42 protein-coding genes are annotated in these 42,293 nt (G+C 65.0%); 23 read left to right on the forward strand and 19 right to left on the reverse strand.

Going from position 1 to position 42,293, the window contains the following annotated elements:
• Positions 1–1,057: MASE1 domain-containing protein (locus PQR02_RS30030; protein WP_408240158.1), on the reverse strand; the 1,057-nt coding region annotated here is incomplete at its 3' end.
• A 391-nt stretch (positions 1,058–1,448) separates the two neighbouring features.
• Here PQR02_RS30030 and PQR02_RS30035 point away from each other — a divergent pair.
• From PQR02_RS30035 to lra1, 3 genes are all read left to right on the forward strand, one after another.
• Positions 1,449–2,201 carry an SDR family NAD(P)-dependent oxidoreductase gene (locus PQR02_RS30035; protein ID WP_408240162.1) on the forward strand — a complete coding sequence of 251 codons (753 nt, stop codon included), beginning with the start codon at positions 1,449–1,451 and terminating at the stop codon, positions 2,199–2,201.
• Between the two features lie 307 nt (positions 2,202–2,508).
• Positions 2,509–3,687: an L-rhamnonate dehydratase gene (rhmD, locus tag PQR02_RS30040; RefSeq protein ID WP_408240165.1), complete on the forward strand. Its 1,179-nt coding sequence runs from the start codon at positions 2,509–2,511 to the stop codon at positions 3,685–3,687.
• Positions 3,688–3,804: 117 nt separating this feature from the next.
• Positions 3,805–4,587, forward strand: coding sequence for an L-rhamnose 1-dehydrogenase Lra1 (gene lra1, locus PQR02_RS30045; RefSeq protein ID WP_408240168.1), 783 nt, complete (start codon positions 3,805–3,807; stop codon positions 4,585–4,587).
• Positions 4,588–4,602: 15 nt separating this feature from the next.
• Here the strand turns inward: lra1 and PQR02_RS30050 are convergent, their stop codons facing one another.
• Positions 4,603–5,610 carry a LysR family transcriptional regulator gene (locus tag PQR02_RS30050; protein ID WP_408240171.1) on the reverse strand — a complete coding sequence of 336 codons (1,008 nt, stop codon included), beginning with the start codon at positions 5,608–5,610 and terminating at the stop codon, positions 4,603–4,605.
• A gap of 139 nt (positions 5,611–5,749) precedes the next feature.
• Between PQR02_RS30050 and rhaM the strand changes: the two genes are divergently transcribed.
• The 6 genes from rhaM to rhaS all read left to right on the forward strand — a co-directional run bounded on the left by rhaM (position 5,750) and on the right by rhaS (position 11,742).
• Complete coding sequence (rhaM, locus tag PQR02_RS30055) at positions 5,750–6,073, forward strand: L-rhamnose mutarotase (RefSeq protein WP_408240174.1); 324 nt, start codon at positions 5,750–5,752, stop codon at positions 6,071–6,073.
• Between the two features lie 35 nt (positions 6,074–6,108).
• Complete coding sequence (locus PQR02_RS30060) at positions 6,109–7,002, forward strand: amidohydrolase family protein (protein ID WP_408240177.1); 894 nt, start codon at positions 6,109–6,111, stop codon at positions 7,000–7,002.
• A gap of 49 nt (positions 7,003–7,051) precedes the next feature.
• Positions 7,052–8,581, forward strand: a complete 1,530-nt coding sequence (locus PQR02_RS30065) for a sugar ABC transporter ATP-binding protein (protein ID WP_408240180.1) — start codon at positions 7,052–7,054, stop codon at positions 8,579–8,581.
• Complete coding sequence (locus PQR02_RS30070) at positions 8,578–9,636, forward strand: ABC transporter permease (RefSeq protein ID WP_149669183.1); 1,059 nt, start codon at positions 8,578–8,580, stop codon at positions 9,634–9,636. Before PQR02_RS30065 ends, PQR02_RS30070 begins: the two co-directional genes overlap by 4 nt.
• Positions 9,629–10,654 (forward strand): ABC transporter permease, encoded by a 1,026-nt coding sequence (locus PQR02_RS30075; protein WP_408240185.1) that lies wholly within the window; start codon positions 9,629–9,631, stop codon positions 10,652–10,654. Before PQR02_RS30070 ends, PQR02_RS30075 begins: the two co-directional genes overlap by 8 nt.
• A gap of 77 nt (positions 10,655–10,731) precedes the next feature.
• Positions 10,732–11,742 carry a rhamnose ABC transporter substrate-binding protein gene (gene rhaS, locus PQR02_RS30080; protein WP_408240188.1) on the forward strand — a complete coding sequence of 337 codons (1,011 nt, stop codon included), beginning with the start codon at positions 10,732–10,734 and terminating at the stop codon, positions 11,740–11,742.
• A gap of 108 nt (positions 11,743–11,850) precedes the next feature.
• On the opposite strand, the gene PQR02_RS30085 is transcribed toward rhaS, so the two are convergent.
• From PQR02_RS30085 to PQR02_RS30095, 3 genes are all read right to left on the reverse strand, one after another.
• Entirely contained in the window at positions 11,851–13,008 is a 1,158-nt protein-coding gene (locus PQR02_RS30085; RefSeq protein ID WP_408240191.1) for a CmpA/NrtA family ABC transporter substrate-binding protein, read from the reverse strand.
• 10 nt (positions 13,009–13,018) lie between these two features.
• The gene (locus PQR02_RS30090) at positions 13,019–13,594 is read right to left on the reverse strand and encodes an ANTAR domain-containing response regulator (protein ID WP_408240194.1); all 576 of its coding nucleotides are present in this window, start codon (positions 13,592–13,594) and stop codon (positions 13,019–13,021) included.
• Between the two features lie 180 nt (positions 13,595–13,774).
• Positions 13,775–14,938 carry a cyanate transporter gene (locus tag PQR02_RS30095; protein WP_408240267.1) on the reverse strand — a complete coding sequence of 388 codons (1,164 nt, stop codon included), beginning with the start codon at positions 14,936–14,938 and terminating at the stop codon, positions 13,775–13,777.
• Between the two features lie 538 nt (positions 14,939–15,476).
• Between PQR02_RS30095 and PQR02_RS30100 the strand changes: the two genes are divergently transcribed.
• Complete coding sequence (locus PQR02_RS30100; RefSeq protein ID WP_408240197.1) at positions 15,477–16,232, forward strand: GntR family transcriptional regulator; 756 nt, start codon at positions 15,477–15,479, stop codon at positions 16,230–16,232.
• A 384-nt stretch (positions 16,233–16,616) separates the two neighbouring features.
• Here the strand turns inward: PQR02_RS30100 and infA are convergent, their stop codons facing one another.
• The 3 genes from infA to PQR02_RS30115 all read right to left on the reverse strand — a co-directional run bounded on the left by infA (position 16,617) and on the right by PQR02_RS30115 (position 18,084).
• Positions 16,617–16,892: a translation initiation factor IF-1 gene (infA, locus tag PQR02_RS30105; RefSeq protein ID WP_149669189.1), complete on the reverse strand. Its 276-nt coding sequence runs from the start codon at positions 16,890–16,892 to the stop codon at positions 16,617–16,619.
• A gap of 134 nt (positions 16,893–17,026) precedes the next feature.
• Complete coding sequence (locus PQR02_RS30110; protein ID WP_149669190.1) at positions 17,027–17,308, reverse strand: DUF1349 domain-containing protein; 282 nt, start codon at positions 17,306–17,308, stop codon at positions 17,027–17,029.
• A gap of 557 nt (positions 17,309–17,865) precedes the next feature.
• Positions 17,866–18,084, reverse strand: coding sequence for a hypothetical protein (locus PQR02_RS30115; protein ID WP_408240201.1), 219 nt, complete (start codon positions 18,082–18,084; stop codon positions 17,866–17,868).
• Between the two features lie 239 nt (positions 18,085–18,323).
• Here PQR02_RS30115 and PQR02_RS30120 point away from each other — a divergent pair, with 239 nt between their 5' ends.
• The 3 genes from PQR02_RS30120 (at position 18,324) to PQR02_RS30130 (ending at position 19,502) form a co-directional block, all read left to right on the forward strand.
• Positions 18,324–18,968, forward strand: a complete 645-nt coding sequence (locus PQR02_RS30120) for a helix-turn-helix transcriptional regulator (RefSeq protein WP_408240204.1) — start codon at positions 18,324–18,326, stop codon at positions 18,966–18,968.
• An 85-nt stretch (positions 18,969–19,053) separates the two neighbouring features.
• Positions 19,054–19,245, forward strand: a complete 192-nt coding sequence (locus tag PQR02_RS30125) for a DUF1653 domain-containing protein (protein ID WP_408240270.1) — start codon at positions 19,054–19,056, stop codon at positions 19,243–19,245.
• Between the two features lie 62 nt (positions 19,246–19,307).
• Positions 19,308–19,502, forward strand: coding sequence for a YqaE/Pmp3 family membrane protein (locus tag PQR02_RS30130; protein WP_408240207.1), 195 nt, complete (start codon positions 19,308–19,310; stop codon positions 19,500–19,502).
• Positions 19,503–19,560: 58 nt separating this feature from the next.
• Here the strand turns inward: PQR02_RS30130 and PQR02_RS30135 are convergent, their stop codons facing one another.
• Together PQR02_RS30135 and PQR02_RS30140 are read right to left on the reverse strand one after the other, a co-directional pair.
• Entirely contained in the window at positions 19,561–19,884 is a 324-nt protein-coding gene (locus PQR02_RS30135) for a 2Fe-2S iron-sulfur cluster-binding protein (protein ID WP_408240210.1), read from the reverse strand.
• 257 nt (positions 19,885–20,141) lie between these two features.
• Positions 20,142–22,157, reverse strand: a complete 2,016-nt coding sequence (locus tag PQR02_RS30140) for a sigma-54-dependent Fis family transcriptional regulator (RefSeq protein WP_408240213.1) — start codon at positions 22,155–22,157, stop codon at positions 20,142–20,144.
• 400 nt (positions 22,158–22,557) lie between these two features.
• Here PQR02_RS30140 and PQR02_RS30145 point away from each other — a divergent pair, with 400 nt between their 5' ends.
• Positions 22,558–22,848 carry a DUF1488 family protein gene (locus tag PQR02_RS30145; protein WP_149669197.1) on the forward strand — a complete coding sequence of 97 codons (291 nt, stop codon included), beginning with the start codon at positions 22,558–22,560 and terminating at the stop codon, positions 22,846–22,848.
• 262 nt (positions 22,849–23,110) lie between these two features.
• Here PQR02_RS30145 and PQR02_RS30150 read toward each other — a convergent pair whose 3' ends face one another.
• The 7 genes from PQR02_RS30150 to PQR02_RS30180 form a co-directional block, all read right to left on the reverse strand.
• Positions 23,111–23,296, reverse strand: a complete 186-nt coding sequence (locus tag PQR02_RS30150; RefSeq protein ID WP_408240217.1) for a hypothetical protein — start codon at positions 23,294–23,296, stop codon at positions 23,111–23,113.
• An 11-nt stretch (positions 23,297–23,307) separates the two neighbouring features.
• Positions 23,308–24,609 carry an NCS2 family permease gene (locus PQR02_RS30155; protein WP_408240219.1) on the reverse strand — a complete coding sequence of 434 codons (1,302 nt, stop codon included), beginning with the start codon at positions 24,607–24,609 and terminating at the stop codon, positions 23,308–23,310.
• Between the two features lie 183 nt (positions 24,610–24,792).
• Positions 24,793–25,290 carry a YaiI/YqxD family protein gene (locus PQR02_RS30160; RefSeq protein ID WP_408240222.1) on the reverse strand — a complete coding sequence of 166 codons (498 nt, stop codon included), beginning with the start codon at positions 25,288–25,290 and terminating at the stop codon, positions 24,793–24,795.
• A 326-nt stretch (positions 25,291–25,616) separates the two neighbouring features.
• Entirely contained in the window at positions 25,617–25,877 is a 261-nt protein-coding gene (locus tag PQR02_RS30165; protein ID WP_408240225.1) for a DUF4148 domain-containing protein, read from the reverse strand.
• A 125-nt stretch (positions 25,878–26,002) separates the two neighbouring features.
• Positions 26,003–26,776 carry a slipin family protein gene (locus PQR02_RS30170; RefSeq protein ID WP_408240228.1) on the reverse strand — a complete coding sequence of 258 codons (774 nt, stop codon included), beginning with the start codon at positions 26,774–26,776 and terminating at the stop codon, positions 26,003–26,005.
• Complete coding sequence (locus PQR02_RS30175; protein WP_408240231.1) at positions 26,773–28,365, reverse strand: NfeD family protein; 1,593 nt, start codon at positions 28,363–28,365, stop codon at positions 26,773–26,775. Before PQR02_RS30175 ends, PQR02_RS30170 begins: the two co-directional genes overlap by 4 nt.
• A gap of 83 nt (positions 28,366–28,448) precedes the next feature.
• On the reverse strand, positions 28,449–29,486 hold the full coding sequence (locus tag PQR02_RS30180; protein ID WP_408240234.1) for an AraC family transcriptional regulator: 1,038 nt from the start codon (positions 29,484–29,486) through the stop codon (positions 28,449–28,451).
• 216 nt (positions 29,487–29,702) lie between these two features.
• On the opposite strand from PQR02_RS30180, the gene PQR02_RS30185 reads away from it, so the two are divergent.
• The 9 genes from PQR02_RS30185 (at position 29,703) to PQR02_RS30225 (ending at position 39,460) form a co-directional block, all read left to right on the forward strand.
• Positions 29,703–30,836 carry an acyl-CoA dehydrogenase family protein gene (locus PQR02_RS30185; protein ID WP_408240237.1) on the forward strand — a complete coding sequence of 378 codons (1,134 nt, stop codon included), beginning with the start codon at positions 29,703–29,705 and terminating at the stop codon, positions 30,834–30,836.
• Between the two features lie 159 nt (positions 30,837–30,995).
• A complete protein-coding gene (locus PQR02_RS30190) occupies positions 30,996–32,687 on the forward strand; it encodes an AMP-binding protein (protein ID WP_408240240.1) in 1,692 nt (563 codons plus the stop codon).
• Positions 32,688–32,762: 75 nt separating this feature from the next.
• Entirely contained in the window at positions 32,763–34,304 is a 1,542-nt protein-coding gene (locus tag PQR02_RS30195; RefSeq protein WP_408240243.1) for a CoA-acylating methylmalonate-semialdehyde dehydrogenase, read from the forward strand.
• A gap of 35 nt (positions 34,305–34,339) precedes the next feature.
• Complete coding sequence (gene mmsB / locus PQR02_RS30200; RefSeq protein WP_408240246.1) at positions 34,340–35,242, forward strand: 3-hydroxyisobutyrate dehydrogenase; 903 nt, start codon at positions 34,340–34,342, stop codon at positions 35,240–35,242.
• Positions 35,242–36,087, forward strand: coding sequence for an enoyl-CoA hydratase (locus PQR02_RS30205; RefSeq protein WP_408240273.1), 846 nt, complete (start codon positions 35,242–35,244; stop codon positions 36,085–36,087). Before mmsB ends, PQR02_RS30205 begins: the two co-directional genes overlap by 1 nt.
• Complete coding sequence (locus PQR02_RS30210) at positions 36,084–37,232, forward strand: enoyl-CoA hydratase/isomerase family protein (RefSeq protein ID WP_408240249.1); 1,149 nt, start codon at positions 36,084–36,086, stop codon at positions 37,230–37,232. Before PQR02_RS30205 ends, PQR02_RS30210 begins: the two co-directional genes overlap by 4 nt.
• Before the next feature lie 392 nt (positions 37,233–37,624).
• On the forward strand, positions 37,625–37,807 hold the full coding sequence (locus tag PQR02_RS30215) for a CsbD family protein (protein ID WP_408240252.1): 183 nt from the start codon (positions 37,625–37,627) through the stop codon (positions 37,805–37,807).
• Positions 37,808–37,933: 126 nt separating this feature from the next.
• Entirely contained in the window at positions 37,934–38,179 is a 246-nt protein-coding gene (locus PQR02_RS30220) for a CsbD family protein (RefSeq protein WP_408240255.1), read from the forward strand.
• A gap of 195 nt (positions 38,180–38,374) precedes the next feature.
• The gene (locus tag PQR02_RS30225) at positions 38,375–39,460 is read left to right on the forward strand and encodes an AI-2E family transporter (protein ID WP_408240258.1); all 1,086 of its coding nucleotides are present in this window, start codon (positions 38,375–38,377) and stop codon (positions 39,458–39,460) included.
• Between the two features lie 49 nt (positions 39,461–39,509).
• On the opposite strand, the gene PQR02_RS30230 is transcribed toward PQR02_RS30225, so the two are convergent.
• The gene (locus PQR02_RS30230; RefSeq protein WP_408240261.1) at positions 39,510–40,652 is read right to left on the reverse strand and encodes an MFS transporter; all 1,143 of its coding nucleotides are present in this window, start codon (positions 40,650–40,652) and stop codon (positions 39,510–39,512) included.
• Between the two features lie 327 nt (positions 40,653–40,979).
• Positions 40,980–41,432 carry a helix-turn-helix domain-containing protein gene (locus PQR02_RS30235; protein WP_408240264.1) on the reverse strand — a complete coding sequence of 151 codons (453 nt, stop codon included), beginning with the start codon at positions 41,430–41,432 and terminating at the stop codon, positions 40,980–40,982.
• Positions 41,433–42,293: the final 861 nt, after the last annotated feature.

Consider the following 42,293-nt stretch of genomic DNA (forward strand, 5'->3'; position numbering starts at 1 on the left):
CCATGCGCTCCAACTGGCACCCAACCAGTTCGTGGGGTTCGTGTCCAAGGATATGTTTTACACGGGGGGAGACATACTGGAACTCGCCGTTCGAAGCCAGTTGAATGATGACCTCATCGGAGTGTTCAGCCAGCTGGCGAAATCTGCGATGACCGTCGATAACCAGTCCAACGAGCCGATTGCGTTGAACTTGCATCACCGTGATGGGAAGTGCGACGGACAGGGCGGCTAGCGTGAAGACCTGAAGCGCAAGGATACGTTGCTGCATATCGCTGAAGGGAGTCAACCAGAGCGGCCCCATTCCGCGCACGGTCAGTGGCACCGCAATGCTGATAAAAAGGAGGATGCCGAGAAGAACGGTCGAAAGTTCGGCGTGGAACGCCAGGAGAGCGAGCGGCGGAAGGGCCCAGTAAAGCACCGACTGGGTGGTCTGAACGAATATCAAGGCCGTGACGCATCCGACAAGCCCCAGAAGCGCCAGCGACTTTATCCGGTTGCCCGGTTCCAGCAGGCTGCGCCATTCACCCGTGACGATATTCAAGGTCACGGGCGTAAATATCATGAGGCCGAGCGACGCGGATATCACCCAGTTTGAAAATGAAGAAAACGGGTGGGTGGTAAAGACGCCCTGGAGCAGCAATACCGCAGCCAATCCGGAAATCAACGGTGCAAGCGCGCCTGCTGCGAACACAAATCGAAGAAATGTCTTCGGGTTGATCAGTTCCTTTGAAGAACTGACCCACGGCAAAAGCCACGCTGCCGCACACACCTGGACCATCCCGCCGGCGGTGAACGAAAGCGATACGTAAAGGCTTTCGTCCCCTAACAAGTTTGCGGCAAGATTGCCAATTACCCCGCCTGCAAGGATGAACGGCTTGCTGCGACGAGGGACCGCCATCAGGTGTCCGAGCAGGTAGCCGTCCGCTATCCATACAGCAACGATTTCGCCCGCCATGGTTTTGAGCTGGCCACTGACAACAACGAGGCAAAAAGATGCGATGGTCGCAACGACCAGATGATAGAGGCGACGGTCTGCTTCTACCGAGGACGGAGTCATTGCCCGTTCTGTTGCAGGCGAACGTGTAGAAGCCGAAAACCGTCCTTCTCCCATTTTCCACCTATCTTGTGTTTCGACGTGGCCGCGCGGTATGGTCGCGCGGGCGGTCGCTCAAGCTTTCTATGTCAATTGGTTATCGGCGGATGGGTCGTAATCTGAAGGGAGGGGGCGGCCGCTTGAGTCGCCACCCGTTGCTGCAGCGACGGCAAGTCAGGCGAGGGATTGGTGACCGCATGCCCCCACCGTCGATCCGCTTTTGTTATCGCCTCCTCCAATACTCGAATTGTTGACGCATCGCGCCGCCCGTATATTTGCTGAACGGTCAGCACGGACAGCAGCGAAACAACAACATACAGGCAAGCCCTCAAGGGCGGCCCACAGGAGCACAGCGATGAACAAAATCGATCTGGAGGGGCGCGTCGTCGCCATCACCGGCGGCGCGCGCGGCATCGGCTACGCGGTGGCGCAGCGGGCGCTGAACTCGGGCGCGTCGGTCGCGTTGTGGGACGTCGACGGCGAACGCCTCGCGCGCAGCCAGCGCGAACTCGGCGAGTTGGGCAAGGTCACCGCCATCACGGTCGAGTTGACCGAGGAAGCCGCGGTTGCCGAAGCCGTCGCGCAAACCGTCGCCGAGCATGGCGCGCTCGACGTGCTGATCAATGGCGCCGGCATCACCGGCGGCAACGGCGCGACGTGGGAACTGGCGCCCGACGTCTGGCGCCGCGTGATCGACGTGAATCTGATCGGCCCTTATCTCACCTGCCGCGCGGTCGTGCCGCAAATGCTCAAGCAGGGCTACGGCCGGATCGTCAATATCGCATCGGTGGCGGGTAAGGAGGGCAACCCGAACGCATCGCACTATAGTGCGTCGAAGGCGGGCCTGATCGGCTTGACCAAGTCGCTCGGCAAAGAGCTGGCGACCAAAAACATTCTGGTCAACGCAGTCACCCCGGCCGCAGCCAAAACCGAAATCTTCGATTCGATGTCGCAACAGCACATCGACTACATGCTCTCGAAGATTCCGATGAACCGCTTCCTGCTGCCGGAAGAAGCGGCGTCGCTGATCCTGTGGCTGTCGTCCGAGGACTGCGCGTTCAGCACCGGCTCGGTGTTCGACCTTTCTGGTGGTCGCGCGACTTACTGAACGCCTGGCGCCGTCCGGGCGGCACCGACGCAACACCCCACAGAACAAAAGCGCGGAGCCGCCAAGCGCGTGCTCTGCGAAGGAGACGATATGGACCCGCACGCGTGCGTTTCACGTCAGAGGTTCGACAGCATCGCAGCGCGCCGCAAGCGCGCGCGTCCCGTGGCGAACGAAGCGCTCACGCCGACGAAGGACAAGCAGCCGCGCCGCTGCCCGCCCTTGCGCGTCTTCCCGGAACTTACTGCATCGCGCCTGCCAGGCGCATTGTCGACTGCGCGTTCGACACATCCCTAACGGAGCTCCTTTCATGGCCATGCCTACTATCCGGCACGTGCGTGCCTTCATCGTTCGAGGCGGCGGCGCGGATTATCACGATCAGCCCGGCGGACATTGGATCGACGATCACATCGCGACGCCGATGGCGCGCTATCCCGAGTATCGCCAGAGCCGCCAGTCGTTCGGCATCAACGTGCTCGGCACGCTGGTGGTGGAGATCGAGGCGAGCGACGGCACGGTCGGCTTCGCGGTGACGACGGGCGGTGAAATTGGCGCGTTCATCGTCGAGAAACATCTCGCGCGCTTTCTCGAAGGTCAGCTCGTCACAGACATCGAGAAGATGTGGGATCAGATGTACTTCGCGACGCTGTACTACGGGCGCAAAGGCGTGGTGCTGAATACGATCTCGGGCGTCGATCTGGCGTTGTGGGATCTGCTCGCGAAAGTGCGCAAGGAGCCGGTGTATCAGTTACTGGGCGGCCCGGTGCGCGACGAACTTGTGTTCTACGCGACCGGCGCGCGGCCCGATCTGGCCAAGGAGATGGGCTTCATCGGCGGCAAGCTGCCGTTGCAGCATGGTCCCGCGGAAGGTGAAGAGGGTCTGCGGCAGAACCTGGAGAAGCTCGCCGACATGCGCGGGCGCGTCGGCGACGACTTCTGGCTGATGTACGACTGCTGGATGAGCCTCGACGTGCGCTACGCGACGCGGCTCGCGCAGGGGGCGCACGAATACGGCCTGAAATGGATCGAAGAGTGTCTGCCGCCCGACGACTACTGGGGTTACGCCGAACTGCGCCGCAACGTGCCGCGCGGCATGATGGTGTCCACCGGCGAGCACGAGGCGACGCGCTGGGGCTTTCGTATGCTGCTGGAGATGCAGTGCTGCGATCTGATCCAGCCGGACGTGGGCTGGTGCGGCGGCATCACCGAGCTGATCAAGATCTCCGCGCTTGCCGATGCGCACAATGTGATGGTGGTGCCGCATGGGTCGTCGGTGTACAGCTATCACTTCGTCGTCACGCGGCACAACTCGCCGTTCTCCGAGTTTCTGATGATGGCGCCCAAGGCCGACGAAGTCGTGCCGATGTTTACACCGCTTCTGCTCGACGAGCCGGTGCCCGTCAATGGACGGATGAAGGTGCCCGACACGCCGGGGTTCGGCGTGCGGTTGAATCCGGAGTGTGCGTTGGTTCGGCCCTATCCGCGTTGATCGTGCGTTGCTTCATGCGGCCTCGCGCCGAGCCGGCTCCGCGCGAGGCCGCCTTCGATCACGCGCACCAGAGCGACTACCGCTTGCAGTATTGATGACCCAGCAAAGGAGAATGACGTGCTGCTCAAGGACAAGGTCGTGATCGTCACCGGCGGCTCGCGCGGCATCGGCCGCGCGATAGCCGTCGCATGCGCCGCCGAAGGCGCAGACGTGGCGATCAACTACTGGGGCGATAACGACGCATCCTATGGACGCCGCTCCGCCGTCGCGGAAGTGGTCGGCGAAATCGAGGCGCTGGGGCGGCGCGCAATCGCGGTGGAAGGCAACGTCGCCGCGCGCGACACGGGGCAGGCGCTGGTGCGCCGCACCGTCGAAGCGTTCGGCAAAGTCGACGTGCTCGCCAGCAATGCCGGCATCTGCCCGTTCCACGCGTTTCTCGACATGCCGCCCGACGTGCTGGAGTCGACGGTGGCGGTCAATCTGAACGGTGCGTTCTACGTCACCCAAGCCGCCGCGCAGCAGATGAAGAAGCAGGGCACGGGCGGCGCGATCGTCGCGACGAGTTCGATCAGCGCGTTAGTCGGCGGCGGCATGCAGACGCACTACACGCCGACCAAGGCGGGCGTGCATTCGCTGATGCAGTCGTGCGCGATCGCATTAGGGCCGTACGGCATTCGCTGCAATTCGGTGATGCCCGGCACGATCGCGACCGACCTGAACGCGCAAGACCTCGCCGACGAAACGAAGAAAGCCTACTTCGAGAAGCGCATTCCGCTTGGCCGCCTGGGCCGCCCGGAAGATGTCGCCGATTGCGTGGTGTTCCTCGCGTCGGACCGCGCGCGCTATGTGACAGGCGCCGCGTTGCTGGTGGACGGCGGCCTGTTCGTCAATCTGCAATAACGGGCGATGCCGATGTCAATGCACGGGAGCCGGCACGCTCAGCGAATCCGCCGCGGACGAAGCGCCGAGCGCGGCGTCGTCGCGAGCGAGCTTGCGCGAGAACCCGCGCAGCAGCTCGATGAAGCGCAGCGCCGGTTCGGCGAGCGCTTCTTCCTTGCGCGTGAGAATGCCGAAGCCGGCAAGGCTCTTGCCGATCTCCAGCGGCAGCGCGACCAGCAGCTTGCCGCGCACGTGATCGCGCACCACCGACTCGGGCAGCATCGCGACCGCGTCGTAGTTCTCGAGCAACTGCAGGGTCGCGAAGATCGACGCGCACTCGGTCAGGTTCACCGGCGTCGCGAGTCCCGCACGCGCGAGTTCTTCCTCGAACAGCACGCGCGCTGGACTGGTGACGGGCTGCGCGACCCACGGCCAGTCGACCAGTTCGGGCAACGTGATGCGCGTGCGCTGCGCGAGCGGATGCACCGAACGCACGACCAGCAGCAGGGTTTCGCGCGCGAGCGGTTCGAAACTGAAGTCGTTGTGTTGCAGCGGACTGGTCAGTCGGCCGAGCGCCAGATCCACTTCGCGGCGATGCAGCAACTGGACGACCTGGTCGCTGGTTTCGCCGAGAATGCGCACGTTGAGCAACGGGCTTTCGGTTTTCAGCGCGGCCACCGACATGGCCAGCAGATCGGGCGCGGCGCCCATGATCGCGCCGACGGTCAGTTGCCCGTGACCGCCGCGCCGTTTCACATCGAGGTCTTCGGCGAAACGGGTCAACTCGGCCAGCGCGCGCCGCGCATAAGCCAGCGTGACGACACCGAGCGGCGTGGGCGTCATGCCGCGCGCGTTGCGCTCGAACAGCAGGAAGCCGAACGCTTCTTCGATATCGCCGAGCATGCGGCTCGCGCTCGGCTGGGCGACGTTGACGGCGTCGGCGGCTTGATGGAGATTGCGCGTGTCGTCGAGCGCGACGAGCAGCGCGAGATGCTTGAACTTGAGCCGGTTGACGAGTGCGACGGCAGCGGAGTATTGGCTCATGGTCCGGGTGCGATTCGGTTTGTGGATCGCCCAATCCCAACATCGGATCGAGATGCTATCGACGCAGGAATTATAGTCGCATCAGACGCTTCTACGCTGCGCAAAGAAGGCGCCCGAATACGACGGGAGACAGGCCGCAATGGAAACAATCGCTTTCCGCATGGTGCTCAACCCCGGCATGCGCGAGGAATACGAACGACGTCACACGCAGATCTGGCCCGAACTGGTTGACGCATTGCACAACGCGGGTGTGCGTGAGTACCGGATCTTCTTCGACCCGGACTCGAACTATCTTTTTGCCGTGCTGACGCGCACGCGCCATCACACCATGGATCAGTTGCCGCAAGTCGACGTGATGCGCAAATGGTGGGATTACATGGCCGACATCATGCGGACGGCGCCGGATCATGCGCCGCTTCAGCAATCGCTCGAACCGGTCTTTCATTTGAATTCGCTGAGCTGACCTCGTAGTGACCTTCACTGGACGGAGTGTGCTGCATGCAGGTTGTCGATTCGCATATCCATCTGTGGGATCTGAAGACGCATCGCTATCCGTGGCTGGACAATCCGGGCGTGTCGTTCGTGGGCGACGCGCGCGATCTGAAGCACGACTACCTGCTCGACGATCTGCTGCGCGAAGCCGGCGACATCGACGTGCTGAAACTGGTGCACGTGGAAGCGAATCACGATCCCGCCGTTCCGGTCGAAGAAACGCGCTGGCTGCAGTCGATTGCGGATCGCAAGGAATCGCACGGGATGCCGGATGCGATCGTCGCCGCCGTCGATCTGTCCGCGCCGAATGCGCCCGCCGTGCTCGAAGCGCACGCGTCGTTCGCCAATACGCGCGGCATCCGGCAGATCCTGAATGTGCATGAGAACCGGCTATTCGACTACGTCGGCCGGCACTTCATGCGCGAGCCGCAATGGCGCGAACACTTCGCGCTGCTGCGCCGCTACGACATGTCGTTCGATCTGCAACTGTACCCGTCACAGATGGAGGAAGCCGCCGCGCTCGCGCGCGCTCATGGCGACACGCAGTTCATCGTCAACCATGCGGGCATGTTCGTGGACCGCAGCAGCGTCGCCGGGTATCGCGCGTGGCGCGACGGGATGCGCCTGCTCGCGGATTGCAGGAACGTCGCGGTGAAGATCAGCGGACTCGCGATGTTCGATCATCGCTGGACCGTCGAAAGCCTGCGGCCTTATGTGCTCGAAACGATCGACGCGTTCGGCGTCGAGCGCGCGATGTTCGCGTCGAATTTTCCGGTCGACCGGCTGTTCGGTTCTTATACGGACCTGTGGCATGCGTATGCGTCGATCGTCGATGGCGCGAGCGTCGCCGAAAAGGAAGCGCTGTTTCGCCGTAACGCGGAACGCTGCTATCGCATCTGAGGCCGCCGACGCCCCCCGAACGCGAACAAGGAAAGTAGGAGACAAGGCAGTGCAGCAATCCAGATCCGCAACGCCCAGGCTCGAACTGCGGCACGCGAGTAAATCATTCGGCCGCGTACGTGCGTTGTCCGACGGCGATCTCGCGCTGTGGCCGGGCGAAGTGCATGCGCTGCTCGGCGAGAACGGCGCAGGCAAGTCGACGCTCGTGAAGATTCTCGCCGGCGTGCATCAGCCGGACGCCGGTGAATTGCTGGTGGACGGCGCGCCGCGCCGTTTCGCGACGCCCGCCGAAGCGCGCGACGCCGGGCTCGCGGTCATCTATCAGGAACCCACGCTGTTCTTCGATCTGTCGATCGCGGAAAACATTTTCATGGGGCGGCAGCCGGTCGACCGGATCGGCCGCATTCAATACGACGCGATGCGCCGCGAAGTGGACGGCCTGCTGGCTTCGCTCGGCGTCGACCTGCGCGCGGATCAACTGGTGCGCGGTTTGTCGATTGCCGATCAACAGGTGATCGAAATCGCCAAAGCGCTGTCCTTGAACGCCAACGTGCTGATCATGGACGAACCGACCGCTGCGCTGTCGCTGCCCGAAGTGGAGCGGCTCTTCGCGATCGTGCGCAAGCTACGCGAGCGCGACGTCGCGATCCTGTTCATCACGCACCGGCTCGACGAAGTATTCACGCTGACACAACGCGTGACGATCATGCGCGACGGCGCGAAAGTGTTCGACGGGCTGACCGCTGATCTCACCACCGAGTCGATCGTCGCGAAGATGGTCGGCCGCGATCTGGAGACGTTCTATCCGAAGGCCGACCTTCCGCCAGGCGAAGTGCGGCTCTCGGTGCGCGGCCTCACGCGCGTGGGCGTATTCAAGGACATTTCCTTCGACGTGCGCGCCGGTGAAATCGTCGCGCTGGCCGGCCTCGTCGGCGCGGGGCGCAGTGAAGTCGCGCGGGCGATCTTCGGCATCGATCCGCTCGATGCGGGCGAAGTCTGGCTCGGCGGCGCGCGTCTGACGACGGGCCGGCCCGCCGCCGCGGTGCGCGCCGGCCTCGCGCTGGTCCCGGAAGACCGGCGCCAGCAGGGGCTCGCGCTGGAACTGAGCATCGCCCGCAACGCCTCGATGACGGTGCTCGGACGGCTCGTCAGGCACGGCCTGATCTCGACGCGCAGCGAGACGCAACTCGCCACTGAGTGGGGCACACGTCTGCGTCTGAAAGCGGTCGATCCCAGTGCGCCGGTCGGCACGTTGTCGGGCGGCAACCAGCAGAAGGTCGTGCTCGGCAAGTGGCTCGCCACGGGTCCGAAGGTGCTGATCATCGACGAACCGACGCGCGGCATCGACGTCGGCGCGAAGGCCGAGGTGTATCGCGCGTTGGCCGAGCTGGTGAGCGAAGGCATGGCCGTGCTGATGATTTCGAGCGAATTGCCGGAAGTGCTCGGCATGGCCGACCGCGTGCTGGTGATGCACGAGGGACGTATCAGCGCGGATATAGCGCGCGCCGACGCCGACGAAGAGCGCATCATGGGCGCCGCGCTCGGTCAACCGCTTCCACCGTTGGGACACGCCGCATGATGCGCCATTCCTCGACTCATCCCGCACCGGTTCAACCGCCGCTGCCCAAGCGCTCCGCCAGCACGCCGGGCGGTTTCGCCGCGAGCATCGCGAAGAGCCGCGAGACCACGCTCTTCGTCGTGCTGATTCTGTTGATCGTCGGCACGGGGCTGGCGAAACCGCAGTTTCTGAATCTGCAGAATCTGCGCGACGTGCTGCTGAACGTGTCGATCATCAGCTTGCTGACGGCCGGCATGACGGTGGTGATCCTGATGCGGCATATCGATCTGTCGGTCGGCTCGACGGTCGGCATCAGCGCGTATGCGGTCGGCAGCCTGTATGTCGCGTTTCCGCATATGCCGGTGCTCGTCGCGCTGGCGGCCGGGCTCGTCATCGGGCTCGTGGCGGGCGGCATCAACGCGCTGCTGGTCGCGGTGGGGCGCGTGCCGTCGCTGGTGGCGACGCTGTCCACGCTGTACATCTTTCGCGGCGCGGATTACGCGTGGGTGCACGGCGGCCAGATCAACGCGACCAGTCTGCCCGACGCGTATTCGCGGCTCGCGACCGGCACGCTGCTCGGCATTCCGAACCTTGCGCTGATCGCGCTCGTCGTGCTGGTCGGCCTCGCGGTATATCTGAAGCAGTTTCGCGGCGGCCGCGAGCATTACGCGATCGGCTCGAATCCGGAGGCGGCACGCCTCGCTGGCGTGAACGTCGAGCGGCGTGTGATGTCGGGCTTTCTGTTGTCGGGCGCGATTGCCGGTTTCGCGGGCGCGTTGTGGCTGGCCCGTTTCGGCACCGTGGACGCTAGCACCGCGAAGGGCATCGAATTGCAGGTGGTCGCGGCGGCGGTGGTCGGCAGTGTCGCGATCACGGGGGGCGTCGGCACGATTCTCGGCGCCACGCTCGGCGCGCTGGTGCTCGGCGTGATCAGCATCGCGCTGGTGGTGCTGCATGTGTCGCCGTTCTGGGAGCAGGCGATCGAAGGCGCGCTGATCGTCGCCGCGATCACCGCCGATACCTTGCTGGCCCGCTCCGTCGCCAAACGCATGATGAGGAAACGCGATCATGGCTAAACCCGATTCCGCGCTGCTGACGCGCACACGCGAAACCCCGTTGCAATGGGAAGTGCTGCTGGTGATCGTGCTGATTCTGTCGCTCGGGCTGGGACGCTGGCTGTCGCCGGTGTTTCTCACCGGCGCGAACCTGAGCAATGTGCTGGCCGATCTGACCGAGATCGCGTTGATGGCGCTGCCGATGACCTTGATCATCGTCGCCGCCGAAATCGATCTGTCGGTCGCGTCGGTGCTCGGCGCGTCGAGCGCGTTGATGGGCGTGCTATGGCATATGGGCTTGCCGATGCCGGTCGTGATCGTCCTCGTGCTGATTGCCGGCGCGCTGGCCGGGCTGCTGAACGGGCTCGTGATCGTCAAGCTCAACCTGCCTTCGCTCGCGGTGACGATCGGCACGCTGGCGCTGTTTCGCGGCCTCGCGTATGTGTTGCTCGGCGACCAGGCGGTGGCCGATTTCCCGGCCGGCTATACGGCGTTCGGCATGGACACGCTCGGCGCCAGTTTCATTCCGTTGCCGTTCGTGATCGTGATCGTCGGCGCGGTGCTGTTCACCGTGCTGCTGCAGTCCACCGCGTTCGGCCGCAGCCTGTACGCGATCGGCGCGAATCCGACCGCCGCGGCGTTCTCCGGCATCGAAGTGGCAAAGATCAGGCTGCGCCTGTTCGTGCTGTCCGGCGTGATGAGCGCGCTGGCGGGCATTGTCTACACGCTGCGCTTCACCAGTGCGCGCGGTGATAACGGCGAAGGCTTCGAGCTGTCGGTGATCGCGGCGGTGCTGTTCGGCGGCGTGAGCATCTTCGGCGGGCGCGGTTCGATGATCGGCGTGCTGCTGTCGCTGCTGATCATCGGCGTGCTGAAAAACGCGTTGACGCTCGACGACGTGTCCAGCGAAACGCTGACCGTCGTCACCGGCGTGCTGCTGCTGGCCTCGGTGCTGATCCCGAATCTGGTCGCCCGGTGGCGCGCGGCGCGTGACCGGCGTTTCATCGCGAAGTCCGCTTCTTCTTTAACGTCGTCTTAAAGCTGCCAGTAAAGAGAAAGTCCAACAACCGATAACCCGGACACCACCACGTCCAACAACAAGTCAGGAGACTCTTCATGTTCAAACCTCTTCTACGTCACACCGGCACCGCCGCGCTTTGCGCCGCCTTGCTCGCGCTCAGTTGCGCGGTGTCCGCCGCGGACCTGAAAAGCGGCCTGAAGATCGCATTCATTCCGAAGCAGATCAACAACCCGTATGAAGTGATCGCCGACGACGGCGGCATGGCCGCGATCAAGGAATTCGGCGGCGTGGGCAAGGTGGTGGGACCGTCGGACGCGGGTGCGTCGTCACAGGTGCAGTACATCAACACGCTGATCACGCAGCACCAGGACGCGATCGTGATCGCCGCCAACGACGCGAATGCGGTGGTGCCGTATCTGAAGAAAGCGATGGGGCAAGGCATCAAGGTCGTGACCTTCGACTCCGACACGGCGCCCGAGGGCCGCCAGCTGTTCGTAAATCAGGCGAACGCGGAAGGCATCGGCCGTGGCCAGGTGCAGCTGGTGTCGAAGCTGATGGGCGGCGAGGGCGAGTTCGCGGTGCTGTCGGCCACGCCGAACGCGACCAATCAGAACACGTGGATCAAGTGGATGCAGGAGGAGTTGAAGAAGCCGGAGTATTCGAAGATCAAGCTCGTGAAAATCGCCTACGGCAACGATGACGATCAGAAATCCTTCGTCGAAACGCAGGGATTGTTGCAGGCGTATCCGAATCTGAAGGCGATCGTCGCGCCGACCACGGTCGGCATTGCCGCGGCCGCGCGCTATATCTCGTCGTCGTCGAGCAAGGGCAAGGTCGCCGTGACCGGCCTGGGCACGCCGAACCAGATGCGCGCGTTCGTGAAGAACGGCACCGTGACCGCGTTCCAGTTGTGGGACCCGAACCAGCTCGGTTACCTGGCGGCTTATGCGGCGGCGGCGTTGTCTTCGGGCAAGATCAGCGGCAAGGAAGGCGAATCGTTCGATGCCGGCAAGCTCGGCAAGCGCACGATCGGGCCGCAAGGCGAAATCATTCTCGGACCGCCGACCACCTTCGACGCGAGCAATATCGACAACTTCAACTTCTAGCCGGGCGGCCATGAGGTCCGCGCGGCTCGCGCGGACCTAACGGCGGTAGCGGGTCGGTGAACCAGGCGCGCGGGCCGCAGCGACCACCCGCGCGCCTTGCTTCATCCGCTAGCGGCGAATCGGAAAGCGCCGCGCATACGCGGCCGATGCCGTGCCACTCCCCCACACCTCGCCGTCGATCAGAACCCGCGTCACGTCCTCGCCGGGCACCGCGACGTTCACGCGCGCGGCCGCTTCCCGATACAACTGCGTCTGGTTGATCCGCGCCGCGATCTGCGCGTAGTCGGGGCGCGCGTCGATCATCCCCCAGCGCTCGAACTGCGTGAGAAACCAGGCGCCTTCGAACGGATGCGGATAGGTGGCCGCGCCGTCGTCGAAAAACCGCACGGGCGGGATGCCTGACGCGACGGCCGCAACGCCGGCAGCGCCGCCGAGCCGCGCGGCAATCGCCGCTTCATCGATGCCAATGTAGTCGGGCCGCGCGAGCCAGCGCGCGATCTCCTCACGATGTCCCGCGCCGTCCAGCCAGCGGCACGCTTCGAGCATCGTCTGCACGAGCGCGCGCGTCGCATGCGGATTCGCGTCGACAAAATCGCGCCGGCACGCGAGCACTTTCTCGGGATGTTCGGGCCATACTTCGCTCGTATAAGCCACCGTTCTGCCGACGCCTTGCGCTTCAGCCAGCGCATTCCACGGCTCGCCGACACACAGCCCGTCGAGCTTGTCCTCGGCGAGCGCGGCGACCATTTGCGGCGGCGGAATCACGACGCTCTCGATATCGCGCAACGGATCGACACCTTGCGACGCGAGCCAATAGTACAGCCACATCGCATGCGTGCCGGTGGGGAAGGTCTGCGCGAACACGGGCTTGCGGCCGAGCGTCGCCAGCGCCTTGGGCAGGCTGCCGTGTTCGGCGAGCGCGTCGGCGAGACGGTTCGACAGCGTGACCGCCTGGCCGTTGCGGTTGAGCACCATCAGCACGGCCATGTCGGTTCGCGGACCGCCGAGGCCGAGCTGCACGCCGTAGACGAGCCCATACAGCGCGTGTGCCGCGTCGAGATCGCCCGACAACAGCTTGTCGCGCACGGCGGCCCATGACGGCTGGCGCTGGAGTTCCAGCGTCAGCCCATGCGCGTGGCCGAATTCGAGCAGCTTCGCGGCGACGAGCGGCGCGGCGTCGGACAGCGCCACGAAGCCCAGCCGCACATGGGTCTTTTCGAGCCGGCCGGCTGGGGAAGATGCGGCGATGGAGGCGGAAGTATTCATGAGCGGCGCTTCATTTGTGCGTGTCGGCCGACGCGACGACCGCGCGCGCGACTTCGGCGAGTTTGACGCCCTGGTTCATCGCGCGTTTGCGCAGCAGGGCGTAGGCGGCGTGTTCGGTGATTTTCTGCTGATCCATCAGCAGGCGTTTGGCGCGATCGATCAGCTTGCGTTCGGCAAGCTCGTTCTCGACCTGCGCGAGGCGTTCGCGTAACTGCGATTCCTGCGCAAAGCGCGCGAGGGCGACTTCGAGGATCGGCGCGAGCCGCTGCGTCGCGAGGCCTTCGACCAGATAGGCTGTGACGCCGGCATTCACCGCGTCGCGGATCAACTGCTGGTTGGCGTCGTGACTGAACATCAGCACCGGCCGGGGCGCGGTCGCGTTCATCACCGCGAGCTGTTCGAGCGTATCGCGCGACGGCGACTCGGTGTCGATGATGATCACGTCGGGCCGCTCGTTCTGCACCGCGCGATGCAGCGCCTGCGGCGTCGCGGTGCCGGCCAGCATTTCGCAGCCAAGCAGGGCGAGCGCATCGCGCAGATCGCCGATGGGCTTGTCGGTATCGGTTACGAGGAGAACACGCAGCATGAGGTGGGGTTTTATCGACGGCTGACTATGATTAAGGCAACACATATGCCAAGAGAGCCCCTTCGCCCGTTACCGTAAGCAATCACGGACTTACCCGCGGTCCTGCTCGCGCCGCTGCACCCGCTCGGGGCACGCGAACCCGATGCACCGAAGCGGCGCATGCTCGCGCAGCTCAACCCGTCAGCGCCACTCGCGGTAGCCGCGCGGCGAAAACAGCTGGGTCAGCGCCATCATCGCGGCGACGCAGCAGGCCAGCATGATCCACGCGGCCCCGAAGCCGCCGCTCCAGGCGCGCACGAGACCGGCGACGACAGGCGCGATCGCCGCCACGACAAAACCGACACCCTGCGTGAACGCGACCAGCTTGCCGGCCACGAGGTGATCGGCCGAGTGGTCCATCGCGGTCACGAGCGTGAGCGAAAAGGTGCCGCCCAGGCCTGCGCCCGCCACGCCGATCCATACGAGCGGCAGCGTGTCGGGCCGGATGATCAAGCCCAGTAGTCCGAACAATTGCGCCGACAGACCCAGCATCAGCCAGGGCCGGCGGTCCCGGAACGACGCCGCGGCCAGCGGCAGAAGCAAGGCGGACGCGGCCTGAAAGACCGTCATTGCCGCCAGCAGCGAGCCGCTTGCCGCGACGCTCGCGCCGCGCTGCTGATAGAACGCCGGCAGCCACGCGACGAGGCTCGTATAACCGCCGTTGACGATGCCGAAGTAGAGCCCGAGCGTCCACGCGCGCGGCGTGCTCCATGGCGAAAACGCCGCTGCATGCGGCGGCGCGGTATGTACTGCGATGCGCTGCGAACGCTGGCGATTCAAAGCCCGCCAGCCGAGCAGAGCGATGCCGGCAGGCACCGCCCAGACCGCGAGGCCCGCATGCCATGACTGGGTCGCGCGGCTCACCCACGGGCTCAAGCTCGCGCCGAGTCCGCCGCCGCCCATGATGGAGGCCGAGAACACGCCCATCGCCAGTGGCACGCGCGCGTGAAAGCGCTGCTTGATGACGGCGGGCAACAGCGCCTGGATCGCCGCGACGCCCGCGCCGGCCAGGATCGCCGTCGCGAGCAGCGCGGCCCCGCTCGCTGCCGCCCATCTCGCCGCGCAGGCCAGCGCGATCGCCAGCAGGCCGAGCGCGACGCCCCGCGTTTCGCCGATGCAGCGGGTCAGCACGCCCGCGCCGAACGCGCCGATGCCCATCGCGACGACCGGCACGCTGGTCAGCAACGCAGCGCCGTAGAAGCTCAGGCCGGTGGCGTCGCGAATCGTCGTCATCAGCGGACTGATCGAGGTCAGCAGCGGGCGCAGGTTGATACCGATCACGACGATCGCGCCGAGCCACACGATGTCGTGCCCGTCAGCACGGCGGCGTGATTGAGGTGGTCGATAGGAGTAGGGGCGGCGCTGGCGCTGGAGTGCGAATTCACGATGAACCTGGCTACGGAAGATGAGCGCCGCGCCGAACGACACACTCAGCACGCGGCGGCGAAAACCCTGCGCGCGAGTGGCGGCGGGCTTGTCAATGAACGGGCCTGCGGACGCGCACTGTGGGGATCACTGAGCGGCAAAGTGACAGTGCGAGCCCGGTTTTTGTCAACTATATTACCATAAAATGGTTAACCATTTTTCTGATGTCGGGTATAGCGAGTGGCATAGGCGCAGGGTGCCGGCTAGTGGGAGAGGTTCAGCTGGAGTGGTCCACGCCTCTCGCTCTGGAAGATTGCGAAGGCTGCGCTCCGGGAGGTGTGGGTGCCCCGCGCTGATCCATGTTCTGGCGCCGCGCAGTGCCGGGCGAACTTGCAACCTGATTGTTTTCCGCGCGCGCGGGCCGCTCGCCGCGGCTAGAATGCCGGTCGAGATCGCTTTGTTCCCGGTTACTGTATTCATGGCTCCACGCTCCCGACGGTCCTCATCCGCCGACACCCAAACCGCAGCCGCCACGCACGCGCCCGTGCGCAGCGCCGCCGATTCGCTCAGCGTCGAAGAGCGCGTTTACGCGTCGATTACCACGGCATTGCTGCAAGGGCGTCTGCGGCCCGGCGCGCAGCTGGTCGAGCGGGATCTCGCGGCCGCGTTCGGCTGCACGCGCGGAGCACTGCGCAAGGTGCTGGCCCGGCTTGGCTTCGAGGGCAAGCTGGTGCTCGAAGCGAATCGCGGTGCGTTCGTGCCATCGCCATCGGAAGAGGACATTCGGCAGGTGTACCGGGCGCGGCAGATCGTCGAGGCGGGGATCGTCGCGGCGTTGTGCGGGGCGTTGAGCGCTGCGCACAAGCGCCGCTTGCGCGCGCATGTGCGCAGCGAAGAGAAGGCGCTGCGCGCGGGCGCCATCGACGAATCCGTGCGTCTCGCGGGCCAGTTCCACGTGCTGCTGACGGAGCTGGCGGGCGGCACCGAACTGCTCGGACTGGTCGGGCAACTGGTCGCGAAGACCGAGTTGTACAAGGCGCTATTCGATCCGTCGAAGGGCTCGGCCTGTTCCGCCGACGAGCACACGCACATCATCGACGCGCTCGATGCGGGCGACCTGCCAGCGGCATTGATGGCGATGCGCGAGCATCTGTCGGAACTGGAAGAGCGGGTAGTCGAACAGATGCGCAGAAGCGCCGCCGGAGAGGATCTCGGAGCGGTGTTCGGGCTGTAGGAAGAAGCGGCGATGTGGGGCCGCGAATGGCGTGCCGTGCTGAAGCGGCGGACATCGCCGCGTGCGGGAAAACGCTGAAGCCAGCCAGACGGCTGGTCGCGAGCGAGATGCGGCGTGCCAGCGCGTTGCGCTCGCCACCACCCGCGATGCGGCCGCAGACAACGACAACCCGTCCACGGCACGCGTGATGCTCCAGCGGCGCCGTGGCGCGCCGCCGTGCAGGCCTGAGAATCAATGAATCGGCGAATCAGGCCGGAGAAGGGGCGCGAAAGACTTCAAGTGCGACTCGATCGAGACGGGCCGCGCCGGGCCACACCGCCTGTAACCATGGCGGTTACGGCGGCACAACTGTGCTGCGCCGCGGACTCAGCATGCCGTCAGGCCTTAACGGCGACGGAATTGCGAGTTGCTGCGAGCAGCACCGCCACCGCTGGCGCGCTCGTCTTTGTGACGGAAGTTGATCCGGCCTTTGGTCAGATCGTAGACCGACAGTTCCAGCGTCACGCGGTCGCCCGCGAGAATACGGATGTGATTCTTGCGCATGCGCCCGGACGCGTAAGCGCCAACCACGACGCCGTTGTCGAGCGTCACGCGGTAACGGCTGTCCGGAAGTACTTCGTCGACGATACCGTCAAGTTCAAGCAGTTCTTCTTTCGCCATGCATAACTCCTGGTCGATGGGATAACGGGGTGCTGGTCGCTGGCGAGGCCGGGCGGCGCAGCATCGAATTTGGTTGACAGCGGGTTCGCACCCGCTGTGGTTGCGGCATCAGCGCCATGCGCTGATAGTACCGCTCAAAGATCGGCGACGGACTGGCCATCCACGTGGCCGTCGATCAGTTGCTCGGCATGGGCCATGCACGCAATGCGCGCCTTGCCCGTGCCGTCGAACGGAAACAGGTACTGCAGACGGAACACCCGGCCGTCGGCCGCCGCGTCGGCGCCGACACGGCAGATGCGCACCGACGCGTCGTAGCCCGCGTCCGGATTGCGGCTCGTCTGACCGTCCGCCGGGCGGCGCGGATAAACGAGCGGGTGAATCTCAAAACCCTTGTACGTCTTGACAGCTGATTTCATGAGGCACGTGTCCTGTATTACGTGGCCGACATGTCACGCGTGTTACGCGCGGCAAGACGGCCGGCGGCGCTGCACCCAAGGGGCGCGCCGCCACGGAAAAAGTTGGCACAGGCCCGATGGCAAGGGCTTGAGCGCGGCCGCGCAAAGTCGCGGATTCGATGGAGAAGAAACACGCTGAAGTCGCGCAGACATCGGGCGCGTAAAGCTGAACCACTCAGCAGTACAACTCGCGACGGCGAATGCATGCGGCGCATTGCCGGAGTGACGGGATCGCCGACGGGCGGCGGTCGAACAGTCGGGGGTGGTGCGGAGATGCCGGTTTGGGACTGCCCGGTGTTGCCGGTGCTACGAATGCGGAATGCAGCTATTCCAATATGATGCACTAAATGGGCCTGATTGGATAGCAAAAACTTCCGCGCGCGGGTACATCGCCCAGCCGGCGGGGCTTTGCGGGTGTTGAACCGTCGCTTGCGGCGCGCTGCGCATGAGCGGCGGAGCGGGTGCCACGCGTCGCACGGCGCCGATGCCGGCGTCGATTGGCCGGGCGCAAGCGTGCTTCAGCGCGAGGTTTCCGCGACGCGCGTGTGCAACTCGCGCGTCGCGGCGAGCGGAATGCGCGCCTCATCCCAGCCGGCGAGCCATTCGACTTCCTTCGACGTGAAGATCTGCCCGTGATTGCGCAGCGCGTACTGCAGCGAATCGATGATGTGGTTGCGGATGATCTCCGGCGTGCCTTTGTCGTCGAGCACGGCGCGGAACGCTTCGAGTGTGGCCATCTGCTGCTCCGTGAACGGGTAGATTCGTTTATCGCACGAAAAAAATCGCGTCGCCAGGCGGACAAAAATGGTTGAGGCGGCGGCGGGTGATTCAACGGTGCGGCGCGGTGGTCGCGATGGCCGGGCAGGGTGGCTACAATGGCGAGTTGCCGCGTATGCCCTTGTGCCGGCATCGGCGCTTCTGCCGCGCTTCGCGTGTGCGAGGCCGGCGCTGCATCCTTCGAACACTGCGACTCCCAATGCGCAACACAAACGTGTCTCTTGTGAAAGACCTGCTGCTGGAGCGTTACGCTCCGATCGCCGACGGCATCGCGACACTGCTCTACCCGTGCGCCGAGGTGGTGATTCACGACCTGCGCAGCCAGACCATCGCGTACCTCGTGAACAATCTGTCGAAGCTCGAAGTCGGCGGGCCGTCGGTCCTCGACGAAGTGCACTATGCGGCGCGCGGCCGGACCATCGGCCCCTACGAGAAGCTGAACTGGGACGGCCGGCGCATGCGCTGCGTGAGCAACATCCTGTTCGACGATGACGGCAAGCCGGCCGGCATGCTGTGCATCAACTTCAATATCGCGGTGTTCGAGGACGTGCGCTCGACGCTCGATCTGTTCATCAAGGGCGGCACGCTCACGGATGCGCCCGCTGAAGACCTGTTCCGCGACGACTGGCAGGATCGCATCAACACGTATCTGCACACGTGGCTGCGCGAGCGGCAGATCGGCATCAATGCGCTCACGCGTGAACACAAGCGGGAAATCGTCGAGGCATTGCATGCGCAGGGCGCGTTTCGCGGCCGTAGCTCCGCGAACTACGTGGCCGCCGTGCTGACGATGGGGCGCGCCACCGTCTACAAGATCCTGAAGCAGATAAAAGAGGGCGGCTGACGCACCGCGGGATGCCGCTTCGGTGCCCATTCAAACACCGCCGTGCCGAAACGCCGCGGTTTTCAATCATTCGACGAGGACGGACCTGGTGCGCTACCGGCACTACAGAGACGGCATTTACGAACTGATTTGCGAAGCGACGCTGGAGTCCGATCCGACGATCACGATGATCGTCTACAAAGCCAGCAATGGTACGATCTGGACGCGTCCCGCTTCGGTGTTTTTCGAGCTCGTCGCACAGGAAGGCATCAAGGTGCCGCGCTTCGCACCGATCTAACCAGGCGCGCTTGCTCATTGCGGGGCGAGCACACCGCCATGCAACACAAACAGGAAATCTGAATGCGTTTATTGCTTGCCATCATTCTGCCGTGGCTTCAGTTCTTCACGATCGGCCGTCCGATTGCGGGCATCATCTGCCTGATATTGCAGATTACGCTGATCGGCTGGATTCCGGCCGCGATCTGGTCGGTGTATGCGCTGAGCCAGTACAACACCGACAAGAAAATCGCCCGCGCAATGGGCAACGGGCGTTAAGCCCCGTGTGAGACAAGTGGCGCACTGTGCAACACGGCGCGCTTCATCTCCTCTTATTTCAGCGCGTCGACGCCGGCGTCTGCGGCAATTCGATTGCATCCGGCGCTTCGATCACCACGTCGGTTTGCGCTATCGCCACGCACGGCAGGATATAGCCTGCCACTTTTTCTTCCCGGCTGAGACCCGGCCACTCGATCGTGTAGCGCACCTGGCCGGCGATCATTTTGCAGAGGCACGTGCGGCACGTGCCATTGCGGCACGAGCGCGGCAGACGCAGATTCGCGAAGCCGGCGGCTTCGAGGATGGTCAGCGAATCGGGCGCTTCGAAGCTTTGGCCGAGCGGCTCGATGCGAACGACAGGCGGGCGGGTTGGATCGGACATCGTGTGAATGCGTGGCTGGGTGCGCGACACTTTACACGCGATGGGCGGGGGCGGCATTCATCGGCCGGAGGCCGGCTGATGGTGCGAGGCCGGTTCGAGGTCGAGCGCTTGTGCCAGTTGCGTTGCCCGCAGCGTGAGGGTCGGGGCGTGGAGAGGCCGCATGGCGTCCGGTGCGCCAGTGCCGAACGCCGAACGCTGAACGCCTGGTATCAAGCATCACGCCCGGTCACCCCCCGCACCACCATTCACAGCCCCGCTCAATGCGTGGTCCCGCCGCGCCGCAAATATCGATACACCGTATTGCGCGCCAGCCCCAACTCCCGCGCTGCCGCCGACACATTGCCATCGAGCCGCGCGAGCGTCTGCGCGATCAGCGCGGTCTGCCAATCTTCCATCCGTGCCGACGCGTGTTGCGCAGACGCTCGCGCCGCGCCGCGTCCGTCGTCATCGCTACCTGAGACGCCTAGGACGCCTGGGACGCCTGGGACGGCGGCGACAGCGGCTCGCACGCCCCCCTCAACCGCCACCTCCACGCAATCCTGCAAAAAGTCGTCCGGCAAATCTTCCAGTTCGATCTGCTCCGCGCCTTCGGCCATGATGCTAGCGGTGCGCAGCACGTTCGCCAGTTGCCGCAGATTGCCCGGCCAGCGGCACTGGGTGAACCGCTCCAGCACGGCGTCGGAAACGCGCCGCGGCAAGCGCTCGCCCTCCGGCTGCAAGGCCAGCATGCGCGCGACCAGCGCGGCGAGATCGGTACGCTCGCGCAACGCCGGCAAGGTCACGACGAGTCCGTTGATCCGGTAATACAGGTCTTCGCGGAAGGTGCCCGCGTCGATCATCTCGCGCAGGTTGCGGTGAGTCGCACACACGATCCGCAGATCGACCGGAATCGCCCGTGTGCCGCCGAGCGGCACGACGGTGCGCTCCTGCAGCACGCGCATCAAACGCACCTGCTGCGCGAGCGGCATATCACCGATTTCGTCGAGGAACAGCGTGCCGCCGTCGGCCTGCACGATCTTGCCGACGCTGCCGCGTTTTTTCGCTCCGGTGAACGCGCCGTCCTCGTAACCGAACAGTTCCGCTTCGATCAGCGTGTCGGGCAACGACGCGCAATTGAGCGCAATGAACGGCGCGGCCCGCCGCGGCGAATCGTGATGGATCGCGCGCGCGAGCCACTCCTTGCCGGTGCCGGTTTTGCCGAGCACGAGAATCGGAATATCGCGGCCCCGCAGTTTGGCGACGCGCCGCAAGATCGCGGCGACTTGCGCGTCGCCGGTGTCGAGCGTTTCGAGCGTGGCCGGCGGCGCCGGGTCGGCCGCGCGCGCCGTGTGACGCGCACCGCCCGCGAGCGGCGCACGCGCCATGCCGCCCACGTCCTCCCGCGGCGCGACATAGCGCGGCGCCGCAAATTCACCGCGCGCGACCACCCGCACGCCGCTGCGCAGCGTCAGCAGAATGCTTTCGCCAGGCGCGCGGGCGATCTGCTGCAACAGGCTCGCGAAGGCGCAGCCGAACAGCGCGTCGAACGGTTGCCGTTGCAGCTCGGCGAGCGGCTGGCCGAACTGGAACAGCGCGCTGCGGTTCGCCGACAGAAACGTGCCGTCCGGCGCGAACGCCGCCAGCCCTTCGAACAGCGTGCCGATGAATTCCGCGCGCGCGTGAAAGTGCACGCGGATCGCGTCGGCGAATTGATTGGAGAACAGATGATTCTCGATCATCTGCGCCGACATCCTGACGAGCGCCAGCGTGTGCTTGTGAAAGCCGCGCGTGTCGCCGCTCACGTCGAGCGCGCCGATGGTGCGCCCGAACGGGTCCGCAATCGGCGCGCACGAGCAGGTGAGGATCCGGTTGGCGTGCAGGAAGTGCTCGTCCGCGTGGACGACGGTGGGCTGTCGGTCGACGAGCGCGGTGCCGATCGCATTGGTGCCGCGATCCGCTTCGGCCCACGACACCCCCGGGCACAACGCGACGCGATTGGCTTTTTCGACGAAGTCGCTGTCGCCGAGACTGTGCAGGATCACGCCGCGCTGGTCGGTGAGCAGCACCATGCTTTGCGTGTCGATGATCTGCGCGTGCAGCGTCTCCATGACGGGCAGCGCATGCGTATACAGCGATTGATTGCGCTCGACCAGCTCACGCAGCGCGGCCTCACGCAGTGGCTGAAAGTCCGGAGCTTCCGACGCCCGCAAGCCGATTTCGAGCGAGCGCGCGTGAGCTTGCGCAATGACATCGGGCCGGCCGATGCTGGCCGGCGTAACAGGACGACGGGTCAAGGCATGTCTCCGGTGATCGGACGCGCGGCGGGTGCGTGGCCCGCCGTTCGATGCCGCAGCGCACCATGCGCGCCCGCGGCCGAACACCGATCTTACAGGACGAGACGCGCGCTGCGCGGCAGCAAAAACACCGAGGCCGCGCTTGCCGCACGCCGCAAAAAGACCCGTGGCGCACCAGAATCAGGCAAACAGCAAGGAAAACTTGCGCGGCGCCCGAACTCGTCTACAGTGAATCAATTCACCTCCGCGAGGCGCGAATCAGGCTGGCGCCGCAGCGGGGTGACGAGCCCGCGCCGTCAGCATTGGACAAGGAGGAGGGAGCTGCTGGCGCGATCGGATGCAACCTGCGCGCGCATCAACACGTTACCCATGCGCGGCACCCAACCTTCCAGGTGAACCCATGCAGATCCTATTCCCCAATGAAACTCCTGAATATTCAGGTCGCGAACTCACCTTGGCGTTCCCGGCGATGGTCGATGGGCAGAGGGTGGAATGCATGATTACGGCAGAAGCGCTCGAAGATCACTTCGGCGCCGCGTCTCCTCGTCTGGAGGACATGGTCGTCGCATTCGACACCCACCGGGCCCGCATCGAGGCCGCCACGCGCCGTCTGTTGTCGGAAACGCGGGCGCAGTGTCTCGTGCTCAGGAGCGGTTATGTGCGGTTCTACGAGGCGAACTGGCGTAACTGACTGACGGCGTTTCGTGCGTCTCACAGCGCTGGAACGCTTGTATGCCCGAACGGAGAAGCAAAGCCGCGCGAAACCACGGGTCGTCGAAACCTGAGCGCGGCGCGAGCCGTTCAAACCGGCTGCGGCAACTTCGCGTAGCCGTCGTTCGTGGTCCTGCCTGCTGGTGTCTTGTGCGCGGTACATCAAGGAAACGTGTTCACTGCAGACGCTTCAGGCGCTGCGTGAGTGCGCGCGCCTGTGGTGCCAGCAAATTCAGCGCGCCTCAGAATATCCGCCGCAACGTCGGGTCCTTGAACACCACGTGATGTGCGATCGCCGACAGCGCATGCTGGTCGATCACCCCATGGAACACATTGCCGAGCCATTCATGCGCGTCCTTGAGCAAGGGCCGCGCGATGGAATCGGAGCCGATCAGCGTGAACCAGGCCAGCGCGAACCACTGGATCATAGTCGTCGCGCTTATTCGCTGCCGAGGTAGAAGTAGCGGAACAGGAAAATCGCCGCGATGATCCACACCACCAGCTTCACCTTGCGCGCCTGGCCGGTCAGCAGCTTCAGCCCCGCATACGAGATGAAGCCGAACGCGACGCCGTTGGCGATCGAATAGGTGAACGGCATCAGCAGCGCGGTGAGCGCGGCCGGCACGACTTCGGTGGCGTCGTCCCAGGGCAGGTCGACCATTTCGCGCAACATCAGGCACGACACGTACAGCAGCGCCGGCGCGGTCGCGTAGCCGGGCACATCGGCCGCAAGCGGCGCGAAAAAGAGCGCCGCGAAAAACAGCACGGCCACCGTGATCGCCGTGGCGCCGGTGCGCCCGCCGGCTTGCACCCCCGACGCGCTTTCGATGTACGCGGTGGTCGACGACGTGCCGAGCATCGATCCGGCCAGGATCGCGGTGCTGTCCGCGAGCAGCGCGCGGTTCAGCCGGTGCATCTTGCCTTCGACCAGCAGCCCCGCGCGATTGGCGACGCCCATCAGCGTGCCGGTCGCATCGAACAGTTCGACGAGGAAGAACACCAGCACCACGTTAAGGATGCCGGTGGAGAGCGCCGCGCGAATGTCGAGCTGGAACAGCGTCGGTGCGATGGACGGCGGCGCGGAAACGATGCCGTGGAACTGATTGCCGCCGAAGAAAAAGCTCAGCACCGTCACGCCGACAATGCCGATCAGGATCGCGCCGCGCACCCGCAGATAGTCGAGTGTGACGATCGCGAAGAAGCCGATGATCGCGAGGATCGCGTGCGGGTTGTGCAGATCGCCGAGCGTGACGAGCGTGGCCGGATTGCCGACCACGATGCCGGCCGACTTCAGCGAGATGATCGCGAGGAACAGACCGATGCCGCCGGTGATGGCAATGCGTATCGAGTGCGGGATGCCTTTGACGATCACTTCGCGCACGCGAAACAGCGTGACGATCAGGAACAGGCACCCGGAGATGAACACCGCGCCGAGCGCCGCCTGCCAGGTGAAGCCGAGCCCCTTGACGACGGTGTACGCGAAGTACGCGTTCAGGCCCATGCCCGGCGCGAGCGCGATCGGGTAGTTCGCGTACAGACCCATGATCAGCGAAGCCAGCGCGGCCACGATGCAGGTTGCGACGAACACCGCTTCCTTCGGCATGCCGGCATCGCCGAGAATCGCCGGATTGACGAAGATGATGTAGGCCATCGTCAGGAAGGTGGTCAGGCCGGCGAGCACTTCGGTGCGCAGGTTGGTGCCGGCGGCGTCGAAGCCGAAGTAGCGACTTATCGAGTCCATGAGGTGGGTCTCTCGTTGTTCAGAAAGCGGTTCTTGTGTGGAGGCGGGTGAAGCGCAGCGGTCCGGCGCGGTGGCGCGCCGTTAGACGAGGCGCCGGGGGCCATGGGCGCGGGGCTACGGGCGGATTGTAATCATGAATGGCGGCCGCGCGCGGTGTCGCGTGCCGGCACCGCCCGCAAAGGCTTATGACGCGGGAGGTTCGTCCGGAGAGTGTGGCGCCGGCGCATCAGAACGCGCCGGCTGGCGCGCCAGCCAGCGATCCAGCTCGCCCGCGAAGCTCTTGCTGTCGCGCGGACTGAAGGCGGCCGGGCCGCCCGTGTCGACGCCGCTGCTGCGCAACTGGTCGAGCATCGAGCGCATGCGCAGCCGTTCTTCGATCGTGCCCGGCGTGTACCAGTTGCCGCGCGGGTCGAGCGCCTGCGCGTTCTTCGCGAGCACGGCGGCGGCTAGCGGGATATCGGCGGTGATCACGAGGTCGCCGGCGGCGACGCGTTCGGCGATCAGGTCGTCGGCGGCGTCGAAGCCGGCCGGCACCTGGATCGCGCGGATCAACGGCGACGGCGGCACGCGCAGATACGTGTTGGCGACCAGCGTCAGCGGCATGCCGGTGCGGCGCGCGGCGCGATACAGCATGTCCTTGATCACGACGGGACAGGCGTCGGCATCAACCCAGATTGGCATCGTTCGGATTCCGGCAGCGGGGAGTGTGGAAGGGGCGAGATGATACCTTGCCTGCGCGTGGGGCGATGGTGCAAGGGGATTCGGAAGGGCGATGAAGGAGGCAGCCGCAGAGGGGCACCGGCATGCGGCGAAGGCGGCGAAAAGCAAGGGCAACCGGTGAAGAAGCAGCAACAGGCGGAGTTGAAACCCTGACAAGCACACACCGCCCCCGGGCCTGCCGACAATACGCAGGCCGCGAACAGCCCGAACGGCATGCCGGACCGCTTTCACCCGCGACCATTGCAGTCACGAGCAGCCCGGCAGCACGCCGCGAGTTGCGGCGTGCGTTACTGGGTCGTCATGTCGCCCGCTTGCTGCGCACGCCGCGCCGCGACGATGCGGCCCGCGCGCTGCGCATTTTCCGGGTAGTCGATCCAGTCGAGCGGATCATAGCCGGCGGCGCGCCACTCGATCAGGTCGGCTCTGACCTGGGCACGCGTTTTCGGCGCCGACGGGTCATAAGGCCCCGCCTGCGTCTGCGCGAACGCGGTACTGACCGTCACGGCGGCCAACAGCGCGCCGAGTCCAACGTGAGAAAACATTTTCATGATGAGCTCCTGTGGAGCGGTTAAAGCAACGCGGGGATTCTGGTTTTCAGTCCCATTTCGAGTAAGGCTATGGAAGGCAATGCACCATTTCATTTTGCGACTCAAAGCACGCAAGTCCGGCGGGTTCATGGGGACGCCGGTTTGCCGAAGCGATCCAGTACTGCGCTCAGCAGATCGATCGGCAGCGGAAACACGATCGTCGAATTCTTGTCGGCGGCGATCGTCGTGAGGGTTTGCAGGTAGCGCAACTGCATCGCCTGCGGCTGCCGGGCGAGCGTTTGCGCCGCTTCCAGCAGATGCTGCGAGGCCTGCAGTTCGCCCTCGGCGTGTATCACCTTGGCGCGGCGCTCGCGCTCAGCTTCGGCCTGGCGGGCAATCGCGCGGATCATCGTTTCGTTGATGTCCACGTGCTTGATCTCGACGATCGATACCTTGATGCCCCACGCGTCGGTCTGCGAATCGAGCACTTTCTGGATGTCGGCGTTCAGCTGCTCGCGCTCGGCCAGCAGTTCGTCGAGCTCGTGCTTGCCCAGCACCGCGCGCAGCGTCGTCTGCGAAAGCTGGCTGGTCGCCTCGAAGTAGCGCGCCACCTGGATCACCGCTTTCTCCGGATCGACCACGCGGAAGTACACCACCGCGTTGACCTTCACCGACACGTTGTCGCGCGTGATCACGTCCTGCGGCGGCACATCGAACACGACAGTGCGTAAATCCATCCGCACCGCTTGCTGCACGACCGGGATGATCAGCACGAGGCCGGGGCCCTTGACCTTCCAGAAGCGCCCGAGCATGAACACCACGCCACGTTCGTACTCCCGAAAAATCCGCACCGACGAAGCAATCAGCGCGGCCGCCAGCAGAATCAGAATGCTGCTGAAGCCGAATGTGAAACCGATCATGAGCGTTCTCCTTGTATGGCCTCGCCGGCCGCGACGGGCACCACGGTCAGCGTCAGTCCGAGCCGCGCGGTCACGCGCACCGGCTGGCCGGCCGCGACGGGCGCCGCGCTGGACACCCGCCAGCGCTCGCCTTGCACGCGCGCCCAGCCTTCCGGCGCGCCGCCCGGCGTCGCGTGCTCAGGCGCGAGACCGCCGTCGAGCACCACGCCGATGCTGCCGATCAACCCTTCCGAGCCGGTCACCACGGGCCGGCGCCGCGCGCGCAGCGCGAGCCTCGACACCCCGAGCACGAACACCACGCTGAACACGACGACGGCGGCGATCAGCGGCAGCGGGATACCGTAGCCGGGCACGTCGGTGTCCATCAGCATCAAGGCGCCGATCACGAACGCGACCACTCCGCCGAAACCGAGCGAGCCGAAGGTCGGCAGGAACGCCTCGCCGATCAGGAAGGCGATGCCGAGAAAGATCAGCCCGAGGCCGACGTAGCTGACTGGCAGCATCTGCATCGCGAACAGGCCCAGCAACAGGCTGATCGCGCCGACCACGCCGGGCAGCACGAAGCCCGGATTGGCGAATTCGAAGAACAGGCCGTACATGCCCAGCATCAGCAGCACCAGCGCGACGCTGGGATCGGTGATGACCGTGAGGAACCGGCTGCGCCAGTCGGCTTCGAGCGTGACGAGCGGCGCGTGCGCGGTGTGCAGCGTGCCGGTGCCATTGCTCGTCGTGAACGTGCGGCCGTCGACCTGGCGCAACAGGTCGGGCACGTCGCGCGCGACCAGGTCGACGACGTGCTGCGCGAGCGCGTCTTGCGCCGACAGGCTGACGGCTTCGCGCACCGCGCGATCGGCCCAGCCGGCATTGCGCCCGCGCATCTGCGCGAGGCCGTGGATGTAGGCGGCCGCGTCCTGGACCTGCTTGCGCAGTTCGGTCGATTGGGTGTCCAGCGGCAGTGCGTTGGCGGCTTCGCTTGCAGAAGCGGTGGAGGCGGCGGAGGCGGACGGGCTCGGTGCACCAGCCCCCGGCAACCCATGTGTACCCGCAGGGGACCCCGGCAACCCCGGTGCCCCGCCGCCGGCGGGTGGCTCGGCCCCGCCGATCCCCATCTGCACCGGTGTCGCCGCGCCGAGATTGGTGCCCGGCGCCATCGCCGCGATATGGCTTGCGTAGATGATGTACGTACCGGCGCTCGCCGCGCGTGCGCCGCTCGGCGCGATGAAGGTGGCGACCGGCACCGGCGAGCCGAGTATCGCCTTGATGATCTGCCGCATCGAGGTATCCAGGCCGCCGGGCGTGTCGAGTTGCAGCACCGCGAGTTGCGCGTGCCCATCGACCGCGCGTTGCAGGCCGCGCACGATGAAGTCCGCGCTGCCCGGACCGATCGCGCCGTTCACCGGAATCACCACGACGCTATTGCGCACGAGCGCGGCGTACAGCGGCGGCGCCCATTCGCACGACGCGAAGCCGAACGCCAAAAGCACGCCCAGCGCGGCGACGCCGCGCATCAACCGGCCCACGACGCCGCCGCGGATAAGCGGCGTGCGCGAACCAGACTGCCGGAACGGGAGACGTGGATACGTGCTCATCGCTGACGGCCGCCGCGCCCAGCCGACAGGTATCGGCGAGCGCGGGCCGATATCCTGGAGAAGGCTGGCCTGCCGCTTACAGCTTAGTCCGATTCCGCGCGCTGCGTGAAATCCGCGCGCGCCGGCCGGTAGTCGGTCGGACGCATGCCGGTCCACTTGCGAAACGCGCGATGAAACGCGCTGGGCTCCGCAAAGCCCACGGCCGTCGCGATGTCGGCGATCGTGCGATCGGTGCCCTGCAATTCGCCGATCGCGATGTCGCGCCGCAGGTCGTCCTTGATCGACTGGTACGTATAGCCTTCCTGTTTCAGGCGCCGCCGCATCGTCGCTTCGGCGACGTGCAGGCGGGCGGCCATCTGATCGGCGGCGGGCCAGCCGGACATCGGCAGCGCGCGCAGCGTCTTGCGCACGCGCGCCGCGAGCGAGCCCGCATTGCGATACTTGACGATGAAGCTGCCGGGCGCATCGCGCAGGAACGGCTTGACCGACTTGGTCGTCTGGATCACCGGCAGATCGAGAAAGGCCGGTGCGAGATCGACATACGACTCGGCCTGATCGAACGTCATGTGGTCGCAGAACATCAGCCGGTACTCATGCGCGGCGGGCGGCTCGGCGCAGCGAAAGCGCGCCTCGAGCAACGGTATGCGCCGCCCGACTAGCCAGCACAGCAGACCGTACACGAGGATGAACCAGGTCGCATAGGCGAACATGGCCGGCGCCTTCGCGCCTTCGCGTTCGACGAATCTGAGCCGCACGCGCTGCGCGCTCGCATCGATCTGCGCGCCGAGGTCGTCGAGCACGAGGCGCATGAAGCCGACCGCGCGCGCGAGCGCCTGCGCGCCGTTGCGCGCGGTCAGCGCCGTTTGCGTCATCGCGATGAAGCTGCCGCTTTTCATGCGATGCGAGTCCTGGCCGAAGAACTCGTCGTCCAGCGCGCGCGCAATGCCGGCCCACAATGCGCCGTATTGCGCCGAGGACACCCGGCTCTTCGGCGAGCCCAGCATCGGCGCCGCGATGCCCGCGGCTTCGGCGAGCGGCAGCGCATCCAGGCCGCGCGCGCGGGCGAGCGCCAGGGTCTGCTCGACCATGCTGACGGAAATCGTGCCCTTGTCGGTTTTCATAGAGGTCCGGTTGATCTGGCAAAAGCGCTCAGCATTTTCCCTAGGGCGATTCGCCAAGCCTTTGAAATAGCGGTTCTATTTGGTGTTCCAAGGCATGAATATGGCAAATGCGCTCAGGCAGAATGATCGGGCCGAGCATCGGAACTGTCCAGTGGCTTGCCTATAGTTGGCATTAACCGATCGCCGCCATCCGACGCACAGCACAGGACCCACCCCATGGACAGCTTCTACACCGACGAGCAACGGATGATCCGCGACGCCGCGCGCGAGTTCGCCACCGAACGGCTCGCGCCGCACGCGGCGCAATGGGACCGCGACGCGCAGCTGCCCGCCGACGTCGTCACGCAGATGGGCGAACTCGGCTTTCTCGGCATGATCGTGCCGCCGGAGTGGGGCGGCTCGTACACCGACTACGTCGCCTATGCGCTTGCGCTCGAAGAGATCGCCGCCGGCTGCGCCGCGTGCGCGACGCTGATGAGCGTGCACAACTCGGTCGGCTGCGGGCCGATCCTCAACTTCGGCAGCGCCGCGCAAAAAGACCGCTACCTGCACGACCTCGCGACCGGCCGGCTGATCGGCGCGTTCTGCCTGACCGAGCCGCAGGCCGGCTCCGAGGCGAACAATCTGCGTTCGCGCGCGGTGCCGCGCGACGGCCAGTGGATTCTCAACGGCAGCAAGCAGTTCGTCACCAACGGCGCGCGCGCCGACCTCGCGATCGTCTTCGCGGTCACCGATCCGGAGCGCGGCAAGCGCGGCCTGTCTGCGTTCATCGTGCCGACCAGCACGCCGGGCTTCAACGTCGGCAAGCCGGAGCACAAGCTCGGCATTCGCGCGTCCGACACCTGCCCGATTTCATTCGACGACTGTGCGGTGCCCGAAGCCAATCTGCTCGGCGAGCCGGGCGAGGGCTTGCGCATCGCGCTGTCGAATCTCGAAGGCGGGCGCATCGGCATCGCCGCGCAGGCGGTCGGCATCGCGCGGGCCGCGTTCGATGCCGCGCGCCGCTATGCGAACGAGCGCGTGCAATTCGGCAAGGCGCTCAAGGACCATCAGACCATCGCCAACATGCTCGCCGACATGGCCACGCGCCTGAACGCCGCGCGTCTGCTCGTGCATCACGCGGCGCGGCTGCGTTCGGCGGGGCGGCCGTGCTTGTCGGAGGCGTCGCAGGCGAAGCTGTTCGCGTCGGAACTGGCAGAGCAAATCTGTTCGAACGCGATTCAGATTCACGGCGGTTATGGGTATCTGGAGGACTACGCGGTGGAGCGCCACTACCGCGACGCGCGCATCACGCAGATTTACGAAGGAACGAGTGAGGTGCAACGGATGGTGATTGCCCGTCATGTTTGAACGCCAACTGGACAGGCGTTTGAGCGCAAAATAGCTTGCCCGGCGGCCCGTGACCAACATGAGCGGAACGCTGGCAGTGGCACGAGGCGAAGCATCAGCGAAACAAAAAAGCAAAGCGCTTACCGTAAGACGCTAAAGCGCCCCCGACAGGAGACGACGATGACTGCAACGAAAAGCTTCTTCGACGCGCGCGATCTGTTATTGCGCCATCGCGCCGACTACGACCGCGCATACCGCGAATTCACGTGGCCGCAGCTCGGCGAGTTCAACTGGGCGCTCGACTATTTCGACGTGATCGCGCGCGAGAACCACAATCCCGCACTATGGATCGTCGACGATCCCGCCAGCGACGGCCTGCGTTTGTCGTACGCGCAGATGTCCGAACGCTCGGCGCGCATGGCGAACTTTCTGCGCGCATCGGGCGTGGGCCGCGGCGACCATGTGCTCCTGATGCTGCCGAACCGCGTCGAACTGTGGGACGTGATGCTCGCGGCGATGAAGCTCGGCGCGATCGTGCTGCCCGCCACCACCCAGCTTTGCGCCGACGACGTGCGCGACCGTGTGCAGATCGGCGGCGCGAAGTTCGCCGTGGTCGACAGCGCGGAGCTGGCCAAGTTCGATACGCTCGACGTGCCGCTCACGCGCTTCTCGGTCGGCGCACCGCGCGACGGCTGGATCGATCTGGCGGCCGCCTACGACGCGTCGCCGCAATTCACGCCCGACGGCACCACACGCGCAACCGACACGCTGCTGCTGTACTTCACGTCGGGCACCACATCGAAGCCCAAGCTCGTCGAGCATACGCATCAGAGCTATCCGGTCGGCCATCTGTCCACGATGTACTGGATCGGGCTGCAGCCGAACGACATCCATTGGAACATCAGCTCGCCGGGCTGGGCCAAGCACGCGTGGAGCTGCTTCTTCGCGCCTTGGAACGCGCAGGCCTGCGTGTTCGTGTTCAACTTCGCGCGCTTCGTGCCGAAAGACACGCTGAACGCGCTGGTGCGTTTCAACGTCACCACGCTGTGCGCGCCGCCGACCGTGTGGCGCATGCTCGTGCAGGAGCCGCTCGCGGATTATCCGGTCAAGCTGCGCGAGATCGTCGGCGCGGGCGAGCCGCTGAATCCGGAGGTCATCGAGCGCGTCAGGCACGCGTGGGGCATCACGATTCGCGACGGCTTCGGCCAGACCGAGACCACCTGCCAGATCGGCAACTCGCCGGGACAGCCGGTCGTCGCCGGTTCGATGGGGCGCCCGCTGCCGGGCTACCGGATCGAACTGCTCGACGCCGACGATCAACCCGTGACCGAAGGTGAAATCGCGCTGCCGCTCGCCGAGCGTCCGCTCGGTTTGATGACCGGCTACGCGAACAACGCCGGCGCGACGGCGCAAGCCATGCGCAACGGCTTCTACCGCACGTCCGATGTCGCCATGCGGCGCGATGACGGCTACTACGTGTATGTCGGGCGCGCCGACGACGTCTTCAAATCGTCCGATTACCGGTTGAGTCCGTTCGAACTCGAAAGCGTGCTGATCGAACACGAGGCGATCGGCGAAGCCGCCGTGGTGCCGAGCGCCGACGCGCTGCGTCTGTCGGTGCCCAAAGCGTTTGTCACCGTGCGCCAGGGCTACCAGGCCGGACCCGAACTCGCGCGCGCTGTCTTCGCGTTCTCGCGCGAGAAACTCGCGCCGTATAAGCGGATTCGCCGTCTGCAATTCAGCGAGTTGCCGAAAACCATCTCCGGCAAGATCCGCCGCGTCGAATTGCGGCGCCGCGAAATGGAGCGCGCCGCCGAGCCCGCGCGTCTGCCGGACGAGTATTGGGAAGAGGACTTTCCGGAGTTGCGTTGATTATTTTTGTTCGCCCCCATCCCCGTTGTCACCATGATTCTCAGGCCGCCGCGGCCCACGCACAGGAGTTTCAGCATGAGCGCAATTGCTTCGAACCACGCCGGGCGCATCGCCGCCGACGCCGTCGCCACCGTCAAGCTGCTGATCAACGGCGAGTTCGTCGAATCGAAGACCGGTGAATGGCGCGACATCGTCAATCCCGCCACGCAGGAAGTGCTGGCGCGCGTGCCGTTCGCCACCACCGACGAAGTCAACGAAGCGATCCGCAGCGCGCACGCCGCGTTCAGGACCTGGAAGGACACGCCGATCGGCGCGCGCATGCGCATCATGCTGAAGTACCAGGCGTTGATCCGCGAGCACATGCCGCGCATCGCGAAGACCTTGAGCACGGAGCAGGGCAAGACGATTCCCGATGCCGAAGGCGACATCTTCCGCGGACTCGAAGTGGTGGAACACGCGTGCTCGATCGGCACGTTGCAGCAGGGTGAATTCGCGGAGAACGTCGCGGGCGGCGTGGACACCTACACGCTGCGCCAGCCGCTCGGCGTCTGCGCGGGCATCACGCCATTCAACTTCCCCGCGATGATCCCGCTGTGGATGTTCCCGATGGCGATCGTCTGCGGCAATACCTTCGTGCTCAAGCCGTCGGAGCAGGACCCGCTGTCGACGATGCAGCTGGTCGAACTCGCGCTCGAAGCCGGCGTGCCGAAGGGCGTGCTGAACGTGGTGCACGGCGGCAAGGACGTGGTCGACATGCTCTGCACGCACGAGCTGGTCAAGGCGGTTTCGTTCGTCGGGTCGACGGCGGTCGGCACGCACGTGTACCGCCTCGGCAGCGAGCACGGCAAGCGCGTGCAGTCGATGATGGGCGCGAAGAATCACGCGGTGGTGCTGCCCGACGCGAACCGCGAGCAGACCCTGAACGCGCTGGCCGGCGCCGGCTTCGGCGCGGCCGGGCAGCGCTGCATGGCGACTTCCGTGGTGGTGCTGGTGGGCGCCGCGCAGCAATGGCTGCCCGAACTCGTCGCGAAAGCGAAGACGCTCAAGGTCAACGCGGGCAACGAACCGGGTACCGACATCGGCCCGGTGGTCTCGCGCGCGGCGAAGCAACGCATTCTCGGTCTGATCGAAGCGGGCGTTAAGGAAGGCGCCACGCTCGCGCTCGACGGCCGCGACGTGAAGGTGCCCGGCTACGAGCAGGGCAATTTCATCGGCCCGACGATCTTCACCGACGTCACCACCGAAATGGAAATCTACCGCACCGAAATTTTCGGCCCCGTGCTGCAAGTGCTGAACGTTGCAACGCTCGACGACGCGATCGCGCTCGTCAATCGCAATCCGTTCGGCAACGGCGTCGGCCTCTTCACGCAGAGCGGCGCGGCGGCGCGCAAATTCCAGAGCGAGATCGACATCGGCCAGGTCGGCATCAACATTCCGATTCCGGTGCCGGTGCCGTTTTTCAGCTTCACCGGCTCGCGCGGCTCGAAGCTCGGCGACCTCGGCCCCTATGGCAAACAGGTCGTGCAGTTCTACACGCAGACCAAGACGGTCACGGCGCGCTGGTTCGACGACGACACCGTCAACGACGGCGTCAACACGACGATCAGCCTGCGCTGAACGCGACCCGAGCGCACGGAAACGGAGACGACATCATGAAAATAGGCTTTATCGGACTCGGCAACATGGGCGCGCCGATGGCGCGCAACCTGCTGAAAGCGGGCCACGCGGTCAACGTATTCGACCTCAGCGCGCAAGCCGTGCAGGGGCTCGTCGATGCGGGCGCGAAGGCGGCCGGCTCGCCGAAAGCGGCCGTGACCGACGTGGAATGCGTGATTACGATGCTGCCGGCAGCCGCGCATGTGCGCAGCGTGCTGAGTGCGGAAGACGGCGTGTTCTCGGGTATCGCGAAGGGCGTGACGATCATCGATTCGAGCACGATCGATCCCGCCAGCGTGAAGGCCTTCGCCGAACTCGCGGCGCAGCATGGCAACAGCTTCGTCGATGCGCCGGTATCGGGCGGCACCGGCGGTGCGGCGGCGGGCACGCTGACCTTCATGGTCGGCGGCAGTGCGAGCGCGTATGAACAGGTCAAGCCGGTGTTGTCGGCGATGGGCAAGAACATCGTGCATTGCGGCGACACCGGCACTGGCCAGGTCGCGAAGATCTGCAACAACCTCGTGCTCGGCATCACGATGGCGGGCGTGGCCGAGGCGATGTCGCTCGGCGAGGCGCTCGGCATCGACGCGAAAGTGCTGGGCGGCATCATCAATACATCGACGGGGCGCTGCTGGAGTTCGGACACGTATAACCCGATGCCCGGCGTGATCGACACCGCACCGTCGACGCGCGGCTACACCGGCGGATTCGGCACCGACCTGATGCTCAAGGACCTCGGTCTCGCCACCGACGCCGCGCGCGGCGCACGCCAGCCCGTCTATCTCGGCGCGCTCGCGCAGCAGCTTTATCAGACCATGAGCACGAAAGGCGCGGGACGTCTGGACTTTTCGGCGGTCATCAAGCTTTATCGTAACGAGGCCAAGGGGGGCGACGCGTGATGATCGAACTCGACTACGCACACGACGGCGCCGTTGCGCTGCTCACGCTCAAGCGGCCGCCCGCGAACGCGTGCACGCCTGAGGGCTTGCTGCAATTGCAGCAGAGCGTCGAACGGCTGAACGGCGAGCCGCGCGTGCGGGCGATCGTGATCACCGGCGATGGGCGGAAGTTTTTCAGCGCGGGCGCCGATCTGAACACGTTCGCCGACGGCGATCGCGAAGTCGCGCGCACCGCGGCGGCGCGCTTCGGCGCGGCGTTCGAGACGTTGCAGAATGCGCGGCCGGTGGTGATCGCGGCGATCAACGGTTATGCGATGGGCGGCGGACTGGAGTGCGCGCTCGTGTGCGATATCCGCATCGCCGAACCGCATGCGTTGCTGGCGCTGCCCGAGACCGCGGTCGGCCTGCTGCCTTGCGGGTGCGGCACGCAGACGCTGCCATGGCTGGTCGGCGAAGGCTGGGCCAAGCGCATCATCCTCACCGGCGAGCGGGTCGATGCGGCGACCGCGCTGCGCATCGGTCTGGTCGAAGAGGTGGTGGATCGGGGCGCGGCGCGCGATGCCGCGCTGACCATGGCCGCGCGCGTCGCGGGTCTGAGCCCGCAAGCGGTTGGCTTCAGCAAGACGCTGATTCATCAGGCGCGCAACGGCGTGCCTCGCTCGGCGGCCCTGGCGCTGGAACGCGAACGCTTCGTCGATCTGTTCGACGGCGCGGATCAGCGTGAAGGGGTCAACGCATTCCTCGAAAAGCGCAAGCCGCGCTGGCAAGCGGCGCAGCTTCAACCGGCGGAATCGGCTGCTCCCATGGGTCATGCCGCCCGCTTCCCGGCACAGGCCAGCTCATGAGCACCTCGCAAAGCGTCGCGCTCGAAACGGGCACGCAAGCGCAGCGCGAGATTCTGTTTCGCGTCGTCAACCGCGTCGCGATCATCACGCTAAACCGGCCGGCCGCGCTCAACGCGCTCTCGCACGCGATGGTGCGCGAACTCGCCGTGCTGATCGAGCATTGCCGCCACGACAGCGGCATCGTCGCGCTGGTGCTGAAAGGCGCCGGAACGAAGGGATTTTGCGCCGGCGGCGACGTGCGCGAAGTGCACCGGCTGGCGAAGAGCGGCGATCACCGCTGGCTTGCGTTCTTCGTCGATGAATACCGGCTCGACTACGCGCTGCACACGTTTCCAAAACCGGTGGTCGCGCTGCTCGACGGGATCGCGATGGGCGGCGGCATGGGGCTGGGTCAGGCGGCGCGGCTGCGCATCGTCACGGAGCGCAGCAGGATCGCGATGCCGGAGACGCGCATCGGCTTTCTGCCGGACGTCGGCGCAACGCGTTTTCTCGGTGTGATGCCGGCCGAGGTCGAGCTGTATGTCGGGCTGACCGGCGCGACACTGTCGGGCGCCGACGCGTTGCGCCTGCAACTGGCCGATCTGTGCGTGCCGGCCGACTGGCTCGCGAGCTTCGAGGAACGGTTGCAGCGCATGTCGCACGACGGTGATCTGATGGCCGCCTTGCGCGGCGTGTTCGAGCCGCCGTGCAACATCATCCCGCACGCGGCGCTGGCCGCGTTCACGCAGTTGATACTCAGGCATTTCGACCGGCGTTCGGGCGTCGAGAGGATCGCCGCGACCTTGCGCCACGACCTGGAGCGCGAGCCGTCGCGCGAGGTGAGGCAGTGGCTGCAAGCGACTTGCGACGCCATCACCGGCCACTCGCCGACGATGCTGTGCGTCACGCGCGAGGCGCTATTGCGCGGCCGGCAGATGACCTTGGCGGAATGCTTCAGGATGGAACTGGGCATCGTCAAACGGGTGATCGAGGAGGGCGACTTCTGCGAAGGGGTGAGGGCGCAGTTGATCGATAAGGATCAAAAGGCTCGCTGGGCGCCCGCGACGCTTGCGGAAGTGCGGGCCGAACGGGTCAGGCATTTTCTGGCCTCGCCGTGGAAGAGCGACGGGCATCCGCTCGCGGGGTTGGGGGTGGAGCAGGGGTGAGGTAGTGCGGGTTGTCCTCAGCGGGGTGTCCGCAGCCGCGCGTGTTGGCGGCGGGCATTCCTTGCAAAATGATGTGAAGAATTCCGTTGGTGGCATCCCGGAGAAAGGCGCGAGCAATCGCGCCTTTTTTTGCATTTTGCGTAATTCCTGCCGGGCGGAACGGGTGTCGCGCGAATCCGTGTCCTGTGCCGGTGCCGGTTTGCCTGCCAATCGTTCATCCGGCCCGATACATGGATATCACCGCGCGAGTTCGGCCGGGAACGAAGCGTGCTTAAGCAGTTGGGTTGTTCCAAAGCGGATCGCATGAAGCGAAGCGATCGACGAAACGACGCATGGCGGACATGCGGCGCTGGCGTCATCAGTTTGAAACTCAACCGTCTTAGGAAAGCGTGATGGACAAAAATCGTGTCGAAGGTGCAGCGAAGCAGCTGAAGGGCTCCGTCAAGGAGGCGATGGGCAAGGTCACGGGCAATCGCGTGAAGCAGGCCGAAGGGGCCGCTGAAAGGCTGGCCGGCACCCTGCAGGCGAAACTCGGCGAGTCCGCCGATGCCCTGCGCGGCCGCGTGAAAAGGTAGCGATCGGCTCGCCGATCGTCGCGGCATGGTCGCGGCACTCAACATCAATGTGCATGATGCAAAGCGAAAACGCACGAAGCGCCGGTCACCACCCGCGCGAGCGTGCTCACCTCTTCAAGGACAATCATGGCGAATTCAAACCAGTTCGACGGTACCGTCAATGAAGCGGCCGGCAAGGTGCAGGACGCGCTCGGCGGCCTGACCGGCGATCTCGGCTTGCAGGCCGAAGGCAAGCTCCGGCAGCAAGCCGGCCAGACGCAGGCAAAATACGGCGACAGCGTCGACCAGATTGCCGAAGCGACGCGCAATGATCCGCTCGGTGCGTTGCTGATCGCGGCCGGCGTGGGCTTTCTGCTCGGCAAGCTGTTGTAAATTCTTCGCGGGTCGCGCTGCAGGTGCGGTTGCGGCCACTCCGGCTGCGGCCCCGGCAGTAAAAGGTCAAGTGCTCCGGCGAGCCCGCCAGCAAAATTCGGCACGCGTCTCCAGCCTTGCGGCTGCCTCTTAACCGGTCCGATGTCCCCGTGCGTTCGAGGTGTCGGATCTCATCGTCTACTGCGAGGAAGCTTCATGCTGGGATTCGATGTCTGCACGGCCAGGAAAGTCTGGACCGCGTCCCTGATCGCGCTGGTGTTCTTCGTGATCTATGTCGCGTCGTCCACGGTGCTGGTGGTGGTGTTCGCGGTGTTCTTCAGCTATCTGATCTATCCGATGGTCGAACTCGTCGAGCGCGTCAGGCCGCGCCGCGTGCCGCGGGTGGCGTCGATTGCGCTGGTGTTTGTGGTGGTCGTCGCGGTCATCGCGGTGGTCGGCTCAATCTTCGGCGTGCAGTTGCAGGATCAGGCCACGCATCTGCTCGCGCAACTGCCCGGGTTGATGAAGTCCGATGTGCCCAGCCGTTTCCCCTTGCCGCATTTTCTCGAACCGTTGCGCGAACGGATCGTGGATTTCGTGCGCAGCCAGATCGAGACCGGTTCCGACAAAGCGGTGCCGGTGGCGCGCAGCGTCGGCCTCGGCGTGGTGCACGCGGCCGGCAATCTGATCTATCTGGTGCTGGTGCCGATTCTGAGCTTTCTGCTGATCAAGGAAGGCCCGCAGATGCGCGACGCACTCCTCGAACTGCTGACGAAGCGCCACCGCACGTTGTGGGCGGAGATCGTCACCGACCTGAACGTGCTGTTGTCGAAATACGTGCGGGCTTTGCTGTTTTTGTCGCTGGCGACGCTGATCTGCTATGGCGTCGTGTTTTCGCTGCTCGGCGTGCCCTACGCGTTTCTGCTCGCGGTCAGCGCGGGTTTGCTGGAATTCGTGCCGTTCGCCGGGCCGCTCGCCGCGGTCGCCATCACGCTGGTGGTCGCGGTGTTCAGCGGCTATGCGCATCTGCTCGGACTGGTGATTTTTATCGGACTGTACCGGCTGTTTCAGGACTACGTGCTCAATCCGTATCTGATGAGCGAAGGGGTCGAGGTGAGTCCGTTTCTCGTGATCGTCGGGCTGCTGGCAGGGGATCAGCTTGGCGGCGTCGCGGGGATTTTTCTCGCGGTGCCGGTGATCGCGACGTTGAAGATCATTCTTGGCAGAGCCAGGGTTTTTTACGCGAGCTCGCATGAGGAAGGCGAAACCGCGCGCCGTGCGTTGACCGGGAAAACCGACTGACGCATGCGACGCGCGCCGCTTCCCCAAACGCGCCGCCCGTCACACCGATTCAACTTTCGCCGACCACGTCGCTGCGCAGCACTTGCGCCGGCGGCGGTTCGCGCCGCGCTCCCCGCACACGCGACACCCAAAAAACACCCACCATCGCGACGGCGACCGCGACCCATCCGACTGTCCCATAGCCGACGATTCGTCCGCCCGGCGAATTGCCGAGCATCAATCCGCCGATCCACGCACCGCAGCCGGTGCCCAACGCCTGCAGCGCGCTGTTCGCGCTGAGAAACGCGCCGCGCCGCGCGGGTTCGGGCACGGTGGTGAGCAGCGCCTGCATCGGCACCATCCGTCCGGACATCAGCACCATGAAGCACGGAAAAAACATCACCATGCCGTAGAACGGCAGATCCGGCAGATGCGTGATGAACAGCACGGGCAGGAACGACAACAGCGTCGCGATCCGGAATACGCGCTGCGAGCCGAAGCGGTCGGCCAGTTTGCCGACCTGGCGCGCGGTGAAGAACGTCGCCGCGCCGCCCGCCATGTACAGCCACGAAAGCTGTTGTGGCGCGACGCCGTGATTGGCGACCAGCATCGGGGAAATGAACGGAATCACCAGCATGTGCGCGATCATCATCATGAAGGTGAGGGCGAACGCATTCAGATGACGCGGGTTGCTCAGAACGGCCCCCAAATCGGGCAGCACTTCGGCAGGCCTCGGCTGACGGCGGTTCAGATGCTCGGCGAGCGACGGCACCAGTCGCGAGCCCGCCATCCACACCAGCAGCGACAGCACCACCAGCAGGAAGAACGGCGCCGCCCAGTTGAAGCGCGCGCCGAGCATCACGCCGGCCGGCACGCCCGCAATCGCCGCGAGCGAGAACGCGGTCATGATCGTGCCGGTCGTGGCGCCGCGGCGCTGCACCGGAATCACGTCGCCGACGATCGCCATGATCACCGAGCCGAGCACGCCGCCGGTGATGCCCGCGAACGCCCGCGCGGCCAGCAGCAGCGCAAAGCTGTTGGCGAGCGCGCACGCGAGGTTCGACAGCGCGAACAGCGCATACACGCACAGCAGCAGACGGCGCCGGTCGAAGCGGTCGATATAGGTCGCGGCGAACAGCCGCGAGAGCCCCGAACACCACGAATATGCCGACACCGCCGTCGCGAACGCGGCCGGTGTTGGTCCGGGAACCATAAATCTTTAACTTGGGCAGCAGAAAAGTGCCGATTCTTCATCTTTTTTGCTGTGTTTTTTGAACTGGCTTTGGCCAGCAGTCAGCAGATAAGTCGGTAATATTGGTGAAAGGAATATTACTTACAGAGGGACGTTGCGGAGCGGATTGGTAGCCAGCGCGGCAGGGACAGAGTCGATTCCAGCAGACTTCAGATAACTCAGGGAAATCGTTTGTGCTGCACTGTCGGACCCTCTCCCATCAAGCCCTGCAACAGCAATGGCTCGATCGAGGGGCAAAGCCTTGGAGGATGTTCGCGACAAAGCTTGGATCCCAGCGAACACCCAGCGCTATACGAGCATCTGCCAGCTTTCTACCTGAAGCGCCTGAGCAAGCGCATCCAGCGTGTCCAGCGTTACCGTGATCTTCTTGCTTTCGATTTTGTAAACATAGTTCCGTACGAGGCCGGCGGCTGCGGCAGTTTCCTCTTGGGCGAGACCAAGCCGTGAGCGGAGCTTTTTCAGATTCTGTGCGACCAGTTCGTCTAGCGAGCGCTCGCTGTAGCCAACCGCGGAGCGGCTTGAGGAAGGCGCCAAGAGAAGGCAGGGATCGATATCCAGCGCGATTGCCAGTCGGTTGACCGTGTCTAGTCGGACGTTGACAGCCTTCGTTTCGATATTCGGAACGGTGTTCCGTCCCAGCCCGGCGGCGCGAGCGAGCTCCACCTGTGAGACGCCAAGGCGCGTCCGGTGGTTTTCGACGTTTTGTGCAAACAGGGCTCGGGCTGGTATGACGGCTAGCATAGAGCCCAAGACTCTATTTAAGTGTCACATCTTCGTCTACATCCAAAAACGGTGCATCCAAATATTGTGTATTTAAGGCGGAGGTGGCGGTGGAAATCATCTTCGATGTCGCTCATGGGGAGCGGGCGCCGACCACCACTTCGAATTCGATTTCCCGTAATAAAGCATTCCAACAATCATCGAGCGGACTCTGGTAAGCGCCCGGTCGTTTGGTCAGGACCTTTATCGATACGCGTGCGGTATTACCGATAGGTTTGTCGCGGCACGAAGTCGGTGCTGGAATATGTGGATTTTTGGTAGCCGGTACTTAAGCGGAGGAGCGCGAGCCTTATCAAGACGCTATAGCGGTCGTGGCCGGTCTCGCTGAAGTATTGAGCGGAAGAGTGCTGTGTCTCGCACCACGGGGACTTGAACTTCGACACATCCCATGAGGTGGACTTCGTCCCGGCGCGTCTACCGGCTGAGGCTTCACCCTGACCTGAGCGGTTCCGCGCGGGCTAGCCGTTGGGACGCTTGGCAGAGGGCTGGGGCCGTTGCAATCAACTAAACAGCCATCGGCCGATTTAAACAGCGCGAGCCCTTTTTAACCAATCGTGCCGATTGACCTGAACACCTTAAAAGGCTGTGCTTTTTGCCTCGCTATACGAAGAGTGCTGCGAGTAAGCAACCGGGCAATTCCCAAAGGGGAGGGGGCTTCGCTCAACGGCAATGCGACTGTACGGACAGCCGTCGTTCAGTTTCGGCTCCATTGCGGTTCCGGCTGGCGAATTGCTCACGATTCGCCTCCAGTTGGGTTCGGTGCAGGTCTATTGGCTCGCTGACGTGAGCGACCCCGAGGTTTGGGCAGCCATCGACACGTGG

Source organism: Paraburkholderia sediminicola (assembly GCF_046026895.1).
GTDB lineage: Bacteria > Pseudomonadota > Gammaproteobacteria > Burkholderiales > Burkholderiaceae > Paraburkholderia > Paraburkholderia sediminicola_C.

Coding starts and splice junctions, on each gene's coding strand:
- PQR02_RS30035 (WP_408240162.1), top strand. CDS start 1,449: ATGAACAAAATCGATCTGGAGGGGCGCGTCGTCGCCATCACCGGCGGC.
- rhmD (WP_408240165.1), top strand. CDS start 2,509: ATGGCCATGCCTACTATCCGGCACGTGCGTGCCTTCATCGTTCGAGGC.
- PQR02_RS30050 (WP_408240171.1), bottom strand. CDS start 5,610: ATGAGCCAATACTCCGCTGCCGTCGCACTCGTCAACCGGCTCAAGTTC.
- rhaM (WP_408240174.1), top strand. CDS start 5,750: ATGGAAACAATCGCTTTCCGCATGGTGCTCAACCCCGGCATGCGCGAG.
- PQR02_RS30060 (WP_408240177.1), top strand. CDS start 6,109: ATGCAGGTTGTCGATTCGCATATCCATCTGTGGGATCTGAAGACGCAT.
- PQR02_RS30070 (WP_149669183.1), top strand. CDS start 8,578: ATGATGCGCCATTCCTCGACTCATCCCGCACCGGTTCAACCGCCGCTG.
- PQR02_RS30075 (WP_408240185.1), top strand. CDS start 9,629: ATGGCTAAACCCGATTCCGCGCTGCTGACGCGCACACGCGAAACCCCG.
- rhaS (WP_408240188.1), top strand. CDS start 10,732: ATGTTCAAACCTCTTCTACGTCACACCGGCACCGCCGCGCTTTGCGCC.
- PQR02_RS30085 (WP_408240191.1), bottom strand. CDS start 13,008: ATGAATACTTCCGCCTCCATCGCCGCATCTTCCCCAGCCGGCCGGCTC.
- PQR02_RS30090 (WP_408240194.1), bottom strand. CDS start 13,594: ATGCTGCGTGTTCTCCTCGTAACCGATACCGACAAGCCCATCGGCGAT.
- PQR02_RS30100 (WP_408240197.1), top strand. CDS start 15,477: ATGGCTCCACGCTCCCGACGGTCCTCATCCGCCGACACCCAAACCGCA.
- infA (WP_149669189.1), bottom strand. CDS start 16,892: ATGGCGAAAGAAGAACTGCTTGAACTTGACGGTATCGTCGACGAAGTA.
- PQR02_RS30110 (WP_149669190.1), bottom strand. CDS start 17,308: ATGAAATCAGCTGTCAAGACGTACAAGGGTTTTGAGATTCACCCGCTC.
- PQR02_RS30115 (WP_408240201.1), bottom strand. CDS start 18,084: ATGGCCACACTCGAAGCGTTCCGCGCCGTGCTCGACGACAAAGGCACG.
- PQR02_RS30120 (WP_408240204.1), top strand. CDS start 18,324: ATGCGCAACACAAACGTGTCTCTTGTGAAAGACCTGCTGCTGGAGCGT.
- PQR02_RS30130 (WP_408240207.1), top strand. CDS start 19,308: ATGCGTTTATTGCTTGCCATCATTCTGCCGTGGCTTCAGTTCTTCACG.
- PQR02_RS30135 (WP_408240210.1), bottom strand. CDS start 19,884: ATGTCCGATCCAACCCGCCCGCCTGTCGTTCGCATCGAGCCGCTCGGC.
- PQR02_RS30145 (WP_149669197.1), top strand. CDS start 22,558: ATGCAGATCCTATTCCCCAATGAAACTCCTGAATATTCAGGTCGCGAA.
- PQR02_RS30150 (WP_408240217.1), bottom strand. CDS start 23,296: ATGATCCAGTGGTTCGCGCTGGCCTGGTTCACGCTGATCGGCTCCGAT.
- PQR02_RS30155 (WP_408240219.1), bottom strand. CDS start 24,609: ATGGACTCGATAAGTCGCTACTTCGGCTTCGACGCCGCCGGCACCAAC.
- PQR02_RS30160 (WP_408240222.1), bottom strand. CDS start 25,290: ATGCCAATCTGGGTTGATGCCGACGCCTGTCCCGTCGTGATCAAGGAC.
- PQR02_RS30165 (WP_408240225.1), bottom strand. CDS start 25,877: ATGAAAATGTTTTCTCACGTTGGACTCGGCGCGCTGTTGGCCGCCGTG.
- PQR02_RS30170 (WP_408240228.1), bottom strand. CDS start 26,776: ATGATCGGTTTCACATTCGGCTTCAGCAGCATTCTGATTCTGCTGGCG.
- PQR02_RS30175 (WP_408240231.1), bottom strand. CDS start 28,365: ATGAGCACGTATCCACGTCTCCCGTTCCGGCAGTCTGGTTCGCGCACG.
- PQR02_RS30180 (WP_408240234.1), bottom strand. CDS start 29,486: ATGAAAACCGACAAGGGCACGATTTCCGTCAGCATGGTCGAGCAGACC.
- PQR02_RS30185 (WP_408240237.1), top strand. CDS start 29,703: ATGGACAGCTTCTACACCGACGAGCAACGGATGATCCGCGACGCCGCG.
- PQR02_RS30190 (WP_408240240.1), top strand. CDS start 30,996: ATGACTGCAACGAAAAGCTTCTTCGACGCGCGCGATCTGTTATTGCGC.
- PQR02_RS30195 (WP_408240243.1), top strand. CDS start 32,763: ATGAGCGCAATTGCTTCGAACCACGCCGGGCGCATCGCCGCCGACGCC.
- mmsB (WP_408240246.1), top strand. CDS start 34,340: ATGAAAATAGGCTTTATCGGACTCGGCAACATGGGCGCGCCGATGGCG.
- PQR02_RS30205 (WP_408240273.1), top strand. CDS start 35,242: ATGATCGAACTCGACTACGCACACGACGGCGCCGTTGCGCTGCTCACG.
- PQR02_RS30210 (WP_408240249.1), top strand. CDS start 36,084: ATGAGCACCTCGCAAAGCGTCGCGCTCGAAACGGGCACGCAAGCGCAG.
- PQR02_RS30215 (WP_408240252.1), top strand. CDS start 37,625: ATGGACAAAAATCGTGTCGAAGGTGCAGCGAAGCAGCTGAAGGGCTCC.
- PQR02_RS30220 (WP_408240255.1), top strand. CDS start 37,934: ATGGCGAATTCAAACCAGTTCGACGGTACCGTCAATGAAGCGGCCGGC.
- PQR02_RS30225 (WP_408240258.1), top strand. CDS start 38,375: ATGCTGGGATTCGATGTCTGCACGGCCAGGAAAGTCTGGACCGCGTCC.
- PQR02_RS30230 (WP_408240261.1), bottom strand. CDS start 40,652: ATGGTTCCCGGACCAACACCGGCCGCGTTCGCGACGGCGGTGTCGGCA.
- PQR02_RS30235 (WP_408240264.1), bottom strand. CDS start 41,432: ATGCTAGCCGTCATACCAGCCCGAGCCCTGTTTGCACAAAACGTCGAA.